This window comes from Methylotuvimicrobium alcaliphilum 20Z (genome assembly GCF_000968535.2).
GTDB lineage: Bacteria > Pseudomonadota > Gammaproteobacteria > Methylococcales > Methylomonadaceae > Methylotuvimicrobium > Methylotuvimicrobium alcaliphilum.
In genome coordinates this window covers 57,672-115,342 of record NC_016108.1, presented here as the reverse complement: position 1 = coordinate 115,342, position 57,671 = coordinate 57,672, and the positions used below count along the sequence as shown (strand labels likewise).

Here is a 57,671-nt window from a genome sequence, read left to right as displayed (position 1 = left end):
CGCCGCGTTCTCAAGATGCCCAAAAATCTGGGTGCGCACGATCTTGAGCCGCTGTCGGGTCATGATGGTTAGCGATTGCATGGCTAGGGCTTCGTCGAAGGTCAGCCGGGCTTGCAGCATTTCCGAGAAATCCCGTCCGTAGGTTTCTTCCTTGAGCGTCGGAATCTGGATAATGGCCGATACACGATTTTTGTTGTCTTTGTAGGCCTTCATTTGTTCAAAGCCCTTGCCTTCGTGCTCGATAGGTCCCCAATAAGGATTAAGCCAGACGACAAACACACATTCATCCGGAAACTGGCCGGCCAATTGAGCAAATCCGCTTACCGTGTCCTGAAGGGCCTGGCCGCCGGTGATGACGGTATGAACAACCATCTCATGACCCATGTCCTTGAGCAGTGCCGGCACTTGGTTGCTGATGAGGTAATGCGAGAGCGGGACGAACGAGCTGGCCCCATTGTCGATAATGACATCGCTTTGGGTCGGCGCTATCAGTTCAACCAGGGCATCGAAGTTGCGGGTGTTGATTTCATCGCCATCCATGATGTTCAGACGACGCGCTTTTAATGCCTTGTATCCTTCAAACGTCGCATTGACAGGATCGGTATCAATGCATAGAGGCGCTTGCCCCTTGCTTGCCTTGTATTGAGCAATTGCGGCCGCGATCATCGACTTGCCGACCCCCCCTTTGCCTTGCAAAACCATATGAATTTTAGTCATTAAAATAAATCCTCTTTGTTGAGTTTTGGATTGAATACGAAGCCAGCCTGAGAAGAAGGCGGTGTCGTTGTTTTTTGTGTCTTGCTTGTTTTTGATTTCGTAGCGTTATTGGCAGTGGCTGTTGTTTCGGTTTCGGTTTCGGTTGAACGGGCTGCCTGCGGTCGGCGTATCAAGCGGTTTACATGGTTTAAGAATGTGTCGTAACCAAATTCGATCCGTTGGGTATCGACCATGTTGGCCCATATCGTTTTAACTGCGTAACCCGCATCTAATGCTGCTTGCACATCGTTTTTAACCGCCAAGAATGCCACTAAGTTCTTGTCTCGTTTTGTTGATTGCCGTTTTTTGACCCATTCGCCAAGTTGTTCGGGATAGCTGTTAGCCATATCGATTTTTCATCCATCGTTTTCCTATTAATTGTCAACTTTGTGTCAGTTCAATCCGGTTGTGTTCGATTATACGTCAATTATACTCAATATTCTCTATATCGAAATTAAATTAGGATATTTTCCAGTCTTTATGTATGATAAATCGAAACTGCAGGGGGCTCCTATTCTTGGCGTAACCGTCCGTTAGGACAGGGCAGGATGTGTGAAGTAGGCCCACCCGCAAGCGGGATGTTCCTGCTTCACTGACCTTATTCGCGCTACGCACTCAACGGACATCCTGCTCTGCGAGGCTGGCCGGCTACCGCCGGCTTTAGATTGAGAGGAAACCATGGAACATAAAAAGAAAACACGGAAAAGCACGCCACCCATCAAGGTGTATTGCCTTCCGGAAGAGCGGGAGTTGATTGAAGGCAATGCTAGAGCGGCAGGGATGAGTCTGTCTTCTTTTTTGATGACGGTAGGACAGGGTTATAAAATCACAGGCATTGTCGATTACGAACAAGTGCGCGAATTGGCACGTATCAACGGTGATCTCGGCCGTTTGGGCGGCTTACTCAAACTCTGGTTGACCGATGACGTGCGTACCGCTCATTTTAGCGATGCCACTATTCGAGCCCTTCTGAACCGGATTGAGGCGACGCAAAATGAAATGGGGCGGGTCATGAAGTCCATCGTTCAACCCAGAGCTGAGTCATGATTTTTTTAGCGGCTAAAATTTTAAGGATCGTGTCTTGATTGCCAAGCATGTCCCCATGCGCTCGCTGGGTAAAAGTAACTTTGCAGGCTTAGCGGATTACATCACCGATGCGCAAGAAAAAACCGAGAGATTGGGTGCGGTTCAGGTCACCAATTGCGAGGCCGGTACGGTTCAAGCCGCAATTGCCGAGGCACTGGCAACCCAGCATCTCAACACGCGGGCCAAGGGCGATAAAACCTACCATCTACTGGTCAGCTTTAGAACCGGCGAGAAGCCCGGTGTCGATACCTTAAGGGCCATTGAAGAGCGCATTTGTATGGGGCTTGGTTATGGCGAACACCAGCGAATCAGCGCAGTGCATTACGACACGGATAATCTGCATATTCATATTGCCATCAATAAGATTCATCCGACACGCCACACCATGCACGAACCGTATTATCCGCATAAAACGTTGGCCGAATTATGCACAATTCTTGAGCGAGATTACCGGCTTGAGCCCGACAATCATATTCCGCGCAAGAGCGGTTCCGAAAATAGAGCCGCCGACATGGAACGCCATGCAGGCGTTGAAAGCCTGTTGGGTTGGATTAAGCGGGAATGTCTGGACGAGATCCGAAGCGCCGCGACGTGGACGGACTTGCATCGGGTAATGCACGAAAACGGTCTGGAATTGCGAGAGCGTGGCAATGGCTTTGTCATTGAGGCGGGCGACGGTACGAGGGTTAAGGCCAGCACCTTATCGCGCGAGTTGTCAAAATCGAAACTCGAGGATCGTTTGGGACCATTCGAGGCATCACCTCAGCGACAAACCCAGGCCAAGCGACACTATCAAAAAAGCCCGATTCGTCTACGGGTTGATACGGTTGAGTTGTACGCCAAGTATAAGGCTGAGCAGCAAACGTCGACGGCGGCGCGTGCCGCCGAGTTGGACAAGGCGCGAAAACGTAAGGAGAGGCGGATAGAAGCCGCCAAGCAGTCGAGTCGGCTGCGTCGAACAGCTATCAAAACATTGACCGAAGGGCGGTTGGTTAAGAAGTTGCTGTATGCGCAAGCCAGTCAAGCGCTTCGTAACGAAATACAGTCGATCAATAAGCAGTACCGGCGGGAGCGGCAAGGTTTCTATGATGCGTTCCGGAGACGGACATGGGCCGACTGGCTCAAGCAGGAGGCGATGCAGGGCAGTGCCGAGGCATTGACCGCCTTGCGTGCCCGTGAGGCCTCGCAGGGGCTCAAAGGTAATACTGTTAAAGGCGATGGACAGGCCAGACCGGGTTCCGGCCAAGCGCCTACCCTGGACAACATCACCAAAAAAGGCACGATCATTTTCCGAGCCGGCAGGTCGGCCGTCCGGGATGATGGCGATCGCCTGCAAATATCCCGAGAAGCTTCCCATGAAGGATTGCAACAAGCCTTGACGTTGGCAATGGAACGCTACGGGAGTCGTATCACCGTCAACGGCGCCGCCGAGTTCAAGGCGCAGATCATCCGAGCCGCCGTCGATTCGCGTTTACCCATCACCTTTGCCGATCCGATCTTGGAAAGCCGGCGGCAAGCGCTTTTAATCAAGGAGCACAGTCATGACAAACGAACAGCACAACATCGAGTCCGAGCTGGACGCGGCATTGGCCGCTCTGAATCAGGAGTCGCTGCCGACCGGCACGCTACCCGATCAGAACTTTATGGCCGAGCAGGCGGCGGTCGAGGAACAGGGGGAAATGTTAGCGCCGGCGTCAGCCGGAAGCCCGACATTGGGGGCATTGGACGAGTCCCGCCGCCCCAAAGCCGGCACCGTTTGCGAGGGTTGTCCCAACTCGGTGTGGTTCGCATCGCCGGCGGAAGTGAAGTGCTATTGCCGCGTGATGTTTCTGGTCACCTGGAGCAGCAAGGAGCCAAACCAGATAACGCATTGCGACGGGGAGTTTCTGGGGCAGGCGTGAGTCCTGAACAAATCACTGCCGCTAAAAAATATATTGACGAAAGAGAGCAAAAGAGGCTTAAAATAAACGATATACCGAAGCATAACTTATATAATGGACAAAAAGGAGCCTTTGCTTATGCAGGAGTCAGAACTGTCGAGGGTCAGGCTTTGGCATTATTGAAACAGGGCGATGACGTTATGGTTATGCCGATCGATCAAGCGACGACCAGGCGATTGAAGCGCGTCGGGATAGGCGATTTCATCACGATTACCCCGATAGGATCGATTAAAACAACATCAGGCAGGAGTCGATGACTACATGAGTACAAAACACCATAATGCAGTGGGTCCCCAGGTACGGCGAAAAAAGCAAGGCAATAAACTGTTGCCGGCTTTAGGGGTGCTTTCGCTGGGCGGCGGTCTACAGGCGGCCACGCAGTATTTCGCCGCCGCATTCAACTATCAAGAGAGTTTGGGCGTTCACATCAATCATGTATATTCGCCCTGGTCGATTTTGCAATGGGGGACGGCATGGTACAGCCAGTATCCGAATGAATTCATGCAAGCCGGTAGTGTGGGTATATTGGTTTCAACGACGGGTCTGCTGAGCGTAGCCGTTGCGAAAGTTATCGCTTCGAATTCATCGAAGGCAACTGAGCACCTGCACGGTTCGGCTCGATGGGCCGGGGAGCAGGATATTCAGGCGGCGGGTCTATTGCCACGGCCGCGCACTTTTCTTGAAGCGGTGACCGGTAAAGAATCGCCATCCTCTACCGGGGTGTATGTCGGCGGATGGGAAGATAATCAGGGTAAATTTTACTACTTGCGCCATAACGGGCCGGAACACGTTCTGACCTATGCGCCGACCCGTTCAGGCAAGGGTGTTGGACTTGTGGTGCCGACCCTGCTTTCCTGGCCGGCCAGCGCGGTTATCACCGACTTGAAAGGCGAGCTGTGGGCATTAACAGCGGGCTGGAGAAAGCGGCACGCCAAAAACAAGGTTCTAAACTTTGCGCCGGCATCGGTCAGCGGCGGCGTATGCTGGAATCCATTAGATGAAATCCGCACCGGAACGGAATACGAGGTGGGCGACGTACAGAACCTTGCCGCCCTCATTGTCGATCCGGACGGCAAGGGTCTCGAATCGCATTGGCAGAAGACCGCTTTTGCGCTGCTGGTTGGCGTCATCCTGCATGCACTCTACAAGGCAAAACAGGAAGGCACGCAGGCCACGTTGCCATCGGTCGACGCCATGCTAGCCGATCCTAATCGTGACATTGCCGAGCTCTGGATGGAAATGGTGACCTACGGCCATTACCAGAACGGCGAGAACCATCCGGCCATTGGATCGGCCGCCCGCGACATGATGGACCGCCCCGAAGAAGAAGCCGGGTCCGTCCTTTCCACGGCCAAATCCTACTTGGCCCTGTATCGAGATCCCGTCGTAGCCAAGAATGTCAGTCAGTCAGAGTTTCGCATCAAAGACTTAATGAATCACGATGACCCTGTGAGTTTGTACATCGTGACTCAGCCGAACGATAAGTCCCGTCTGAAGCCGCTGGTGCGCGTAATGGTCAACATGATCGTTCGTCTGCTGGCCGACAAGATGGAATTCGAGAACGGTCGCCCGGTGGCGCACTACAAGCATCGTTTGCTCTTGATGCTGGATGAGTTTCCAAGTCTTGGCAAGCTGGAAATCCTGCAAGAGTCTTTGGCTTTCGTAGCCGGTTACGGAATCAAGTGTTATCTGATCTGTCAGGACATTAACCAGCTCAAGAGCCGTGAAACAGGATACGGTCACGATGAACAGATTACCTCGAATTGCCACGTTCAGAACGCTTATCCACCCAATCGCATTGAGACGGCCGAGCATCTTTCGCGCTTAACCGGGCAAACCACGGTGATTAAAGAGCAGATCACCACCAGCGGACGCCGAACGGCCGCCATGATGGGGCAAGTCTCACGCACCATTCAGGAAGTGCAGAGGCCATTATTGACGGCCGATGAATGCCTACGTATGCCGGGGCCGCGTAAGAATGCGGCGGGTGAGATTGAAGAAGCGGGGGATATGGTCATTTATGTAGCCGGATATCCCGCCATCTATGGAAAACAACCGCTCTATTTTAAGGACTCGATTTTTCAAGCGCGGGCTTCGATCCCGGCTCCGCTGTTGAGCGACAAGCTTATTCAGGTACACGACGAAGTGGAGATTACGATATGAAGCGCTTGAAACGCTTTACGGATCGTGTTGCGAGAGCAGGTATTGCCGCTCTGGTCGTTAGTGGATGCGCCTATGCTGCCGGAGTACGCATTAACACGACGAAAAGCATTCCGGTTGGCTTGTATTTGACCAGCAATGCTCAAGTCGCGAAAGGCGCCTATGTGCTGTTTTGTCCGCCGGAAAATGAAGTGTTCACAATGGCGAAGGAAAGAGGGTATATCGGGGCCGGGTTTTGCCCGGGTGGATATGGTTACCTGATGAAACGCATTTTAGCGGCTAAAAACGACATCGTCGTGATTGATGAAGCGGGCGTACGGGTCAATGGCGAGCTTCTTCCTTTCAGTGTACCCCGCAAGGTTGATAGTGCCGGGCGGGCATTGCCGCATTTCCATGTAGAACACTATAGATTAGGCGACGACGAATTACTTCTCATGTCCGATGTTAGCGGCACGTCCTTTGATGGCCGCTACTTCGGGCCTGTCGATCGTTCACAAATTAAGACCGTGATACGGCCGGTAATGACATTGTAAGGAGCGGGTATGAATCTATTTATTGCAGAAAAGCCTTCTGTGGCAAAAGCCATTGCGGGGGAATTGGGGATGACAGGCAAAGGCGATGGCTTTATCCAGTGTGGGAGCGACAAAGTAACCTGGTGCTTTGGACACCTGCTCGAACAGGCCGAACCGGATGATTACACACCGAGTGATGTACCACGCGGCCACAATGGCAAGAAAGTCTGGCGAGTTGATGAACTGCCTATTATTCCGACGACCTGGATACTCATGCCCAAGGAGGATGCAAAGAAACAATTGACCGCGATCGGTAAGCTACTCAAAGAGGCCGACGTCATTGTAAACGCCGGCGATCCCGACCGTGAAGGACAATTGCTGGTAGATGAGGTCCTTGAACACTTCAACAATACCAAGCCTGTACGTCGTTTCTGGGTGTCTGCGCAAGACTCTGTTTCAGTCCAACGTGGCTTGGCCGCCTTGAAGGATAACACCCATTTTGCCGGCTGGGCCGATGCCGCCAAGGCACGGCAGCGTGCCGACTGGCTCATAGGTATGAACCTTAGCCGCGCATACACGTTACGGGCGCAACGTGGCGGTTCTCGAGCGCTGCTGACCGTTGGCCGAGTACAGACGCCCACCTTGGCCCTAGTTGTTGCGCGGGATAGAGAAATCGAAGGATTCAAGCCGGTCCCGTACCATACTATCCGAGCCGAGATTCAGCATGCGGGAGGTTCCTTTTTCGCCGCGTGGAAGGCTAAAGAAGATCAAGCCGGCCTTGATTCCGAAGGCCGACTTGTCGATACCGCTATTGCCAACGCGCTTGTCGAGAAGATAGCCGGCAAGCCCGTCATCATTGCCGAGTATAAGGAGGAAGCCAAGACACAAAGCCAGCCGCTGGCTTTTGCGCTGTCCGACATAACGCTATTAGCCTCCCATAAATTCGGCTATAGCGCTGAAGAGGTTCTGAAAGCCTGCCAGGCGCTTTATGAAACTCACAAATTGACTTCCTACCCGCGTACCGATTGCGCCTATCTGCCGGAATCTCAACACGCCGATGCAGCCGGTATTTTGGCGGCGATCAAATACGTCAATCCCGAGCTGGGCGGGATCGTGGACGGTGCCGATCCACGCATCAAGTCAAAAACCTGGAACGACTCGAAGATCACCGCGCACCACGGGATCATTCCGACGCTGCACAAGGGAGGAAAGTCCGGCCTTAGTGACCAAGAGCGCACTATCTATGAGCTGATTGTTAGGGCTTACCTCGCTCAGTTCTATCCGTTGCACGAGTACAGGCAAACAACCGTGAGTGCGGAAGTCGAGAGCGAAACCTTCACCGCGAACGGGAAGGTCATCACGCGCAACGGCTGGCGAGAGGTGTTTCAAGAAGCTGACGAGGACGACAAACACGATTCGGAAGAAGGCAACAGGCAACGCTTGCCGGCCATGAAACAAGGCGACGATGTGACCTGCGGACAGGCCGCCAGACGGGATGCCAAGACGAAGCCGCCGGCCAGGTTTACCGAAGGCACGCTAACCCGTGCCATGGAGAACATACATAAATTTGTATCGGACCCGGATCATAAGAAGGTGTTACGTGATGGCGATGGCATCGGTACATCGGCCACCCGAGCATCCATACTTTCGGAGTTAAAACGCCGAGAGTTCCTAGAACTCAAGGGCAAACATATTATTAGCACGACATTGGGTCGCAGCGTCATCGATGCTTTGCCGGAAGTCGTGAAAAGTCCGGTTTTGACTGCCTTGTATGAACGAATGTTGAAAGGTATCGAGCAAGGCAATACCGAGATGGGCGCATTTATAGCCAGGCAAGAGGATTTTATCCGCGAACAAGTGGCGAAGGCGAACGCGGGAGCCGTGCGCATTGCCGGCGGTAAAGAGGGGACTCCGGTATCTTCGCTGCACAAGTGCATGGCGTGCGGTAGCGGCCTTTCGCGTCGGCCCAGCAAAAAGCCAGGGCATTTTTGGTGGGGATGCAGCAACTTCCCTACCTGCAAGCAAACCTATCCCGAGCTAAAAGGACGACCCGACTATAGCAAGGGCCGCGACAACAATCAGACAGTCATTAAGGGGTAATACCATCATGAATAATGAAACTAATAGCCGTTCAAACACCGAAATCGAGATAGCGGTCAAGCCGACTGACGCACTGATTGAAAAGCTGAGCGACGCAGAATCGGCGCCAGGCTTTGCCGTGGAGTTTGATCCGGATGAGGCCGAGAAAGCCGGCGCATTTGAAGAGGATGCTATCGGTGAATCAGACGCGTTAGACAGTAGCGCGGACTTATTCTCGGGTAGTTAAATATGGCGAAGAAATCGAATCCGGATCAATGGGATTTATTTAACGACTGGCTGGTCGTGGCTGATGCGCCGATATCGCCGATTGTTCATTCAAAAGAAGAGGCGGACCCATCACCGATATCGATAGATCGGTCTCGCTATGTTCTCGCGTTACGACTCGCTGAAAAGCTCGATAAGGACGGTGAAATCACGACAAAATTCTTAACTGATGAGGCCAATCGCGCTTTCGGCGGAACGATGGCCGAAGGGGTATATTCAACGAAAGACGCCTATGATGCGATGGAAACGGCATTCAACATCCATCTAGGCAACACCGAGAAAGCCGATTGGACTGAACAGGATGCCACATGGGCAACCCGCAAAACTAAAGAACTCACCAGCCGAATCCAGAAGCTGCCCACGTAGACGCGGCGGGATGAGGAAATGGAAGAGTTTCAGCAATTCAGCACACCGCCTGCTTTGTCGTTTGTTGCCAATTGGGTGGCGAACGTCAAGCCCTATGATGTGATGGGCGAACCCTCCGCAGGGACTGGAGATTTAGCGATCTGGTCAAAGATTGCCGGGGCCGAAATAGTTTTAAATGAGTTATCGCCACGCCGGCAGGCGTTACTTTCCTCACTGTTTCCAAAGGCGAGACTGTTCAAGGAAAACGCGGAGCAGCTGGACAACGTATTACCACCCGACATCAAACCTACCGTCATTGTTATGAATCCGCCGTTTTCTTCGACCGCTGGCCGAGTGCGGGGGCAACGCGACACATCGAACGGCGCTAGACACATCGAACAGGCCTTAAAACGGTTACAAGACGGCGGCCGGCTGGTGGCTGTGGTCGGCAATGGAATGGCCGCTGATCGACCGGCATTCGCCAACTGGTGGAAGGAGATAGAGAAAAAGTACACCGTGCGTGCGAATGTCGGCATAGCCGGCAAGGAGTATGCGAAGTACGGTACGACGTTCGATAACCAACTCTTGGTTATCGATAAAACCGAACCGACGACTCAGCCCGTCTTAACGGGTAGCGTCGATTCGGTCGCCGATTTACCCACATTATTAGAAGGCATTAGAAATGATCGTCAGCACCTACAACGAGGCTTCAATCAACCAGCAATCGATGAAGATACTCCAACAGTACCGGATAGCTTACAACCCAGCGACGGAGCTCGCGGCATTAGTTCTGATACGGGAAGCTCTCGAGCGGAATCTATTGGACACGGGGGAGGTTCAGGAGCCTCTGCTACTGATAGCCAAGCTGGAGGCGAATCCGCAGTTAGCGATGTCGTTAATGACGGAATCGGAGCCGGGAGTGGCATTTCAAATGGAACTGGCGGAAACGCTGGAGGAAGCGGCGGCGCAGATATTGGAGGAAATAGTGGCATCAGCGAAAGCAACCCTGTCGGCGCCGTTGCAATAGAGGTTAAGAGCGGAGAAGTCAGCGAGTTCACCGATTCCGTATTCGCATCTTACAGCCCGCAGCGCCTTACTATTCCAGGGGCAAAACCACACCCCGGAAAGCTGGTGCAGTCAGCGGCAATGTCGGCCGTTCAGCCGCTCACGCCGACTTATGCACCGGTTCTGCCCGTGAATGTAATACAAGATGGCCTGCTGTCTATTGCGCAACTTGAGTCTATTGTTTACGCAGGACAAGCACATTCCGAATTGTTGCCGAACGGATCACGGAAGGGTTTTTTCATTGGCGACGGCACCGGCGTCGGCAAAGGCCGGGAAATATCCGGCATTATTCTCGATAACCTGATGCAGGGTCGAAGCAAGGCCGTCTGGGTTTCGTTCAACGAGGGATTGATTGAGGATGCGAGACGGGATTTCGCAGGCGTAGGCGGCGATCCCAGCAAGATTTTCTTTCAGGGCAAAACCAAGGCCGGTAATGAAATCACTCAAAAATACGGCATTCTGTTTACCACGTATTCAACACTTCGCGGGGGCGAGAAAAAACTAGCCAATGACTTAGGGCAGAAGGGCGGCAAGACCCGAGCTCAACAGATCATTGACTGGCTGGGCAAAGATTTTGATGGCGTGATTGCATTTGATGAAGCGCATAGCATGGGTAACGCTATTGCCGTCAAGGGCAAACGCGGCGTTAAAAAGCCTTCGCAACAAGCGATTGCCGGTATCAATCTGCAAAAAGCGCTGCCCAATGCGCGGGTTACCTATGTGTCGGCTACCGGCGCTACGGAAATTAGCAACCTGAGCTATGCGGATCGGCTGGGTCTGTGGGGCGAAGGCACGCCATTCGCCGACACGACTGCGTTTATCGATAATGTGTCTAAAGGCGGTATTGCTTCAATGGAACTGATTAGCCGTGATATGAAGGCGATGGGCATGTATCTCGCCCGTTCGCTGTCGTATGACGGCGTGAGCTATGAACGGCTGGAGCATACGCTTTCAGATTTGCAGGAAGACATCTACAACGAACTCGCCGGCGCTTGGCAAGTGGTTTTAGACAATGTGGATCAGGCATTGGAAATCACCCAAGCCGGTAAGAGCGGCGCAGGGAAGAGTGCGGCAATGTCGCAATTCTGGGGCGCTCATCAGCGTTTTTTCAATCAAATCATCACCGCGATGCAAACGCCTCGTGTGATTGACGATATTCGCGAACAGCTGGATGCCGGCCATGTTGCCGTCATTCAGTTGGTCAACACAAACGAGGCGTCCCAAGAACGGATCATTGCCGATGCGGCGGCCAATGACGCAGCCCTTGAAGACTTGGATTTTACGCCAAGACAGATGTTGATGGACTACGTGCGCAACGGTTTTCCGGTCGCGGCCTACGAAGAGTCTCAAGATAGTAACGGTAATACTGTTTATATCCCTGTCCGTGATGCAGAAGGTAATCAGGTCTTTGATCGCGAAGCGATTGCCTTGCGTGACGCTTTACTGGAAACGCTGCATCAAATCCGGGTGCCTGAGAATCCGCTCGATTCCATCATCAACGCTTTTGGTTCTGACACGGTAGCCGAAGTCACCGGCCGTAGCCGTAGGTTTGTCCAGGTTCGTGATGAAGAAGGCAATCTAAGAGTTGTTGAAGAGAAGCGTGGTAAGAACGCGTCCAGGGCCGATGCCGAAGCCTTCCAAAACAACAAAAAAGATATTTTGGTGTTTTCCGGAGCGGGTGGCACAGGGTATTCATTCCATGCCGACAATACCGCGGAAAATCAGCGTAAACGGATTCACTACATTTTGCAGCCGGGTTGGCGGGCCGATTCAGCGGTACAAGGCTTCGGTCGAACCCATAGGACTAACCAGGCGCAAGAACCGCATTATGTGTTGCCCACGACCAACCTGAAGGCGCAAAAGCGTTTCGTATCATCCATTGCCCGCAGACTAGATCAGTTAGGCGCACTAACTCGCGGCCAACGTGAAGCGACCGGTCAAGGCATGTTTACGGCATCCGATAATCTTGAAAGCGAATATGCCTCGACTGCGCTGAAGAATTTCTTTAGTGATCTTTATCGCGGTCAAACCGGCCTGTCATTTCATGAGGTCACCAAGCAGATGGGGTTAAATCTGCTCGATGAGAATCTATCGTTGAGTGAAAGCAAGATCCCGGCAATACCGCAGTTTTTGAATCGGTTGTTGTCGCTGAAAACGGACATGCAGAACGCTGTTTTTGGCGAGTTTGAGGATAGGCTCATAGAGGCCGTGGAATACGCCAAGCAGCGGGGTTTGTATGATGTTGGATTGCAGACCATGACCGCTCTGAGCATAGTCAAGACGCGCGATGATGTTGCTTATGAAGATAAAAATACCGGAGCACAGACCCGCTATGTCGAGTTGGCTGTTACCAACGAGATTCAATATAACGCATGGGAAGATGCCAAAAAGTTAGTGCGCGAAAATCCAAGGGATAACGACATCAGCGGATGGTTTGTCGCTGAGTTCGGAAAAAACAAAGGAGATGTCTTTTTTCTTTCCGATATAGGCGAAAGACTCAATTCAGAAGGCAAGACGGTACACCGCGGCGTCGTGCATACGATCAGAAAAAACGATCATCGATACATCGATAATGCCGATGCGATTAGTCGCGGCTATGACTATAGGTCCGTTGTCACTAATGGCGTGGGTAGTTATCAGAAAGTGACGCTGACCAGGGCGATCGATGAGAAGGAAGCCGAAAGGCTTTGGAATGAACAACTGGCCAATGCGCCGAAAACTGAAACCAAAACAGAGCGGATGATAGTCGGCGTGATCCTGCCTATTTGGGATCGTGTCGAGGGATCGGAAACCATCAAGCGGTTGCAAACCGATGACGGCGAGCAGCTGCTAGGCCGCATGTTGGGGCCAAAGGCTGCCAAGCAAACGCTCAAGAATTTGGGGCTGGATTCCGGCTTATCCACTATGTCGGCCAGCGATTTGTTTAATTCAATCAAGAACGGCAACAAGGCCATTCTTTCAAACGGCTGGGAAATCGCAACCGCCAAGGTCAATCGCGAGGATCGGATCGAGATCAAAGGGCGAGGCTATCTAACCGATGCCGAAAAACGTCTTCTGAAAGAGCAGGGCGCATTTGTCGAGCGTATCAGTTGGGTGGATCGGGTATTTATTCCAACGGGTAGCGACGGAGTTGGAGTGTTTGAACGGATCACCGCATCGAAACCTGTTGTTGATTTGATCAAGAAAAGCCGGAACAAGGAAAACGATGAAGTTGAGCAAGAACATGGCATTCCCAAAGTAATCAACGAATCGGCCATTCACCCGGTGAATAGTGAGCCGGCCGTCATAGCGAAAGATGTCAGTAATACCGCAGATGTACATAGCCAAAGTGGGGGCATTTCCATGAATCAGAAGAAACCGTTTCACGAAACCGTTGCCGAGAATTTAATCAAGCAACTCGAAGCCGGGACAGCGCCATGGCAACGACCGTGGGAGGCCGGAGCGTCAGGATCTTTCTTGCCGTATAACCCGACTACCGGGAATCGCTACAAGGGGATCAATGCGCTGCACCTGATGGCTCAGGATCGCGTCGATCAGCGTTGGCTGACCTATAACCAAGCGGCGGCCGAAGGAGCGCAAGTTCGGAAAGGCGAGAAGGGCACGGGTATTCAGTATTGGAAGTTCACCGAAGAACAGACCAAGAAAGATGAGTATGGCAAACCCGTTTTAGACGCCGAAGGAAAGCCCGTTAAAGTGATTGTTAAGCTTGAACGTCCTCGGGTGTTTTTTGCGACCGTATTCAACGGTGAGCAAATCGATGGATTACCGGAGCTTGAGAAAAAAGAACAAACATGGGATCCGATTGAGCGGGCGGAGAATATATTGAACACATCCGGTGCCAATATTCAGCATAACGGTGGTGAAAGAGCATTTTACCGATCATTGACCGATAGCATTCACTTACCGGATAAGGGGCTGTTTTCAAGCGCAGATCGCTATTACTCGACGGCATTACACGAGTTGGGCCACTGGACTGGTCACTCATCACGCCTGGACCGAGACCTGGCACATCCTTTCGGCAGCGAGGGGTACGCCAAGGAAGAACTTCGGGCGGAAATTTCCAGCATGATTTTGGGTGATGAGCTTGGGATTGGACATGATCCAGGTCAACATGCGGCTTATGTTGGATCGTGGATCAAGGCGCTTAAGGAAGATCCATTAGAGATATTCCGAGCGGCCGCTGATGCCGAAAAGATACAAGGCTATATTCTTGGTCTTGAACAACAGCACATCCAGGAGCAGGAGAAAGCGCAGACACACACTGCAACACTTGCCGATCTTACCACGAAGGAATACCAGCGCATGCAAGCTGCGGAGGAAAACTATCATCAGGAGTTAGTCCGTGTGTACGGTGAACCCAGCGCAAATGAGGCCCGTTACCAATTAAGCCATGAGGATCCCATTGTTCAAGCCTCCAAAGAAGCGTTTCTTGCCGCATCTGAAGCATGGCACAACGCAATTAATGACGCACGGAAATCAATAGATGGAGGCAATATATCCCAAGCCAACGAGGATAAAGCGATGACAGAATACCAAGACGAGCTTGCACGATTGTTAAAACTTTCGACATTGACACCAAGGCTGTCGGCAGAGGCCCGCTCCGAATCATTCAGCAAACGGGAATGGTTGGATGAGATTGTGTCAATGGAACCCCCGGAAACGAATAGCAAAGAATTTATTCTCGCCAGCGATCAATTTACGTTTTGGAACGGTGATGGATGGCGTGGACTCGATGAAGCTAAACGTTACAACGATCCTACTACAGCATTCAAAGACGCCCTTTCTTTAGATGAAAGTGAGCGCGATTATCTGGAAGAGAGTGCGGTTATGCTTTATGAGCACGATCACAATGTAAAAACGTTCAATCTAACCGTAACAACCGCATTGATGAGCAACAAACCGGCTTTAAGAGATCGATGGATTAAGCACTTCGGTGAAGCCTGTCCGGAAGATGTTTTAGCGGCTAAAACCGAACGCAGCAATACCGAAAACATTACGCAGGGAGATACTGATTCAACGTCTGATTCCAGGACCTATATCAATGTTCCCTATCAGGAAAAGGATGACGCGAAAAAGCTTGGCGCTCGGTGGGACCGTCAAGAGCGATCTTGGTTTATTCCCCCTGGCGTTGATCCCGAACCATTTGCTAACTGGACAACACATAAAAGCAACGATTCGGTTGATCGACCCATTGATTACGAACCCGTAAGCCCGGTCAAAAATGATAAACGCGAGTATTTAGCAGTGCCGTATGGTGAACGTAACGCCGCCAAAGCCGCCGGTGCGTTATGGGATAAAGTTGCTAAATCGTGGTACGTTGGCCCTAATGCACAGAGGGATGAGTTGGAGCGCTGGAAGCCTGATAATGTCCCTAATCAACAAAGTCCGGCAATATCCCCCATGGAGGAATTCGCAGACGCCATGCGATCGATCGACTTTATTGTGGCCGACGGACACCCAATTATGGACGGCAAAAAACACCGAATCGAAGTGGGGGGCGATAAGACCGGAGAGAAATCCGGTTTCTATGTCGGTCACTTGGATGGTCATCCTGCCGGCTACATTAAGAACAACCGCACCGGCATTGATATGAAATGGAAATCAAAGGGATATTTGCTCGATCCACAGGAAAAAGCAAAATTGCAGGCCGAGGCTGCCGAAAAATTGGCAGCCAGGGCGGCTGAACAGGAACGCGTCCATGAGGCTACTGCGCAACGGGTAAGCCGTCAAACGGCTAATTTAGTGCCGGTATTCGAGCCAACCCCCTATCTACGTGATAAAGGCATTCAGGCACATGCCGGCACACTCACCGACGCCGGGGGCCAGAAAACGTACATTCCGGCCACTGACGTCGATGGCAAGCAATGGACGATGCAGTATATTCAAGAAGATGGAACTAAGCGGTTCGCCAAAGATAGCCGTAAAGAAGGTTGTTTCCATGTGATTGGCGGAATTGAATCCCTGGATCAAGCACCGGCCTTGGTCATTTCCGAGGGTTACGCGACGGCCGCCACTAATGCCGAGGCATTGGGTTTCGCCACTGTAGCCGCATTTGATTCCGGAAATCTTCCGGTTGTGGCCAAGGCGTTGCACGAAAAGTTTCCGGATAAACCTGTCATCATCGCCGGCGACGACGATAGGAACCGGCTTCTCACGGATAGTATTAATCCAGGTCGCAGTAAAGCCGAAGAGGCGGCCAAGGCTGTTAATGGCACCGCGATATTTCCAATTTTTGCGCCGGGTGAAAATGTTTATCCACCTAATCTCGAATCGTTTACTCCCCAGCAGTATAGAGAGCATGATCGTGCAATGCGCCGTCTCGAAGCCGCGCAGAAGGAGCCGGAAACGGTAAAACTTTCGAATCAGGAAGTGATTAAACTGCAAAATGCTTTGCTCAGTTCTGAACAAATTGATGCCCTTGATAAAATGAAGGCACATACAGATTTTAATGATCTTGCCACACGGAGCCAATTAGGGCGAAACGGATTGGAACGCCAGGTGAGGGCGGCACTTAGCCAGGCCCTTCAGGACAATGTACAACGCGAAAAGCAGGAGCAAACGAAGGAACAAAAACGTGCACAGGAACAGCGACCTAAGCGGACGGCCTGTATTGGTTAGTTGTAGTCGCCGATCAAAATCCGCCCAAAGATACCGGAGTTAAATGCCGAAGAAAGGCCGAGTAATTTACTCAACAAAAAAGGAGGGCGTAAGGAACGGAAAATAAATCAAAATAAACGAACGACGAACTTTTATCGATTGATCAATCGCCGCAAGGACGCGACAAATTAGTTTGTTTTATGCTTAAATGGCTTGTTTGACAAGCCTTTTAGGCCTTTTATGCTACGCCCCCTTGAGCACTTGAACGCCATTGCTAAACATTATCCCGATGCCTGGAAGCAGGTCGAGATTTTCCGGCAAGACCGGGGCAAGGATTTACCCGATTGGCCGAACTGGTGCTTTATGCCGATGGCCGCTTGGTACTCAATTATCAGCGCGCAACATCAAACCGGCCGCTTGCGCTTGCCGTTGAATCTCGTTGCCGACGTGGCGAACCTTGCCGCGCTGGGTTCCTGGCGATATAGCCAAGGCGTTTACCGATTCGATCCAGACACGTTTGCCGCATTGGCCGACACGACGGTTAAAGGCGAGATCCCAAGCGATGTCTTGCTGCGCCTGCCTGAATGGTGCGTCTATATTGAAATGCCGGAAGATTATCGGTGGTTTGAAACACGCCTCTACGGTTTCTGGGTGCATCTGGAACAGGACACGAACACGCACCGAAACGAGCTGCGTTTTCTGCTCGATACCGAATCCGAACTACAACCGCATATTCTGCATATCGGGCCATGGACGATTACCGAAGCGGTTGACCGGTGGTTGAGTGAAGCGAAACGGCAGGGCGAACAAGCAAACATTGTGATTCCTGAATTCTCTGAAATTGGCGTTTCGATTGAAAATATCGTCAAATCGATCAATCCGTTAGTGAGCCTGGTTCTGTACCTGTGCAGCGAAGAGCCGGAAATTGTCGACCCGAAGGTACCCGATGAGAAACCGCATTATCCGCGGCCGAAAAAGGTCAAAGGCGGTTGGCGGTTATTCCCGCCCGACAAGCCGAAAATCTGGTCGATCGGAGAAAAGACCGGCACCCAGTTGCGGCATGTGAACGAAACGGAACCGTCCGGCCGCGTTGTCAAACCGCATTTGCGCCGGGCGCATTGGCACGGCTTTTGGCGGGGTCCAAAGACAGGAGAACGCCAGTTTCGTTATAAATGGCTTTCGCCTATCATAGTCGGCCATAACGACAACAACGACGATCAAAATCGAATCCAACCATGAAAAATCTTCTCCAATTTGGAGCTGTATGCCGGAACCTCAGAAAATTTTGTCACACTGAATAAACCTATTTTGCATATTCCAGCAACTGGTTTCGATACCACCCAGGCCATCGATTCCGATACGAATCCACCAGTAGTGAATGTCGGCTGTTGAGAGTGGTGAATTGTGGCAATCGGCCATAAACGGCCGTTGAGGATGTCGGCGAAATTTTCGATACCTAAGTTGAGCAAATGACAGCTTTTCGGCAAGCAACCTTGAGTAGTCTTTGACTCGACCCGGCCATTCTGCGACATTCAAAGATTTTAGCGTATGGCTGCAGTAAAACCGAAAGCAGTCGTATAACGCTTCACATCAGCCGGCCAATAAGTGCGTATTGCTTTTAATCCATACGCTTAATTTATTTCTGCTGTTTTTGAGGTTCTGGCTGTTTTGGTGGTTTTACTTTTGGCATCGGCGTAGCAGTGTTTGTTACCGGTAAAGACCGACCAGAATCTTTCGCTATTATTCGTGACTCTGATTGTTGTCTTTTCTCATTGCCAGACATTTTGTTATCCAAAGTGATAATTATTTCGTAGAAAGAGGTCAGCCTTTGTCTCGGCAGATTTTAAAATCTTATTTTTTCTAGGCAAAATTACTCCTTTCAATATTCGCTTCTCTGCATTGAACGCTTTGTTACGTAGTTCAATTTGTAAGTCATGAATCTCTCTTTCTGTCAGTTCCCCTTCAGCAACATCAAACCATTTTTTTTCGCACTCAAGAGCGATTTCTTGGATTTTGTCGTTCAACTCGCTGATAACACCCAAGCGCTGTTTATAAGGTAGAAAAGGTTTTATTGCGCTGATAATCTGGGCCAATGCGATGATACATGCCCATACAATTTGCTGATCTTTCCAAATCGCCCAAGCAGCGATGCTGCTGCTAGATGCTAACGCCAGAAAAATATTAGTAGCTTTGTCCCACCATTCGGAATGTGTGGCGTAATCATGCAAATACATCACATGGGTGCGTAATTCTTTTAGGGTGTTCCAGTATCTATATTGATAGGAGTTGTCGTTCATTTCACTTGTTGAGCGGGGCTTAACAAAGGTCATTCTACTAATTATAACATGATGATGCGAAAATGTTCCTTTCTGACGTAGCCGTTGCATTTGAGCATGAATCCTTCCGGGATCATCTTTTTTGGGGAATCTTCCTCCAGAAAGCGTTGCCTAGATTTGAAATATTACTAAAGCAGATAGTCCGTCTCACTTCATTGACAAATATCTTGCTATATACAATAATCGTCTCATGAAAACAGATATACGTTTTATGAATGAGGTTTTCCGCATTGTAAATGGCGCCTTGCGTCTCGACGTGAATAAAGTGCGCAATTACTCAGCCTTCCTAGCTGACAAGCTTGATGATGTCGGCGAGACGAGTGCGGCTGCCCGACTACGCAAGATGTTGGAGGAAACGGATCACCAGCTAAGGCCGGCGGATGTTCGACTATTGCGAGCTTTGCCTGTTGACGCGGAAAGCCGATTTCCCTTGGTTGAGCATGTTCAATTCAAGGGTATTACCGAGCCTCCAATGCATCTATCACAGGCTCAGTGGGACGTTGTTCATGAATTCATCAGCATTTCCAAGAGCTACGGTTCGATTGACAACAATGAGCTTTCAGGCGCCATGAGCTTCTTGATATTCGGGCCACCTGGCACTGGCAAAAGCCGACTTGCTCGGCATATCGCAAAAGAACTGGGACTGGAACTTTACGTGGCTCGACTTGACGGCCTTATTTCTTCTTTCCTCGGGAGCACCTCAAAAAACATTCGCGCATTATTTGATTTCGCGGCCAAGACCCCTTGTGTTCTCTTCCTGGACGAATTTGATGCAATCGCGAAGATTCGTAGTGATAACCAGGAAATGGGAGAGCTTAAACGTGTAGTGAACAGTTTTCTACAAAATTTGGATACACTGGGCCGTCAGTCTATTGTTATTGCCGCAACCAACCACGAAGCTTTACTTGATGCAGCCGTCTGGCGACGGTTTACCTACAGATTGGCATTGCAATTGCCATCCCTTGACCAACGAAATCAGATGTGGACAGATTTTTCAGCCCCACTCACTTTTTCTGAAAAGGAGCTGAATGTTCTGGCTGACCTATCAGAGGGTTTCTCTGGTTCGGATATCCGCGAAACCTGCATTCGTTTGAAACGACGCAGCCTCGTCAACAGTCGGCCTGTGCAAATGAATGACGCTTTTTTGGTTATTCAAAACCTTTCTTTGGCTGGCGACGAAAATAGATGTTTTGCCGTTCAATTAAACAACAAAGATATTCCTGAAATCGTAAAGATTCTCAGGGAGCGCGATCTACGGCTATATAGCTTCGCAATACTCGCAGAATTACTTGCTGTATCCAAGGCGACAGTTCATCGATTAGCTCATCAAGAAGGGGAGTGTCATGGCGAATAGAAGCCAAGGGGATACACGGCATGATAGGCTTCCAATAAAGCTCATTATGCCAAAACAGGGAGCAGAGCGGAGAGTTACTGGTGGCGGTGGGCCTCCTCAGCCTTTTAGAGTAGTAGACGACCAGTACCGCCATCGTCTGGTTAATCAGATTACCGCGATCCAGGAATCAGTTCTGCTTAATTTAAAGGGTGTAAAGGCAGCTCCGGTGAGAGTGAAGGTCATTGCCAAGGCCGCCGCCAAAAGCCATCGACCAGATACTTTGTTCTCCCATCATACATGCCCGATTATTGGGAGTGGCGGCCTTGGTGAGCTTTACATCAAGGCAACACCTTCCGGTCTCGCCAAGTTGAAGGCATCTATTGAAGAAAATACTTCTGACCGGATTGTGAAAGAGCTATCCTGCATCGAATCCATCGAAGCGGTGACCCCTTTGTTGAGGAGAAAAGGGGTTAGTGCAGAAGATGTGCTTCGCTACAGTCCGCGTGGCAAGAACGGCTTCATCACCAGAGTCAAACTGTTCAGCTTTGGTGCGAATGAAGATCAAACGGCGATTGCAATTGAATTCGTTGAAGCCTGCAAAGCGAAAGGGATACAACTAGACCAAAGGGGATATGCAGCTCAGAGTTGGATATATGCCGCCGAATGCCGATCAGTCGCCGATGTAGAAGCCCTATCCAAAATTATTTCTGTTCGATCAATCAGTCATATGCCACTTGTGCGCACAGTACGGCCCAAGTCAATAAATCTGGAGTCATCCCTTCCTCAGCTCCCAATCCGAGGCTCAGATGATTTAGACATACCTGTTGTCGTAGTTGTTGATAGCGGAATCTCTGATCAGATTTTGCCGTTGAACAGTTGGATTGTAGGTCGCGATCAGCAAGTTGCTGAGCCATATCGTAACACTGATCACGGAACATTCGTAGCTGGCTTGATCTGCTGGGGTTCTGAACTAAATCCAACGCTATCAGGGCTGGAATCAAGTCCTTGCGGCATATTTGACCTCCAGGTTATCCCCAATGACGATCCTTCCCGTGGCGATACTCTGGCGCTTATGGAATCGGAATTGCTGATGTCGCTTGAGGCTGCCTTGGATGAACATGCGAACAAGTATAAGGTCTGGAATCTTTCCTTGGGGACGGATGCTCTATGCTCACTAGATGAATTCTCTGAACTCGCTGTTGAACTGGATAACCTTCAAGAAAAGTACCAAGTGTCCTTCGTAATCAGCGCAGGAAATTATGTCACTCCGCCCCTACTAGACTTCCCACGAACACCAAACCAACTGGAATCAGGCAGAATTACATCTCCTGCAGATAGTATTCTTAGCATAACCGTCGGTGCGGTATCCCACGTCGATTTCAAGAACAAAGGCCCTAAACAGCATCACCCTTCCGCTTTTTCACGCCACGGTGCAGGCCCTAATTACATCATCAAGCCCGACGTGGTGCATTATGGTGGATCTTGCTCGACGGATGGCCTTCACATTCACGGCATTCGTTCCATTACGGAATCGGGCATTGCGGAAGATATTGGTACCAGTTTCTCAACACCTTTGGTCTCTCGAACTTTGGCGCAGATTTACCATCAAATTACTCCGTTACCATCACCTGTTCTCGCTAGAGCACTGCTGACACACCATGCCAGAGATCCTCGCTCAGGAAAGCGTGTACCTGATGGAGAAGAAAATTACTTGGGATTTGGCTTGCCATCCTCTGCGCCATATAGCCTAGAATGCACACCGCACACTGCAACTCTGATTTTTGAAGACACCCTTAGACCGGGATATTTTCTGGAATGGGATGATTTTCCTTACCCGCCATCATTAATGCGGGATGGGCGCTATTTCGGGGAGGTGTGGATGACTCTGGCTTTTGCTCCCTCAAGGGGAGCTCGATGGGGTACGGAATATTGCGAAACACATATTGATGCCCACCTTGGAGTATATCGAGAGCGCACGAAGCGCGATACCGGAGAAATCAAGGTTGAATTCAAAGGGTTGGTTCCCCCTGAACACCGCAATCCAGAATTGCTTTACGAAGCTTACCAAGTGGAGAAACTTCGTAAATGGGCGCCAGTCAGAACTTACTTCGGAGATATGGGCGAAACGGGAGAGCGCGGGTTGCGTTGGCGTTTAAAATTGCAACTATTGACTCGGCACGGGGTTGAAGTAGATGAAGCAGCTTTCAAACCACAGCACTTCTCTTTGATTATCACCATTGCTGATCCTGCGGGTACCGCACCTGTTTACGATGAGATGGCTCAGATTGTTCGGAACAGATTCCAGGCGCAAAACCTAGCAATCAGAACACGTACCCGCATACGAGGGACAACTTAATTTATGCGCAAACCCTTAAAAGTAGGTATATAGAGTTTGCTCAGCAAATCATCCTACTGTCAGCTTTAAATCGGTTTGTGGTCATTGACTAACTTAGAGCGATAGTCGCTTATGGGTCGGTTGCAGTACGTCACGACTGACCGGTTTAGGTAAGCGCAAAATCATAGCCGACAGGAGTGCTCTGGGTCGAAACCGTAAGCTTCTGTTCACATGCTCTCGTTAGTCCTAATTAGTAACCCGCTTCTTTCTGGTGTCGAAAGGCAAGTACATAAAGAGCATTATCATTCGGTTCATAGCGATAGAGTGCCACAAAACCGGAATCGCCGAATGGAATGAGTAATTCACGCAACTGTGGAAATTCTTCCCACGGCCTGCCGATTTCGGGTTCTGTTTCTAGGAGCTCAAATTGCTGTGCAATTGCCCGCGCGGCTCTTGCCGCAGCCAAAGGACTTTTTTCGGCTAAAAATAGGCGACAGCGCTCCAAACCTTGAGTCGCTCCTTCGGTAATTATTATTCGTGGCACTCTGGGCTCTCTTGCTCATGCTCTGTACCCCAGGTGCTGAGCCAATGACGCACTTCTTGGCCCGTTAGGTGTTTACCCGTTTCTTGATAAGCCTGCCAAGCTGACAAGGCTTCTTGTTTGAAACTTTCTCGAGCTTCTTCGCGTTCAACGTAATCGCGAATGGCTTCGCGCATAATCCAATGCGATGACCGGTGCCGCAGATCAGCCAGATGCTGAATTCGACTTTTCAAATCCGCATCGAGTTTAACAGATGTTGCCATAGTGAGCGCCTCGTTATTAAAAGGTAGTACTTTTAAATACTCTAGCATAGACGGCGGCATTTTCCCAAGGAAACGTCAGCGAAGCTTTAGCTTTGGCTCCGCCCACTTTAGGTCCTATAATATATTTTATAGGACCTAAAAACACGCCCCCAAAATCCTACCTCATTTGCACCTATACATAAGGTATAACCGCATGACCGACTTGTTGCTCAAAAATCCGGAACGCGCACTGACCGCGAAACAGTTTCAGCAATTATCCGACGTGCCGCCGGAACTCGAATGGTTTGCCAACATCAGTTCCGAGAAAACCCGAAAAGCTTACCAGAATGACATTCGCGATTTCGCGCAATTTGTCGGCATCAGCCAACCGGCTGAGTTTCGTATCGTCACCCGGTCCCATGTCATTGCCTGGCGAAAAACCATTGAAGAGAAAAAATTCTCCGACGCCACCATCCGCCGCAAGCTCTCTGCTCTGTCTTCCTTATTTGAGTATTTATGTGAGAAAAACGCCGTGACCCATAATCCGGTCAAAGGCGTGAAGCGACCCATGGCCAATAACAATGAAGGCAAAACCCCGGCCTTGAGCAACGACCAGGCCCGACAGTTATTGGAAGCGCCGCCGGAAGACACAATAAAAGGGCAACGCGACCGGGCGATTTTAGCCGCTCTGCTCTATCATGGTCTGCGCCGGCAGGAACTGTGCAATCTGCGTGTCAAAGATTATCAACGAAGATCCGGCGTGATGATGTTCCATGTCCACGGCAAACGGAAAAAAGAGCGCTTCGTGCCGGTGGAGCCGAAAACTCAACGCTTAATCGCCGAATATCTGGAAACGGCTGGCCATAGTGCGGATCTGGAAGGCGCTTTGTTTCGGCCGGTGAAAAACAACTCGACTGGTGATCTCACTAAACCGCTCAATCCGCGTTCGGTGTATCGGGATGTGGTCATGCGTTACGCCAAACAAGTCGGCATTACGCTCGATACCCACGGCTTTTGCGTGCACTCGCTGCGAGCAACTGCTGCGACCAATGCGCTCGATCATAAAGCCGATATCGCCAAAGTTCAGGAATGGCTGGGCCATGCTAATGTTTCGACCACTCGGCTGTACGATAAACGGCATAGTCGACCGGAAGATAGCCCGAGTTTTAAGGTGGAGTATTAGAAGCGCACGGTGCGCGAAATGTGCCACGAGCCGGCATGCATTACATCGACTTCACGCCAATGGTGATGATCCTGGGGGCGGTGATTGATCTGCGACGGTCGTTTTACTTGAATTTGACTGTAATGAAATAAGTGGCGTTTGCAAAGTCGGTAATGATCGCTAGGATACCTTCGTTCTTCTGATCGTAATGGGTGATCATTTCTTTTAATTGAGCGTAAGAGTCCGGGGAGGTAAATACCTCAAGTATCTCTTCTTCCGTTCTGTAGTCATCCTGGTTGGGAAGCACATTTGAAATAACATTTCTTGCATAAACTAACAAAGCCCCTCTGCCCCTCGAAAGGTAGCATTCTTTGTATAACTTGATAAGTTGCCTTAAGTTTTTGTTCAGTAGCGATATTGCCTGGTCTCTTTGTGTAATGGCCGACATGGTGTTTTTTAGTTCCGAAATTAAAATCTAAGTAGATATTTTACGCTATGCTTGCCGCCACCCACGCCGCGTTCTCGACCGCGCTCTATCTCGGCGGGGCGGCGGTGTTCGAATACCCGACCGAACCGGTCGCCTGGGGCCTTGCGATTCTGTTCTCGTTCATGCCCGATATCGACATCCCGACCTCGCGCGTCGGCCGGCCGCTGTTTTTCATATCGGTGCCGATCGAGAAGCGCTTCGGCCACCGGACCACTACCCATTCCCTAATCGGCGTCGGCATCCTCGCGGCGCTGGCCTCGCCGTTGTATCTCGTCTGGCCAATGGGCTTTTGGGCGATCCTGGGCGGCTATTGGTCCCACATCCAGATCGACATGGCCAACATCCGGGGCGTCGACTTGTTTTGGCCGTCGCCGCTGCGCGTGATCTCACAGCGCGCCGACATGAAAGGCCGGTCGCTCCGCTGGCTGGTCGAGAACCTGCAGGCGAACCACGATTATTACTTGCTCGGGGAATTGCACATCGATGCCGATAAAGTCGTCGATGTCACGCAATTGGAGGTTTACCATCCGGCCCGCTGGAGCGGGGCTAAGGTCAAGCTGCATTATGCGAAGGCCGGGGATCTGGCGGATTATTTGAATCTGACCGCGATCCGGGGTGAGGTGGTCGTGCAGTTTTGGTTGCGGCCGGGGGATGCGATGGTGGAAATGCGGTTTGATGGTGGGGCGGGGAGGGTTGTGACACCGGGGGTTTTGGAGGGGATGTTTTGAGGCCTAAATTGATTTTAATTTAGAAATAATACGAAGCGCCAAGTCTTCAAATGCTTTTTGACGAGCAACAGGTTCGTATTGGTTAGCATGGGAGAACATGGTATGGGACACTTCTGTTTCTGTTTTTATGGCGAAATGAAGTAGTTCTTGGTTTTGTTTGATCACAGTTACATCTGCATCCAGTACAAAATCCTTATTAAAACGAATGATTCCAACCGGTATGAAAAAGAGCATGCCAATAAAAATGCTCTTTACTATTCCAAATCCAATTTCTTCGTCAATATTTCCACTTGCAGTGATGCGAAGGCGGTAATCAGGCGGATTTCTAGGTTCCAAAGGGTAATAAACTTCGTTGAAGGCTCCTCGTTCTATTAACGTTTTCCGCACAATTTCGCCAAGTTCGCCATTGCCCCAAATGATCCCCCCATCGTTTACTGTGAGTACAGCTGCTTCAGAGATCGGGCTTTGATTTAAAACTTGTTGATCTAAAATCGGCGGAGTGACTTTCCAGCCACAGCCGACCAAAGAAAAAATAAGGGCAATACAAATTAAACGGCGTGTTTTTGTTCTGGTAGTCATCTTTGCTGCCGTTATTTTGGGGATGATTTTATAATCCAATCGGAATCGTTCTGCTTGGATATTGATTCAGGTTCTATTACAACGTGTCTGGAGCAACCTTGAGCGAATAAAAAAACTAAGCAAAGTGAATATATGGCTTTCATTGAAAAAAACACTCCTTAGTTGTAAGCATAGTATTTAAAATTAACCGGACTCATTTGTCCTAGTTCCGGGTAACGATTCATTAGCGTAATGATGGCTGTTACTATTTGTTTCACAATTTGCGAGGTTGCGTTATTCACTGAACCTTGGAAATTGGATTCGGTGGCCGCCATGGCGCTCTGCATACCTTTTACAAAAAAAGTACGTTCGGCATTTAAGCCATTATTGGACGTAGCAATTAAATGCACACTTATATCCGTTTCCATGCTAACAGTGGTAAAGCCAATCACAGGCTCGACAAAAAATTTACGTAGCGTTCCTTGTATTTTTACGCCGGTTGCTTTACTCGTTTCTCCCTGCGTTTTAACACTAAAACCTGCTTTCCTTAATTCCTCGGCAACAGATTCTGCTAGTTGTTGCGCTGGTGATGGAGAACAAAAAACGTCGGCGGTATCCATGTTATAACCATTTTTTTTCATACCGCAACGATTTTGGTTATCCCGCTCATCGGCATAAGGAACGAGTAAAATGATTTCCCTGTTATCGCCCCCAGAAAGATTCAAGTTTTCACGGTTGCCTTTCGTATCAACCGTAATATCAGTAAATGCACAAGCCGTTAATAAAAGAAAAGGGAAAATTAGAAAGTACCTCATACACCATCCTGACATTTACGGATAAAAAGATCTGGCATTGCATAGTGATAACGACAGCTACTTACACCAAAAAAAAGCGGTAAAGACTAGCATAGAGCGTATCTGGGGTCTATCAATAATGCTCAGTTGCTTGGCACGATAGGCCGCAACAGCATATGTTCTTAATGAATAAAGGTTTACGATTCAGTTAGCTGACTATTTTTTGCATTACGCGAAGGCGGGGGATCTGGCGGATTATTTGAATCTGACCGCGATCCGGGGGGAGGTGGTCGTGCAGTTTTGGTTGAGGCCGGGGGATGCGATGGTGGATCTGAAATTCAGCGGTAGCGATGCTGGGAACCGGATTCCAGGCATTCTGCAAAACTTTTAATCCCTGTGAATATGGATTCTTATTATTTATTTGTTAACTAACATATATATATTTTAGTTACATTTGTAAATTAAGGATCAACATTTTTACGTCGCCTCCAATTCGCTCAGTTGCCGCTCGATGTCACGCCGGTACGATGCAATCGAATTTACAAGATCGACGGTGGCCAGCGTGTCGGTCGTGGCCGAATGCGCGGAACCTGTCCATGATATGCCGGCTATCGATGTCGCTGTTTCCAGTGATATTGAGCCGTAGCGGTTCGTGGGTCCGAAGGCTTTGGCCGCCAAGTACATCGCGCATCGGGTTTCGACCGTTTTCCACCAGTCCGTGGATTCGCCGAACGCGCTACACGTCTGATACACCATGCGGGAATCGAACTCGGCATTGAAAATCACCACAGTCCGCCCGGCGACCAGCTCTTTGACCCGATGGACGACTTCCGGCCAGGCCGGCGCCGATGTCAAGGCGGCCTCATCGATGCCGTGAATGGCAGACGCATCCGGCTCGATAGGGATGGTCGGTTTCATCTTGGTTTCGAAATGCACATGACCGGCCGCATCCGCTAGAGCCAGCTCGATAATCTGCGCGTTATAATCGAGGCCGGTGGTTTCCGTGTCGAGGAAAAGCGGGGCTTCGGCAAGCCAAGCGCAGGCGATTTCGCCGGCAAGCGCTTCATTGCTGCGGAGCTTCGCTTTCAAGGCCATGATCGCTCTGGCACGTTTTTGCTTCTCTGTCGGCTCACGCTGTTGGATTGTCCGGATCGGCACGCAGTCGGCTATTCGATAAACCCCGAATTCTCGACCATAGCCGTTTTTGTAATGCTTTATGGGGATGGCGTCCGGCTTTGGTTTCATCCTGAATTCGTCCCGCAACCGACCCTTGGAAAAGCATCTGTCAGCGGCGATGGCTTCATCTCTGGCTTTTTGTAGTGCGTTGTCGTCCATAGCGGCGGTAAATTGATCAATACCAATTATATTTATAGATAACCGATTTTCCATTAGCCTAAAACTTCCGTCAATACTAAAATATATATATGTTAGTTAAATTTGGTAATAACAATGGCTAAATCTGGGCGATCAATCTATTTTTACACATTGGATCACTACAAGGCCGATATCGAAATTGCTATGGATTTGGAGAATATAGACCAGCGAAGGGCGATGGCGGCGGCGGCGTCGAAACGATATAAGCAAACCGTGCTTTTCTATTGGCTGGAAAGGGTGGAAGTAGATGATGGCGTGGATCTGACGCCAACCTTGGCGCTGAACCTGGTGAAGGGCTGGATGGGGCGAGGCATTGACCGTTTGACATTAAACAAATGGTTCGCGGTTACCGGGCGCACGGCCGCGAACAAAAGCAGGGATCATCACAGGAAGGATGAGTTGATAGAGAAATACAAGGAGCAAGTGGATAGAGACATCAAAAAAGCGATCAGCGACATGGGGAAGGTTAGGAAAGCTGTATTTTATAGAATCATCTAAAGTATATATATGTTAGATAGTTTAGATGGGTTTTTCCGGCAGTGGAAAAAGTGTGTTTGTTCCTAGTCTATTAAATGGCCTGTAAGCCTCTAGGTGATAAAAATGAAACAACGCGAAGCTTCATAACATGAAATAGCTGCCCAATGGAACGCTAACGTATCAATAGGCGATACCGTTGAATATCGTAGCTATCCTGGAGCTGAGCCAGAGTTATTTTCAACTCGTACAGCGGCCAGCATACTCAGCGGGCATACGGCTGTTGTGTGGCTAAATGGTAAAAGCGGTTGTGTTGCGGTTGATGCTTGTCGTTAAGTTGATGAGAGATAGTGTGGAGTTGAGTTTTTTCGGTGTGGCGGGTTGAGACGCCGGGGGTTTTGGAGGGGATGTTTTGAAGTGTTAAATTATTTATCGAGGTGACTATGTTACAAAATCATGGCAATACCTATTTTACTCAAACAGAAATCGATCAATATAATCGAAATCGTATTAAACAACGCCAGCAAGACGAATATGAAGCAAAACTTCATGCAGCGGTTTGTGAATTGGAAGATTCCGTAGGCAGCGGCGTTTTCTTAAATAGCGATAACAAAGTCGTCAAAAGAATTGCCCACCAACACGACCTTAATCCCAAGAAATTAGTGAAAGCCTATATGCGGTTATGTAGCTCAGATGTTTTACTTCGGAATGCCGAAGAGGATATGGGCTTACCTTATGGGACGTTGGATGTTTGCATGGGAAGCGATTGATGTTTTGAGGTTTGCTATACTCTAACTGCTATGGGCGGTTGTTTCCAATGGGAACGGTTGCAGGCGCTACGGTGATTGCATTATCCGGTTCGAATCCGGCGCCGCTCATAGCCACATATTTTAGTATTCTCTCCGATGCGCAAAACCGGGCTGCGGTTTTTGCGGCAATTATGACGTTTGCTATACTTTCGGGCTGCAGCCGATAAAGGTCAATGCGAACAAAGGAACTGTCCTTGAAAAAACCATCAACTTCTCCGTTAAGTTACCGTACCGGCTGGTTAGCCGCTCTGTTTGCCGCGCATTCCGATTATGATTCCTTTTCAACGATCAAAGATGGCGTTCTGCTAAACAGCGGTGACGGGCAACGTAGAATTTCACATCTGGGCATTGGCAAAGGCGTCGCTTTAGAGTCTGGTTTTTTCTGGGACGTTTTGGCAATTTATCTCGAAGATGGTGAAATAATCCGCGTCGGCGGAATCAACAAAAAAAAATCCCTCCTACTGCAAGCCGGATTGAACCGGGCATACCGGCAATATCTTTCCGAATTTTACCAACGCATGGCTCCGGAAATTGATGACTCATCCCGGCAAGCGCGCACTTTATTTGACGGGAAACGCTATATCCGCAAAGCTGCGGCCAGACAATGGCTAAAGTCTTACAGGAGTTTGGCCGAAGCGTTAAAACGCAAGGACATACAACGTTTTTTGCCTGATGGATCGGCTCAGAATTTGCGGTTGATACAACCGATTCTAATCCACGGCTACGATGCGTTCGAGCGCCTGAACGCATCCTATGTCGATCGACAAATTGAGGCATTCAAGACTTTTTTCGATAGCGTCGAAAGCAACCCACTGACGGCTAACCAGCGCCGGGCTTGCGTGATCGACGAACAGCACAATCTAGTGTTAGCCGGCGCAGGAACCGGCAAAACCAGCACGATGATCGGGCGGGCCGGGTATTTGATCAAGGCGGGACACGCTAAACCCGAACAAATCCTGATGCTGGCATTCGCGCGCAAGGCCGCCGAAGAAATGGACGAGCGCATCCGGTCTAAACTCGGTATCGAGTCGCTGACCGTGAAAACCTTTCACAGTCTCGGCAAGCACATCATCGCCCAAGTCGAAGGCATCGCGCCGGCGATAGACAAAATGGCGGAAGACGAGCATTTGCGGGCCCGGTACGTCGATGAAGAAGTCCAGCGCTTATTGCAGGACGAACTGTATAAGTCACGGCTGGTCGGTTACTTTCTGTATTACAGCAATCCGTATCGAAGCGTTTTCAAGTTCAAAAGCCAGGGCGAGTACTACCAATACATTCAGGAAAACGACATCCGCACGCTGCAGGGTGGGCTAGTGCAAAGCTACGAGGAGTGCGAAATCGCCAATTTTTTGTACCGGCAGGGCGTCGCCTATGAATACGAGCCGAATTACCAGGTAAACACCGCCGGGCCGGATTACCGAGTTTATCAGCCGGATTTCTACTTGCCCGATTACGGCATTTACATCGAGCATTTTGCCGTCAACGAACACAACCAAACGCCGCCGTTCATTGACCAGAAAAGCTATCTTGAAGGAATGGTCTGGAAGCGGGCAACGCATCAAAAATATCAAACCCGACTGATCGAAACCTACTGTTATCAAAAGCAGCAAGGCATATTGACGCAATCGCTCGAACAGCAATTAAAGCAAGCAGGCGTAGCCTTTCGGCCGTTGCCGAACAATGAACTGCTTCGGCAGCTGAACCAGTTCGGACAAGTATCGAAATTCAGCCAATTGCTGGCGCAAATGCTCTGTTTGTTCAAGGCTTCAGGTCTGACTATTAAGGGCTTGGTCTCTTTAGGAAAGCAGCATGAAGACCATGAGCGGATGAAGGCGGCGGCTTTTTTGTTTGAGCCTATATACGAGGCTTATCAGAAGCGATTGCGCGACAGCGAGACGATCGACTTCGACGACATGATCGTGAGGGCGATCGAATACGTGGAGGCCGGACGCTATCGGTCGCCGTACAGCTATATTCTGGTGGACGAGTTTCAGGATATATCGGCGAACCGCGCGAGGTTGGTCAAAGGCTTGTTGGCGCAAAATCCAGACAGCGGATTATTTTGCGTGGGCGACGACTGGCAGTCGATTTACCGTTTCACCGGGAGCGATGTCACCATTACCAAGGAATTCGAGCGGCATTTCGGCGACACCGCCATCAGCGTTCTTGATCTGACATTTCGCTTTAACAATAAAATCGGGGACGTGGCGTCCCGTTTTGTCATGCAGAATTCCACGCAGATCGCTAAACGGATTCAAAGCCATGCGGTCATCGAGCAAGCGGCGGTCTCGTTGGTCAAAACCAACAGCGATCCGGTCGGTTTGGATGCGGCGTTGTCGGTGATCGACGCCAACGCCGATGACGAAGCGAGCGTGTTGGTCCTGGCCAGGTTTAACTTCAGGAAGCCGGATTTAGCTCAATTCAAGCGGCGTTATTCCAAGTTGAAACTGCAATTCATGTCGGTTCATGCCTCGAAGGGCAAGGAAGCCGATTATGTGGTCGTGTTAGGATTGGAGAAAGGCAAGCACGGCTTCCCGCCTGAGAAAGCTACTCATCCGGTTTTAGAGCTACTGTTGCCGCCGGCGGAGGTCTTCGCTCATGCCGAAGAGAGGCGCTTGTTCTATGTGGCGATGACCCGCGCCCGGCATCATGTTTACCTGATTTGCGACGCCAACAAAGCTTCCGATTTTGTCCGGGAACTGGTCGATCGGCGCTATGAGATCCGCGTTGACGAATTTACCGGCGAGGGTTTTCAAGACAAGATCGCTGACATTCCGTGCAACGAATGCGGCGCCGGCTACATGGTGCCCAGGGACAGCCAGCACGGCAGCTTTTTCGGTTGCAGCCAATATCCGCTGTGTACGAACACCGTAACGGCTTGCCAATGGTGCGGGGGCGGATTGCGCGAAAAAGGCCGGTTCCGGGTTTGCGAGAACAAGCGATGTGATTACGTCGAACCGATTTGCCCTCTATGCGGCGGCAAGCTGAGTCTGAGGAAAGGCCCTTACGGGCAGTTCTGGGGCTGTTCGCACTTCCGGAAGGACGCAGAATTCTCATGCAACCATACCGAGAAATTTATTGATCTGAAAGCTGCTAAATACAGCAGCCTAACGGATGAAGATTACATCACCTGATTTTCAATTTCACACATTAGTATTATTTACCAACGGATAAAAAGGAGCGGCGAGGATGACCGAAGTCAATAAGATCTCTACGACCAAACTAGCCAAAAAACGCGGAATGACCTCGAACGAATTGTTCGCCCAATTGAGCGAGAGGGGGTTACTCAAAAGGGATAAGGAGCAATGGGTATTGACCGAAGCCGGCGAACGTTTGGGCGGCGTGCATTTGAACGGTAAATACGGCCAGTATGCGGCATGGCCGGAAGATGTCGATTTTGGTCAAACTACCGGAGCGGAGCCGTTAGCGGGAAATTTGAACGACAAGCTCATTACCGCGACAGCGATCGGCAAGCATTTCGAGCTGTCGGCCAATAAGATGAATTACATACTTTCGGAGCTGGGCTGGATCAAGAAAGGCCTGAAAGGCTGGCTGATCACCGACCAAGGCGCCAAGCTTGGCGCACTGCAAGGCGAGGATTCACGCTCCGGTATTCCTTATGTACGGTGGCCGGAAAAAATACTGAACGTCAAAGCGTTGAAAGACAGCATCGACAACATTAAAGGCGTCGATAAGCCGAAGACCGAGAGCGACAAGATGGATAGCTTCCGACACAAATTCGAGGCGACGCACCGTGCGACCGACGGCCACTTTGTCCGGTCGAAAGCGGAAATGCTGATCGATAATTGGCTGTACATGGCCGAGATCGTTCATGCCTATGAGCGCAAGCTGCCGATCGAAGAGGAAATGTATTGCGATTTCTATATTCCGACCGGCAAGGTTTACATCGAGTTCTGGGGCTATGACAACGATTCTAAATACCTGGCTCGTAAAGAAGAAAAACAGGCCATTTACAAGAAATACAACTTCAACCTGATCGAGCTGACCGACGACGAAGTGCTTAATCTGGATGATATCTTGCCGCGATTGTTGTTGAAGTTTGGCGTGCAGGCTTATTAACGGCTAAAGTTTATGGCAAAGGAGGTGGTTTTTTTGACCAAAATTTTGATATAGCCCAAGGCATGTGACCACTGTCGCGGCTACTTGGTTTTGGGCGGAACCAATGCTTGGGATATTTTGTACAAAGAGAAAGTGACAGGTTTCCGAGGAAGAAGGAAAAGCATTTGATGTTATTAAATTATCTTCATCTCAAGACCTACATTGGTTCACACCATACTAAAATGCGAGGTTATTTTGAAAAGAGACTGGGAATTAGTCAGGAAAATCCTACTTAAAATAGAAGCGCTAGAAACGATCAAGCGTAGCGTTGTTTGTGCTCAAGATATTGAAGATTATGATGAAGAAAATGTTTCTTATCATATTTACCTTCTGGAACAAGCAGGGCTTATTGAAGCTGCCGTGCAGAAACACCATAACACAGGCATACGGGCTTTAGCTTATAATCTTACTTGGTCAGGGCATGAATTTCTTGATGTTATTCGCGATCCTGATATTTGGCAGCAAACCAAAGAAGGTGCGAAAAAAGCAACCGGGTTCAGTCTTGAATTGCTCCGGGATTTAGCTAAAGGCCTCATCAAGAAAAAAATCGAGGAGCATACAGGAATACAATTGTGATTTATCACACCGGATGAATCACACTCGTCACCACGCCCCAAATCACCGTATCCATTTCCTCGCGCAACACGATATCCCGATAATCCGGATTTTCCGAGCCTAAAACCCACTGACCGCCCCGGCGCTTCAAGCGCTTGACGACCAACTCCCCATTCAGCGCGCAAATCACGATCCTGCCCGGTACCGGTTCCAGCGAACGGTCGACGACCAGAATATCGTTCGGGTGAATGCCGGCGCCGAGCATCGATTCGCCTTGCGCGCGCACGAAGAACGTCGCGGCAGGTTTCTGCACCAGCAGCTCGTTCAGGTCCAGGGTCTTCTCGATGTAATCGTCGGCCGGCGAGGGGAAGCCGGCCGAGACTTTGCCGGAAAATAGCGGCAGGTTCACAGTTTTAGGGTTTGAAGCAGCGGAATAAAAATTCGTTGGCATAGTATGCATAGCGGGTTGAGAGCGAGGAGAAGCCGAAAGGCGTTTATTATGTTCTCTTTTTGTTCTCTTTTAAACCCGTTTTTGCTATGCTGTCAAAAAATTCCAAACCAGCGATGAGGAGAACCGTCATGCAACGTAAAATTCACATGCAAGATCAGGTCAGAAACCGGGTGGCCGCGATTATGGACGATCGCCGATCGAATGACGCGACCGCTTTGGGGATGAAGGTGTTGGTGATCGCCGGGATTTTGTTGGTCGGGGTGGTTTGGTGAGGCAGTCTTTAGATGGTTGCGCCCAAGGTTGCACGGGCAACATCAAAATTACGCAACATATTGCTCAGAAAAATCGCTTAATCCCAGAAATATCAAGGCTTACAAGCTTGGATTTGAAAAAGTTGCGCTAATTTTCCGAGTCCATCTATGGACTGAAAAAAATACCCGCGTTTACTTGGAAATTTACGTCGTGGGGACGATGCAACAATGATTTTGACGGTAAACTAAGCGTTGTGTTCATGCCCGAAATGAAGGCGTCGATTAAGGAAAAATAACAATGCCCACCCAGAACTATGACTCAATGGCGCCGCTTACCCGTTCGCTGCTTTCCGAATTACTCGAAGATTCCAAGCTTTATAAAAGCGGCCAAGACTATCAGGAAATGCTCGATTTTGTCGTGCGGCTACGCAACTTCGTTCCCTTCAATGCCTTCATCCTGCACATCCAATTGTTTTACGACGGATCGCAATCGGCCATTACCGGCCGTTGAAGATGCCGGCGAAATTTTCGATACCTAAGTTGAGCGAATGACAGCTTTTCGGCAAGTAACCTTGAGTCGTTTTTGGCTCGACCCGGCCAAGAGCTGACGACCACGACTGACCGCTTTAAGGCAATGAATATGGTGGAATGAGCTTGGAAATGTGTCGAAATATTACGTAGCTTATGTGCCGCCGTATAGGTGGTTTATAAAACGCTGGAAACCATCTTCAGCGATTGTTTTGGTCGATGCCCTACGGTAGCGATAGTTAAAATCATCTCCCTTAGGGGGAGTGAGTTTTCAATAAGGCATCTTTAAATGACATATCAGAAGAATAGTCTTAGTGATCGGCCATTCTACCGATTTATTCATTAAATCATTTGATTGAAAATCTAAACAATTCAACTCCTGATTCATTTCGATAAACGTATGTCATCGAAACGCCAGCCTCAATTATTTTGTTTGCGTCTTGATTTTTTCTCGAATTGTTTTCCACGTCTTTATGGATGGCGTCTTTTTTAGAAATGATAGTTGCATCGTCCAAACCTAATACGGTGTAGAAATATGTCAATTCTTTATGGCCTGCGAGGGCGTTATCTAGGCGCGTGAATTTATCAGCCATCATCGGGCCATTTTTGTTAATTGCGCTGACCGCTTTCTTTAATTCCGCGTCCAGAGAGAGGTCTGCAATCGGGGGAAGCAAATAAAAAATAGTGGTAAGAGAAAAATACGCGATGGCAGCGCCCAGTGTAATGAGTGCGGAAAAGCCATACTTTGACGGTGAACTGCGATCACTCCTGAATAGCCTGCCACTTGCGTTGGCGGCAACGCCGCCGCAAAGTCCACCGATGGCGCCACCCGTCACTATCAGAATAAAGGGAATGCCTATCCAAGTGTATTCGTACCACTTCAGCGGGCTGGCGATATTCACTACTTCTTCGCCAATCTTGACTTTTGGGATAGGATCCAAATAGTTGTACTTAAGTTGGACAGTGATCTCGGTGCCTGCATCTGTTGTCACTGTGTATCGCCTTTTTTGCTTCTTTACCATCGTGCCATTAAGGAATAGTCGAGGGCCATGAAAGGCTCCCGCCACTTCAACGGAGAGTCGCTGCGCCTTGAATGCGGAATGTTGAATTTCGATTTGCATAGCGACTTACTGAGGTTAGATAAGGTAGATTTTACCCTTTCAGAGTTGCGAGCGGTCACTACCGGCCAAAACCGGACTATTGTCTATAATTTTGAGAGACAGTAATTGAATGAGCTACCACCTTTCAAATTAGCCCTACATGCTTGATTGAAAGACCTGTCCCCGATTTCCCTCTTTCTGTCGTCTAGCCAATCCAATTATTCCAATCAGGCCAGAACCAAAGAACCACACTGCACTCGGCACGGGCACTGATGGGACAACAGGAGTAAGAGAAACAGAACCACCACCACCACATAATAAAAGATTTGTACATACTGTAGCCATCTGTTCTGTTGTAGGCTGAAAGGATACCTGAGAAGAATCAATCGTTCCGTTAAGGAGGAATCTTTCGCTATCAGAAAATGGAGAAAGAACCGTGCCATTATCGTCAGTTACCTGGATGTCGCCAAAAAGTGCAAACTTACCACTATCAAACATTGTCTCCAACAAACTACCATCACCAGGGAAGTCTCCGTCTAGACCAGCAGCCATATAATCTTCCAAACGAAAGCTAAACCAGTCCTGAAAAAATGAGTTCCACCCCGGCGTATTCGCTCTTTCTCTTGAAGTTAATTCGATATTTTGATTAGTGACGGTTGCTTTGTAGTCAGTATCGAATATATATAGCTCATCAACAATACTGCTGCCATTATCGTGATCATTTTTGAACGGGGAAACCGCATATGAAGAAATTCCGAATGTGTTGTTACCTAGAATTGAGCCGCGAATAGATAAGTTACCGAGATTCATTGAGTACCAATAATCATGCCCTCTCGCCAGAATACTACTACCTAAAAACTCTTCAGATCTCTTCACGGTTAAAGACAGGCTAACTGGTACAGGTGAATCAGGAGTCAGATTCAGGGCGCCATAGAATTCTTCAAGGCTAAATGGCAACGTCTGTGATGATGCGACTGTGAGGTCGCTTAGATAGCCATTATAAGAATAATTCCGAGTTTCAGTATTAACACCACATGGAACTGCACAGAGTGTTATTGCACCTGCATTGCCTGCAGCCATGATAAGCCATGCAGTTATAACTGCGACTTTAAAATGCTTCATGCTTATGAATAAATTTATTTCAATGCACTCTGTTTTCCATAATTTCATTATATTTTACCTTTGCCAAGTAGATTCATTTATCCATACCAGTACAAAATCTACCAGATAACTATGACAAGCCTGTTAAACAGACAAATGGAGAATAACGCCGGAAGTCGTTAACTTTATCCCAGGTATCATATCAAAGGGGGTATCAAGGTTATTGGTCGAACGTCTGCTTCGGGTCGCTATGTTAAGCTCAACATAGCGACCCCTATGTGTAGTTCGAAACTATGTGGAGTTGCAAATTTACATTGAGGATTAGACCTTGGTGTCCGTCGCATAAGGTCGAACGCAACTTCACATAATTTCAATGCTTGAAGAAGTAGCATCAACTTGCGATCGGTTGGGTAATATCAGCCCATTGTTAATTCCGACTTTTTCATGCATCGCGATAGTCAGGAAATCTCGAGGTAGGGTGCTAATTGGCTCTCAAATAGCCAACTTATTGAGTAGTGTCGGATACGATTGACTAGAATTCCTGATGTCACTGAAATTTTTACTTCAAGACACCGATAAAACTATGTGAACCTAAGGTTTTCTCATATTGGCCATAACCCAGGTGAATTCTATCTTTCTTCCAGGTCGTATTAACAATTTACACATAGTTTCGAACTACACATAGGGGTCGGTTGCGAACCCTCGTCCCGTAACTTAAGCAACCCGGTATAGAAGTTTCGTCACATCAGTCTACCTGCTAATGCCCATTTCCGCACGAATCCTTACGGTCGGCCTATTTAACCCTTTCTATTATCCGCTAAAATTCGATAAACGCTGGCCTCTCCAATATTAAGCTGCCGGGCAATCTGCGTTTTGGTTACGCCATTGGCCGCGAGTTCAACGACTTCCTGGCGCAGTCCGGTGGCCAAGGGCTTTCGGCCTTTATACTTGCCAGCGGCTTTTGCCTTGGCGACGCCTTCCCGCTGCCTCTCCAACATAATTTCCCGCTCGAATTGAGCGACACCGCCCAAGACCGTCAGCATCAGCTTGCCGGTGGGCGTTTGCGTATCCATGCCCAGGTTAAGAATGCGCAGGCCGGCCTGCTTTTGTTCCAGCGTCTGAATAATGGCCATGAGATCCGCAACCGATCGAGCTAACCGGTCCAACTTTGTCACGACCAAGACATCGCCTTCCCGGGTAAATTCCAAGGCCGCTTCTAACTGAGCCCGGACGGAAACCGAGGAAACCTGTTCCTGGAAGATTTTTTTACACTGAGCCGCTTCGAGTTCTCGAAGTTGTGCTTCAAGCCCGGCAATTTGTTCAGTCGTCGATGTTCTGGCGTAACCGATAATCATATTTCTCTCAATAGAACTTTAGATGCTGTGATAGATCATCTATCATAATACAAATGAAGGTCTATTGATAGGCTTTTAAGCGGGGTTGTGACTCTATCATTAGATCAAGGTCTATTGAGAGTTTTGTTTTATGGAGGGGAGGCAGAATTTGGAAAAAATAGCTAAATATTGTATCGGCATTTGTCGGGTGTATAAAAAATCCTATGGGACTTTGGTGTCGTTTGTTTAAATGCACCCGTGTATGGGTGGGTTCATTATATGTGAATGACAACTCTCCTGGCACAGAGAGGATTCAGGAATTGATAGACCAAGCGAATATATCGACCACTCGGCTGTACGATAAAAGGCATAGTCGACCGGAAGATAGTCCGAGTTTTAAGGTCGAATATAATCGAGGGGGAACAGCCAGTTACCCCACTGACTTCTCACAGATTCCAGTGTGCAAAATTACCGCACAGAGTTTTTCAAAACTGCTCGCATTGTCCCCGGCACATAGACAATTATAATGATTCTTAGAGAGCATGGAGTATGCTCATTACCAGCAGATTCCAGGTCACAAGAACACAACATTCACCTGACCGCCAAAAACATCTTGAACCGTTGGGATCAAGTGGTCGTGGTGGCTAAGGAAGATGACTTGGGTCTGTTCGGACAATGCTTTAAGCGCTTCAAACCCGGCTTTTGATCGGACATCATCGTAGTTAATAAATAAATCGTCAGCGATAAAGGGTAGCGGCATGGCTTGTTCCAAGTGCATTTCCAGGGCTGCCAATCTAAGTGCCAAGTAAAGCTGATCTCGTGTACCGTCACTCATACCAGAGATACCAACCATCATGCCATCGGTGCGTAGCCCCTCTAGGACCATTGGTTCTCGTTCAAAATCCACAATCAGCTTGCTAAAAGATCCGGAAGTTAATGTCGAAAAGATGGCCCCGGCACGTTGTAACAGAGGCCCTTGCTTCTCTTCTCGGTAACGGTCAATAGACCAACGGAGCAAGCGCCCAGCGGTAAAAACTTTTACATACCGTTCTGCAACATCTGACATTTGTGCAAGCGCCTCTTGGCGTTTTGCTTCTGCTTGGGTTGCAGCGTCAGACCCACCGATTTCGGATAAAGCCCGTAAGGCATTTGCAAGGTCAGCCGAAAGATTTGATTGCTTCTGAACAGCTTCAGAAATTTCATCATTAACGTACGCTAAATCGCTGGTAAGTTGAATTAGATCAGCCGCATCAACCTCCGCTTCAATTTGCTCCCTAGTCAGACCATCACCACCGTTAAGCAGATTAGCGTTAGATTCTGCCATTTCTGACTTTAGGCGACGTTGCTCGTCAGACCGCCAAATTGCTTCACCCAGCAACGCATTGTTATCGACTCCCGCTTTATCCATTAACGGTTTCAAACTCGCCATTGCTGTTTGAATTGATTCTTGGGCTTCCAATACCTGATTACTTGCAACACGTAGTGATTCCTTTAGCCGACTGCTTTCTGTAAAAGCCTCGCGGGCGAGAGTTAAGCGATTAGCTAATGTTAATGCTATTTGCTCGGCTGATTGGCCATTGATTTCTGGTGCAATAATTTGTGCGAGTCGATCAGCTTCAACAGAAAATGCCTTCAGGTCAGCATTCATGGTGTCGATACGCTCGACTTGAATCTGCCGCATTTTCTCCAGTTTTTCGGCTACTTGTTCAATAAGCTCAACAGCGCCTTCAACCGTGCCGATATCACTGTCAGGCGCTAATCCCAACTTAGCAACTGTTGTTGACCAGATTTCAGTCCAACGGCTTTCCTCAGACTTTGCATCCTCCTTAGCTTGTTTTAGTGTGGCGGCAAGTGTCTTTGCTTCACGCAACTGGGCGGATAAAGTGTCATAACGAACTTTAGCGCTATCAATGGCTTGAATATAGTTTTCTGCTTGAATGCAAAGAACGGACAAGTCATCCGTCTCTTTGACTTCCAGCCTCGTGTCCTTTAATACATTAACGAGGTTGAGATGGGAATCTGCAACTAAACGGGTAAATGAATCAAATTCATCCTGAGCATCTTGATACGCAATACCCGCAGACAACACTTTCTCCCGCCTGAGCATCCAGACACCAATATCTTCTAAGGCCATTCCAGCCAAACCCATGCCTGCTGTATCATGAGCCCAACGGTCGTCGAATAGCTGAAGATCATCATTGAATTGTGAAAGTTGAACTTCAATCAGCGTTACGTTCTGTTTTTCCCGTTCAAGCTGATGCATTAAGCTTTGAAGTTCGGTTGCCTCCTCAACATCGTCGAGCCTGCTATCGGCAACTTGATCGGCGTAGGCCATTTTCCTTTCAAACGAAGGCCCTTCAAGTTGCAGATCAATATCACCCGTTTTTATGCCACCCCACAATTCATCACGTTCAGTGCGAGCTTCGATCACCGCCTCAAGAGTCGTAATTTGATGCAGCTCTTTAAACTGAGCGATTAGCAATTCAATCCGGGCAACCTCGGCTGTTTGATTTTTCAGCCGCAGTGATTCAGCTTTCCGATCGGAAATAAGGGTTTGACGCTCTTGAATTAATTGGTTAACTTTTTCTTGACTAGGCAGTTGTTGAGACATTAAGTCTGGCAAGGTTTTGCGCCATTGGCCCAACTCCGTTAAATAACCTTCCAGTGCTGATTTTGCTTTAGTCAGCGTAGTCTGTAGCTTTTGGTTCGCCCGTTCAGTATCACCAAATGATTTGGCGTTTGCTAATGCTGCACGTAGAGCAGGTTTAACGTCTCCCATCTGCAAATCAGCCAGTTGCTTCGACAGTGCTTCGATTTCAGAATCTTTGTTCTTTTCGGCCTGTTCTGCAGCCCGTAATGTCTGAATAATCCCGCCACGGTCGCGGACCAATTGCCTGAGTTCGCGCCGCACTAGCAGTGTCGGCAGTCGCTGGACAATTGCGCTTTCAGAGTCTGGAGCCCAACCCAGCTGGGTGCAGGCATTACCAACCGCTCGCCAAAGTGCCGCTATTTCATTTTTTCGATTGGCGATATCGCCTTCATAAGCGCTGTATTGAAGGCGAAGGTTATCTAGTTTGGTTATGTCGGCAGCGCGATCAAGTAGGGTCTGGTCAACATCGATTTTTGATAGCGCTTCAGTGATTTTTTTAACCTCACTATTGCGCATTTCCAGGCGTTCAGCGGCGATAGCGAGCTCTCGTTCTGCGGCAGCGAGAATGGTTGCGGCATCTGCCGGCAACTCTATCACTTCAACCAATTTCTGTTCGTTATCTCTCAGGGTCATCAAAAACGGAGCAAGCCTACGAATGCGCTCAAGACGGTTACGCTGGCTTTGGAGTTTCTGGTGTCGTTCACGCTCATTGCTTAACGATTCTTGCAGAGATTCGACTTTACTATTGGCCTCCACCCAGACCTTGGTCCGAACAGTGGCTTCTTTCAAAGCAGTCGTTGCCTTATCGAGTTGGTCTAAGGCGATGTAATAAGCCCGGTCATTGGATTTTCTAGGTGCCCACAGCTTGTCAGCTTCGGCGACGAGCGCATCACGAATCTTACCAAGACTGGCGACACCAGCCGCAGATTGAAACAGTATCTGTCCCACATCATTCTCTGCATTGAGAATGCTATTGCCGCCGGAAACTAATCGCGTATGGTCAAGGCCAAACATCTGATCAAAGAAGCTTCTATCTGCAGCCCCCAGGAATGGTGTCAGTTCAGTATCAGACAAGATGGCATCCACCGGCGAGCGCAGGGTTTGTTTTTGCGCTTTAGCACGCTGAAATTCAAGCGAGCCTGCTGCATTGCTAATGTAAGCCCCTAAGCGCAATTCGTTAAGCGGGTGCAGGAAACTATGGACGGAACGCAAAGGGAAACCAAACAACAAATCAACGATAGCGGATCGCAATGTGGATTTGCCTGCCTCATTGGGCCCGACAATCATATGAAAGTCCTGTTTGGCAACTGGAAATTCAACTGAGCGGTCAGAGAATTTGCCGTACTTGATCAAGTCTAAGCGGTGAAAGCGCATCGTCAGTTTACTCCGCTTTGGCTAAATGAGACACCAGTCCGGGACGAACTTCGCGAACCAAGTCCACCAGATCGCCAGATCGAATGGCCTTAAAGTATGGGACAGTGGTTTGCAATTCCAAGGGAGCCTTGTTGACCAAGCCCAGCAGTTCATCTTGCAAGCTTTTCAGGAAGTCAGCGTCTGATTCAGCCGCCTGAAGCAGATCCTGCAAATCGGATAATGCATCGGCTCGGGCTCGAACCTCCTCGCCATTATCTGCCGCCGAAGTGGCCACCTTAACCTTTTCAACCCAAAGTCGCTCAGATCCCATGGCGACCGCCAAGGCTAAGACTTCGGCACGCAGTTGCGACTCCAGTCCGAAAAGTTCGCCGTGAGCGGCCGTTTTGCCGGTGACGGTGACTCTAACCGCTGTGGGAATGATAGATGGGCTGTTTTCTACAATTGCGTCGAGTTCTTTGCCGATGATGGCCACTACTTCGGATAACGTTTTGCACTCGGTGGCATCGACGTCAAGACTGGTCCAGCGCAGGACATCGACGAACAGGCGCTCGATGTCCTGAATGCCATGCTCATCTGCAGTCACAACAACCGCTCCACGCGGCCCGGTCTCCCGGATATGACGACCCTGAAGGTTGCCAGGGAAAACAACCGTCGAAGCACCTTCCCAAATTTGATGTTCATGCACATGACCTAATGCCCAGTAGTGGTAGCCTTTAGCATGAAGTTCATCCAAACTACACGGCGCATAAGTAGCGTGAGCTGCGTTGCCCTGAAGAGCTGTATGCAACACACCGATATTGAACATGCCTGGCACTGGAGCCGGATATCCTGTCGCTAGGTTCTCTAGGGTCTCTTTTTCCTTAAAGCTACGACCATGCAGAGCAACTTTTAGGTCATTCAGGCAGAAAGTGCTGGGTTTGCGGGTGTCGAAGGCAAAGACATTATCAGGTAATTGCAACTTCTTGGTCATTTCACTTTCGGCATCATGGTTGCCGAACAGAAGATAAACCGGAATACCGGCTTTCTTCAGGCGCCCCATTTCTTTACAGAAATAAATACCCGTGTTGTGATCCTTCCAAGTGCCATCATAGAGATCTCCGGCAATCACCAGGAAGTCAACCGGTTGCTCAATTGCTTCGGTAACCAGGTTGGTAAAGGCGTCGCGAGTCGCCGTGCGCAGCATTTCCACAGGAGCATCAGCATAAGCGCTTAATCCCGTTAAAGGACTATCCAAGTGGATGTCGGCAGCATGTATGAATTTCACTTCTCATTTCCTTTCATTACATTTTCCATACTACTTCCGCCAACGATCGATAACCTCAGAAAAAGTAACTTCACGCCAAGCTTCCTGCCATTCTTTATGTACTTTTACACTTTGTGAATGTGGTTCTGGATTAGGGAGAGGCATCTTAATTACTGCTGGCAGTAACACAGCATCTCCAACCACCACGCATTCTCCTGGAGCCAAATTCGGCAAAATTTCAGTTATTGCATTTGAATTGTCAGGGAATAATCTGCGCACGTAATTTTGATCTGCATCATTGGTGAGTCTCAGCGAAAGAAAATTATTGCACTGTGCAAAGATAGTCTCGGACACTTCTGAAGGCCGTTGACTCACAACCATGAGGCTTAATCCGTACTTTCTTCCCTCTTTTGCGATTCGTTCTAACGACTTTCTTGAGGCCCGATAGGCCGAGTCGTTATGACGTGGCACATAGTTATGGGCTTCTTCGCAAACAAGCATGACAGGGATGTCGTTTAGTTCGCTTTTGGCGTGGCGTAGTTTGGAGTAGTGAAAACAGAAGTCGAAAATCAGCCTTGAGACCAAACTGACGGTGATGCTCAGCACTTCGAACGGGATGCCACTCAAGTCAACGATGGTGACATTCGACGTGTCGAGGTACCCCAAGAATTGCTTCAGCAGCGATTCGAAGTCCTCCGTTTTATAAGGGCTTTTATCTGCTTTTGTTGCTTTTAACAGAAAGTTTAGCCGTTTATCATTTAGTTTGGCTTCGAGTCGAGATGTGAACCGATTGAACTCGCCGTTGAATGGCCCATTAGTTGCCCTCGTTGCATTTGCAGTAGAAGAAGCTACAAATGAACAAATTTTTTCAAAGTAGAAATCCTTTCGATCCGTCACAAGTGTCCCATCAGACAGTTTCGGTTTGTCTTCACCGTCAAGACGACCGATAACTTCTCGATTCATGTTCTCAATATAGTTATAGACCTCTTGTATCGAAAAATAGACTGGTGTGTCGTAGGTTACGGTAACTGACGGGTTATGCTTTTCCTTGTTGAGAACAACTGCGTGTTTGAATTGGCTGACCTGATTGTGGGAATTGGCCTCGTTGCTTTCTATGAACATACTCTCCAGTTCTTCTGAATTCATAAGCCAATACGGCAGACGGAGCGTGTCGATATCAAGTCTGTTTAGTGTGAAAGATTGATTCTTGTCGAGAGTAAATGAGGCTGTGTACTCATCGTGAACATCAAAGATTACAATGTGCGAGTTATTTTGTTTTCCCAAATTAGTATTTTGTTTGGCATCAATTCCAACGACATCATGCAAAATACGTGAAACCGTGCATGATTTGCCAGAACCTGTCGAACCAACGATAGCAATGTGTTTACTGAAAAAACGATTCCCATCAATCTTTAGACTGATGTCTTTATTCATTGATAACTGCCCCAACGGGAAATCGTGCTGCCCATCAGTAGCGAAGAGCTTGTCCAGTGTATCCTCGTCAGCAACAAAGGCGTGTTCAGTTGGGACAGGTAGAAGCAAACTTCCCCTATCGAATTTTTTGTCGTCGATAAGTGTACCTATCGCCTGGCACTCCACTTGAAATTGCCAATTTGGCGAACCATCCGTGCCAACAGACACTCCCTTTATGTTACGTATTGTGGCAATAGTGAAATCATGATTGCCTTGCGCGATTTTAAGAAAACGCCCAACTTGCAAACTGCTTTTGTGCTCTTCGAACAAGGCGAGGTCATCAATTGCAACGATGATTGCCTCTGGAGCACAAGATATTACTTTCCCAACCTTATTCGCACACATCAATTAGTCCTAGCATGTATTTAATTTCGTTAAAAGAATCCGTAGCAAGTTCTTCGAGATTGACATCTTCAATATCCAAACCAGCGTACCCACCTGCACCAAGCACAAAGAGATCATCACTCTTCCTTTTATTTAGTACGGTCCCGGGAGTAGACCACCGCAATAGGCGCAAACTGAACTCTCTCTCCACTGCCCCGTTATCACCTTTTTTAGTCATTGGATCGCGAAGGAACCGGCTTTCATCAAATACGTTAGCAACGTATCCGTCGTTAGTTATGATCCCTTTCTGGTAAAGGCGTAGCTCAATCATTCTAAATTGCTCCTCTGATGTATCGAGGCAAAACACAGGAGTTTTCAAGTGAGCGGGCTTGAAGTGGTATTTTTCGAGGTAGTCGCTGATAAACATCACAACCTGTGTCTCGAACTCCTTCAATGAGTCAATGTGAAGCACAAAATATCTTAGGCGAGCGTTTTTGGCGAGATTGGGTTTTAGTTGTTTGCGGCGAGCGGTAAGCAAGGACTGCCGCGTCTTTAAGGAAAGAGTCCATTGTGAAATGGCCGTTGTCTTGATTTGGTGCAGCGTAGACAGGAAATCCCTCTTAGTGATCTTTCTTTTCTCAGCATCGTGCAGAATACTCAGGTTGGCTATTAGTTGAATAGCGTTAGGGTAAGCTAATGTTTTAACATCATCGGTGGAAATACCATTAACCTCCAGCAATCCATATGCCTCATTAACAAGTTCGTCGAAAGCTGGCCCGACACTAGTTGAAAACTTCTTTAGAAAAGCATCCAAATCAATTTTGCCGTTGAGCTCATCAACGTAGGATTTGTAAACCTTATTTGTGGATGAAAGTGCTTTCTGGAGTTCCGCCTTGTCGACAGCAAATTCTTTGTCCGACAGGCCAGGAAAGTGCGCAAATAGAACATAGTTGATCTTTCCCTCTGAGGAAAAGTGGAAGTGGTGCATCATTTGCAGCAGAGGCTTATATATTGCGCTGACCGTATATGTCTCATTCGACTCGTGGTACTTACATTGAATTGCGGTAATTAAATCTTTATCACCAATCTCAATATCTTCGATAATTCCCTCTATCGTTATTACTGCGTCGTCCTGGGCCTTGAGGATTTCTAGTAACGTTTTATTGAATTGGTATAGAAAACCTTGAATGGTGTAGTCAGCAGTGCGAGACATAGTTATTACGTTTTTTGGATTAGTATTATTAACACTTTTAGCAAATATCTAAGGCACATATCTTGGGGAATTAGTGAAAATCCACCGGATCTTTCTACTTGGTTCTTAGCTTCATTGAATCCCCCGAAGAATCCGATCACATTCGGACACGACATATTCAGGAATTGTGTCAAACTTTACAGGATCAAGCTGGCAGATAAACTCATTCTCAATATGGTATGTTTCATTGATAAACTTCTGAATAACAGAATTTTCAATATCTATATCCATCAAGCGAAAAATCTGAAGCTTTTCATACCCATTCGCCGAAGCGCTATATAGTGACTTCATGGCATTGACGTCAGTGACCCGATTCAAGAAATCAGAATATGAAAAGCCTTGTAGATAGTTCGATATTTCAGTGCAACCACTTTCGAACTTGGCAAGCTCCATTTCCGGGTAGTTGCCTTCTGAATCTTTCGGTTCACGCATATCAACCCCACGACCCATGCAGTTTCCTTTGTGAAAAAGGTTTGACAACACCTGATAGGCATCACCCTTGTTGTCAATAATTTCAAAATGGCGCCTCAGATAGATCAACTTGACGACATCGTCCTTGTCAGAGGCGAGCGCATTCTTACAGATTTGGGAAAAGGTCTGTATATCATCCTTGCCTATACCGCATTCATTTACTTGGCCTGATGACAATTTTAGAAATGATGCCGATGTTTGATTTCTGAACTTATCAGAAAGAGACTTGACCGTGTCGATAATGGGCTCTACATCATGAGTCAGCATTAGAACGGTTTTGTTTTTAAGACATGATTCCGCATCACGGCGGAAAAGCATTTCGAGGATGGCGTACTTTTTATTTTTATCGAAAGAAGAAATTGGGTCATCCAGGATGATCAAGTCCGGTTTTTTTGCCAGACACTCAAACATGAAAAGAACAATGGCAAACGCGTTTCTTTCGCCAAAACTGAGGTGTTGGCTTCCGCCACTGAGATGTTCTTCGTGATCGGCGTGCCGGAGTTTCAGTTGAGATTGTTCACCTTCCCCTGCAACCTCAACTAGATAGCGGTAACCAGCATATGCAAGAAAGCCGTTAATAGCGTTCTGATGCCGTTCTACGGTTTTTTTCATTTCGTTTCGCTGCTGATTGATCTTACCCTGAAGTTGACCGGCTTGTTCGATAACATCGTCGATAGAGGCGTTAATCGGAGTGATGGCCTCCAGCATTTTTTCTGAATTAAGTTCTGAGAAAAACTTCAAATCCAGTTTGTATGCAGGTAGTTTTTCGGCGACTTTTTCACCGTCCTTGAATTGAAACGCGGAAAGCGTTCTGAGCTTTTCCAGCTTTTCGGAGAAGTTATCGATTTGGCTTTTCACCGAAGTAAGAAATGCCTCGTGTTCTTTTTCAAGACCTTCCTTCAGGTTCGTAATTGCTCCTAGTTTTTCCTTGGCGTCAGCAGAAAAGAAGTCACCAAGCTTTTCAATTACACCGATTATGTTAATCAGATTCTTGATTGTATTTTTGTCATATTCCTTCCCGACTTTTTTAATCTGATCCTTTTTGTCGGCTGCATGCGATGTACAAAAGGGGCAATTGTCAGACAGTTCCGCGAAATCGTATCCCTTGGTTTGCCAGTCAATCCAGCTCACACTGTTTGGACTCTGAATGAACGGTGTATAAGACTCCAGGCCGAAAGGAATGTGTTGTATTTTGTTACCTTCAGACAATCCTTTCATGCCTGATGACGATTTTGATAGGCCGGATTTGGTCAGCTTGAAAGCATCTCCCATTTCCTTGAGAGTGGCGATCAAGGCTTCCAATTCTTGATTTCCAGAAAACAGTTGTTTGATATTGCGTATCAAATCCTCTATTTCCTGCTCTTTCATTTTGTAGGCCTCTGTTCTGATGAAAATATCGAAGCTGTTACTGACCAGTTCTTCCGGTTTGAAAACAAACTGACTGACATATTCTTCATTGAAGCACATGATGTTTTGGATATTCTCAGCCCCGTTGATCTCCGTCCGTTTATTATCTGGATTTTCCTTTCTAAGTTTGAACGGCATAAGTTCGCTCAGCAGGCTTTGATTACCCTCCACGCCAAGCAGCAGTGCTTTTGCAATTGAACTCTTCCCTGTGCCGTTGGGGGCAAATTTGATATTTAGTTTATTTTCGGACAGAGAAATTTTGGCGAAATCAATGTTGTTACAGTTTTTAATTTCAATATTCATTTCATCGCTCCTTTCATCCTAGCAAACTGTCGATGTATATATGTCATACTCATCTTCCTGAGGTGTTTCATGCCCCTGCCCTGCCGACAATCTCCATCAACTTCCCGTAACTGGTAACGACGTCATACTTAACATTCTCTGGCTCGATCTTGCGATTGATCTCTTCAAAAAATTTGCGGGCACATTCTATTTTCGTATGCTCAATAGCCCGCAACTCCATGGAGGACATTGAACCTTTGGTTTCCGCTACGAAGTAAATATGTTTAACCGAACCTTCCTTGAATGAAATAGCCCAGTCAGGGTTGTAATCACCAACGGGTGTTGGAATCAGGAAACCACGCGGGAGTTTTGCGTAAACCACGACTTCGGAACTTGTATCCAGTTCTGTGACGAATTCTCGCTCAACTTTGGAGTCAGTAATCGCGTAGTCATAGATATGGTTACGCAGCTTTTCACTGGCTTTGGAGAAGTCCTGCTTACTCTGTCCGGTGGTGAAAATACTGACATCGTGCTTCTCGGCAATTCCGTCATAGCTCAGGCGCTCGATAATAATCGTTGCCTTTTGTTCGTTAATTAGACGAGAAATTTCAGCAATAAAGTGTTCTGGGTTTTGCTTGAACTGCTTGAATACGACCGATTGAATGCCACCTAGTATTTCAGCAATGGTTTTGCGGGTTAGCTGGGTATTCTCGGCAATCTTTCCAACCAGGTCATATGTGACCATAGAGTGAATAGAAGCATTATGTTCTTCCGTAACCGTTTCTCTGATCTCAAAGCCCTGTCCAGCCTTTAATTGATCAGCCGTGGCGTGCTCTACCTGCTCGCCGGACTGGATGGTGTACTGTAAAGGGGTCACTCTTAACTCTTTGTCCAGCACACGAATGCTGTTACGAATAAGCTCACTTGAATCAAACTCAACGCGATATATTGCTTTCTGGTTTATACGACTCCAGAGCTCCTGAAACTCCTTTTTCTCAAAGTTGGCGTTCAAAGGATTTGTTTTCGGCTTGCGGTCATCACCAACATCCGGAAGTTGGGACTCGCTGAATACGCTATCAACCAACCCAAATATCTGATCCGCATAGGGCGCAAGCTCAGCAGGCAACGCCGCTAAAGTGCCATTGGCTTTGGCCTCATGATAGGCATCGACAACTTGGTCGGTAGCGTCATCCGTATAATCGTTCTTCACCAGGTACTTATAAATCTGCTTGGCCATAACCGGGGATATTTCCAGAGTGCCGGTTTCGGTGGTAATGACCTTGCCGGAGAAGTAGGCTTCGTCCGCTTTGCGTGGTCGAGCGGAAAGAGAGTCGCTGATTTCCCGTTGTAGGTTGGTAACGAAGTCCTTATAACTTTCGCTGGCCACGACGGTCAGGATATTAACATCGTGAACCGTGGCGGGATGGTCCATGCGGTCGCCATGTTGGTTAACAGACAGCCTGAGGCCTCGGCCTACCTCTTGGCGACGAGAAATTGTGTTATCGCTATGCTTAAGCATGCACATCACAAAAACGTTGGGGTTATCCCAACCTTCGCGCAGAGCAGAATGGGAGAAGATAAACCGAACCGGCTCTTCAAAGGACAATAGCCGTTCTTTATCCTTGAGAATCAGGTCATAGGCATCGACATCATCCGATAGCCCGGCATCTTCACCACGTGTTTTGAAACCGGGATCGGTGAGTTTCTTTGTCTTTTTATCAATGGAAAAGTAACCATTGTGTGTGCGACGAACCTGAATATCGGTCAGGTATTTTCTGTAGCCCTCGTTATCAAGGGCAAGCTCGCCTAAATATTCTGCCTTAAGTTGCTCGTACTCTTCTTCAAAAATTCGGGCATATTCCCCCTGCTCATCGGCCTGGCTGTAATCCCGGTACTTAACCACTTCATCAATGAAAAATAGAGACAAGACCTTAATTCCCTGTGCAAAGAGGCGCTGTTCCTTCTCGAAGTGGGCTTTGATTGCCTCACGAATCTGAATTCGACGGATTGCCATCTCGGTTACGTCACCGGTTGCGTCACCAGCACTCAGTACATGACCATTGGTGAATTCAACAGTGTCTTTGTTGGCGTCGATCTGAGCAATAACAAAGCCGCGATATTGATCGAGTTCGTTTGACTCAACGAACAAATCCTTTCCCTTTTCCAGGCGCTTCACAATCCGTTTGATGCCGCCGCCCTGGCGAACCTCCATCTCAAGGCGAACTACCGGAGCCTTTTTGGAAATCTCGATGGACTCCAAATAGAGATAGGCATTAGTACCGGCCAGTCCCTTCATGGCAATGCCGCGAACGGCAATCTTCTTCACCAGCTTCTGATTGTAGGCGTCCAGGGCATCGAGTCGATGAATCTTGTTATGTGTAGTACTGTGTGTCGCCGAATAGCGCAAAATCATCAGCGGCTTAAAATCTTTTAGTGATTCACGCGTCTTATCACCCATCTTCTGCGGTTCGTCCAGAATGAGAATTGGACGGTTAGCGCTAATGACGTCTATAGGCTTTCGAGATTGAAAATCATCGAGCCCCACAAGCTCTTCTTTTCCATTTGGCATTTTTTTAGGCGTGCCATAGATACGTCTAGCATCGGCTCCTTTGGCGTTGAATGCTTGGATATTGATAACCATGACATTGATGCCGGCATCGGACGAGAAGCTCTCCAATTGATGGAGCTGTTTAGAGTTGTATATGAAAAATCGAATTTTCTTCCCATAACTTTCGGTGAAGTGCTCGGCAGTAATTTTAAGAGATTTAAACACGCCCTCTCGGATGGCAATGCTAGGCACCACAACAATGAACTTGGTCCAACCGTACTGCTTATTCATCTCAAAGATGGTCTTGATATAGCAGTAGGTCTTGCCTGTTCCGGTTTCCATTTCAATGTCGAGATTGACCTTACATCCAGGTTTATATGATGCAGGCATGGGCGTGCCTTTCATATCAAAAAATTCATCGAGAGATTGAGAGATGTTCAGATTTTGCCGTTGCTGCGCGGCTTGTATGTTTTCAATCAACTGCGCGTCTGTCAGTTGTATGTCAGCGTTTTTGAAGCCAGATACTATTTCAGGCTCCATGCCCGGTAAATAGGCTCCTTTTTTTAAGGCTTTTTTATCAATACCAGGATCGATCCGGTAAACAATGCCAGAGGTATTTGCTTGCCCTGCAAAGCAGTTAATCACTGATTCGACGGCACTAGTTTGGTAGGGCTGGACTTTGAACTTCAGTTTCATGCCAAGCCCTCCTTAAATTGATTTCACTTCGGTGCCCGGAGACAACTGTTTGAAAATCTGTTCGACGTTGATTTTTACGGAATCAGACACGAAACCATTGTCACGGAATACGACACGCAAAGCCTCGGACCGAGCCAGCTCCTTGACCAGCTCTTCGTTTACACCATCGTCAAAACAAGCAATCAGATCATAGGGGGGGTGATTGACATAGAAGACCGACTTCCCTTGAATGGTTTCCTTGCGAATAGGCAGCGACAAATCAACGCCCCAATCAAGCAACACCTGAAAGAGCAGATCTTCCGGCTTGCGATCTGGCTTGATGTTATCGACAAAGGCATCGACCTGACCTTGGTTTATGGCATCTGGGGTGTAGTAGACCTCGGCCATGTTGGATGAGTCGATCTTGAGAACGCGGAAGCCGATGTCCTTGTTCCAGCCTTCATGACATCCGCCTTCCAGAATTTTCTTGCCAACCCGGCGGATGCGTTCTTTGCTAATTTCAGCGATGGTTTTATAGCCTGATTTGAATGCTTCGGACTTTTGATCGCATAGTTCGGGAAGTTGAACCATAATGAATTTGCGATTGCCGCCATCTTCGGAATTTTGTGCAACAACAGAATGGGCAGTAGTTGCTGAACCAGCAAAAAAATCAACTACCAAGTCATTGCCATTGGTAAGGTATCTAATCATTCTTTGAATGTCAGAGTAGCTTTTGGGGTTCTCGAATATTCTTTGACCCATTATCTCGTTAAATTTCATCGTCGCAGTTTGCGCGTAACTGTAATGAACAGAACGCATAACTTGCCCCTCAGACTCAAATAAATACCTGCACTGACGGGGTAGAGTAGATTCATCAGGCCCAAATACAACTTTTCCAGAAGCTACTTCTTCCCAAAATCTTTTAGGCGTTCCGTATCGCCACCCTCCATCAGGAACCTTACACTTCTTGCCAGTTTCAGGATGAACAACGTCGTATTTTGGCCCCCCTCCCCCTGGCCAGGAGATATTACCGTCATCTCGGAAAGGGCCTTTGCTGTCAATTTTTGAAAATCGCCCGAGCAGCTTTTTTGGATCATCCGAAGACAATGAGTTGAAGTACTTTCGCCATTCAAGCTGGACAGCTTCATTATCATCGCCATACTTCATTTTTAATTCTGTGTAGAAAGCTCTAATCTCATCAATTCCTTCCTTTGGCTCACGAAAAATCACCCCATCTTCCAAGAGCCTCTGTGATGACTTTGAATAAATGAGCATATATTCATGGCCAACAGAAAAATACTTTGCATCATTCTTTCTATTTTTATCCCAGACTAAAGTGGCCAAATAGTTATCAAGTCCATATATCTCATCCATGCATTTTTTCAGATTCTCATACTCAGCATCATCGATGCTGAGTATGATGGAACCATTATCGCTCAATAAGTTTCTCGCCAGTTTCAGTCGTGCATAAATCATGGAAAGCCAGTCAGAGTGAAACCTCCCATTGGCCTCTGTATTCGCCACGAGACGATTGCCTTCTTCATCCTTCTGGTTTGACCTTTTCAGGAACTCTTCTGAGTTCTCAGCAAAGTCATCCTCGTAGATAAAATCATTCCCCGTGTTGTACGGCGGATCGATATAGATCATCTTGACCTTGCCGAGGTAGGTCTCCTGGAGCAGCTTCAAGGCCTCCAGGTTGTCGCCCTCTATAAACAGGTTCTTCGTGGTATCAAAATCCACACTCTCCCCCCGGCAGGGGCGCAGGGTCTTGGCGATGGGGGCGTTGGCGGTGAGCAGTGCTTCCCGTTTCCCTGGCCAATTGAGGTGATAGCGTTCTTGCGGACCCTCAACGATGGATTCCGACAATTCCTGCCGCAGTTGGTCAAAATCCACCGCTAGTTTTAGCGTGCCGTTTTCGTCATAGGCTTCAGTCACACAACCGGGAAACAGCTCCTTAATACGGGTGATGTTGTCCTGTGTCAGGTTCGGGGAGTGCATTTTCATTTTTTCCATCATAATCGTCCTTTAGAGGTGACTGCCGACCCACTTACAGGGAGGGGGCGGGTCATAGTTTCTAGTTCTTGTTTCAGGTTGCGGAGTTCCGCATTAATCGCGACTTTGCGATTGAATTGTTTTTCTTTGCGCAGACGGGCCTCGCATTTTTCCAGCTCCCGTTGTTTGAAGCGAATTTGATCCATCCTTTCAACACGCGCCCGTAATCCCTCTCCTATCAGGGCTGGGTAAGGCATCAAAGGCCCCAAAAAATGCGCGTATAATGCTTCAAGATCGAAAGCCATCGGCAACGGTCGACGTGGCTCATCGCTTAGAAACCAAGCGGTCTCAAAATAGTCGCTAATCACCCATTTCGATCCGTCCGCTTCGCTAGGCCGTTTGAAGGCCGCGATAGCTTTGATATTTCCGTCAAAACTCAGCTCAAAGAAAATCGGAAAAGGAATTGCCTGGTCAATGCAACGCAGTACATCATGTTTCAGCTCTCCATCCTTGAGAGTCACGCTAAAAATCTGGATTTCAGGGACAAACGACGTTTCTTTCAAGTTGATGGTATCGGGAGCCAATTTGTACTGCCAAACGATCCTTTCCACCTGGCGAACAAAAAGCTCTTTTACCGCAGCGCTCGGATTTGCATGCTCATAGATTTTGTTCTTGGGCAGCACACGACCGAAGGCGGCGCTTTTTGGATAGTCGAAGAGCATAGTTGTTATCCTTGCTCCTGCACCACGAGAAAAGCCACAAGTTCGAAATCATCGAGCCCGGCAATGGTGTTCACCAGCGCCGTGGTCCTGCCGCCGGAAAATAGGCTATCAATATCCTTTTCTTCCTTGACGTCGATCATTGAGCGAATGGCCGCACTAAGCAGGTCGGAACAGGCTTTCATGTTACGGCCTTCATCTGTCTGCTGATTAAATAAATGACAGATCGTCTGAATGGGTTCGGACTGACCTTTGCAGCTGGATCGCACCAGGTCGAGCAGCGATTTAACCTCGGTATGGTTGGCGATAATTTGCCCATCGACGGCAATATAGATCAGGTAATAGGGATGCAGCCTATTCTGCTGATTGATATTAACGGCATGGTTAAGGTTGCGCAGTGCGAAGATTACACCAGGGTGCAAACCCAGTTCCGGCTTAGCCGGAACAACCGCATGCATGCCATTGGGCACATTTGCGAGATCGCCATTGGTTTTTACATAGTTCAGTAAATCCATCCGGAAGTCGTTTAGGCCAAGATCAGTGATGGATACGCCGGTCTTTAGATCCTCAAGTTCAATCACTTCATCCTGCAAACGCCGAAGCTGCTCTTTCCGGTAAGAAACCTCGCTGCTTTTTGCCGTAAGTACGTTGTCATCACCAGTAGCCGTCACGTCGGCAATCATCATTCGATTTTCGACTCGTTCTTTGAGATTTATGTATTCGTCCAGTGAAATATCGGGCCAATAGTTCACCAACTGAATGGTCTGATTGATAGAGCCAATGCGGTCGATACGGCCAAAACGCTGGATAATGCGAACCGGGTTCCAGTGAATATCGTAGTTGATCAAATAATCGCAGTCCTGAAGGTTTTGGCCTTCTGAAATACAGTCGGTGCCAATCAATAGGTCTATCTCGGCCGGTTCCTCTGGCAGCACTTGTGCCTTTTCCTTGGCACGGGGCGAGAAAAGCGTCAGCAACGACTGAAAATCGTAGCTCTTCTTGAGCGTTGATTTAGGCGAATCCTTGCCAGTGACTTTTCCCGTATGCAGCCCCTTTGTGGCCAGAAGATGACTGGCCAAATTGTTGTATAGATAATTGGCCGTATCTGCAAAGGCAGTGAAGAGCAGGACTTTTCTATTACCGTCATTAATCGGGTTTTCAATCTTACCCAGGATAAGGTTCTTGAGGTGTTGCAACTTGGCATCGTCCTCTGGAGTGACTTTTGCCATTGAGTCCAACAAGGTATTAATGACCTCCAGATCGCCGTTTAAATCATGTTCCCATGAGGGCAGATCCATGTCGGCAAGATTAATTTTGACCTTGCCGCCAATCGAGTTGTCATCTAAACCGGGGATATCATCTTCTTCGGCATCCAGATTAGCCAGGCTATCGGTCCAGTCGGAAACACTACTTTCGCTACCAGAAACCTTGAATGAATCGATTTTAGTCAAGGTGCGAGTGTGGTTGTTATGTAAACTTTGCAGGGTAAGACGAAAGGCCTCGACGGAGCTTTCAAGACGCTTGAGCAGATTAGTCGTCATCAGTGCCTGAAGACTCCGTTCGCGATCCGCTTGCTTCAGTTTCCCTTTACCACCTTCAATTTGCGTGTCGTACAAATCTTCATACTTTTTAAGACGACTGGGCAATATGTAACTGATTGGAGCATAGACGGCGAGTTTGAGCAGCGATAGCTGTTCAAAAATCTCGTTGAAATTCATTACGTCCATGCGACCGGTAAGCGGAGAATGGAACGACAGGGGCTTTCGGCGCTCAGGGAACTGGCCTATGTCACTGGTATCGTAAAAGGTCTGAATGTGCTTACGC

At 48.4% G+C, this 57,671-nt stretch carries 43 protein-coding genes (2 of these 43 cut by a window edge); 21 read left to right on the top strand and 22 right to left on the bottom strand.

Going from position 1 to position 57,671, the window contains the following annotated elements:
- Both MEALZ_RS20430 and MEALZ_RS20425 read right to left on the bottom strand, forming a co-directional pair.
- On the bottom strand, positions 1-717 hold the 5' portion of the coding sequence (locus MEALZ_RS20430) for a nucleotide-binding protein (RefSeq protein ID WP_014133166.1). 9 nt of this gene lie to the left of the window's left edge; the window shows 717 of its 726 coding nt (coding positions 1-717); it begins with the start codon at positions 715-717; the stop codon falls past the left edge of the window.
- Positions 717-1,103: a TraK family protein gene (locus tag MEALZ_RS20425; protein ID WP_014133165.1), complete on the bottom strand. Its 387-nt coding sequence runs from the start codon at positions 1,101-1,103 to the stop codon at positions 717-719. The genes MEALZ_RS20430 and MEALZ_RS20425 overlap by 1 nt, the downstream gene beginning before the upstream one ends.
- 331 nt (positions 1,104-1,434) lie before the next feature.
- On the opposite strand from MEALZ_RS20425, the gene traJ reads away from it, so the two are divergent.
- The 9 genes from traJ to MEALZ_RS20385 all read left to right on the top strand — a co-directional run bounded on the left by traJ (position 1,435) and on the right by MEALZ_RS20385 (position 18,064).
- Complete coding sequence (gene traJ, locus MEALZ_RS20420; RefSeq protein WP_014133163.1) at positions 1,435-1,803, top strand: conjugal transfer transcriptional regulator TraJ; 369 nt, start codon at positions 1,435-1,437, stop codon at positions 1,801-1,803.
- 34 nt (positions 1,804-1,837) lie between these two features.
- The gene (gene traI, locus MEALZ_RS20415; RefSeq protein WP_014133162.1) at positions 1,838-4,039 is read left to right on the top strand and encodes a TraI/MobA(P) family conjugative relaxase; all 2,202 of its coding nucleotides are present in this window, start codon (positions 1,838-1,840) and stop codon (positions 4,037-4,039) included.
- Positions 4,040-4,043: 4 nt separating this feature from the next.
- Complete coding sequence (locus MEALZ_RS20410) at positions 4,044-5,945, top strand: type IV secretory system conjugative DNA transfer family protein (protein WP_014133161.1); 1,902 nt, start codon at positions 4,044-4,046, stop codon at positions 5,943-5,945.
- Positions 5,942-6,475 (top strand): conjugative transfer signal peptidase TraF, encoded by a 534-nt coding sequence (gene traF / locus MEALZ_RS20405; RefSeq protein WP_014133160.1) that lies wholly within the window; start codon positions 5,942-5,944, stop codon positions 6,473-6,475. The genes MEALZ_RS20410 and traF overlap by 4 nt, the downstream gene beginning before the upstream one ends.
- A gap of 9 nt (positions 6,476-6,484) precedes the next feature.
- Entirely contained in the window at positions 6,485-8,554 is a 2,070-nt protein-coding gene (locus MEALZ_RS20400; protein WP_014133159.1) for a DNA topoisomerase III, read from the top strand.
- Between the two features lie 7 nt (positions 8,555-8,561).
- Entirely contained in the window at positions 8,562-8,780 is a 219-nt protein-coding gene (locus MEALZ_RS20395; RefSeq protein WP_014133158.1) for a hypothetical protein, read from the top strand.
- Positions 8,781-8,782: 2 nt separating this feature from the next.
- Entirely contained in the window at positions 8,783-9,184 is a 402-nt protein-coding gene (locus tag MEALZ_RS23580) for a hypothetical protein (protein ID WP_014133157.1), read from the top strand.
- Positions 9,185-9,202: 18 nt separating this feature from the next.
- A complete protein-coding gene (locus MEALZ_RS20390; RefSeq protein WP_014133156.1) occupies positions 9,203-16,846 on the top strand; it encodes a strawberry notch-like NTP hydrolase domain-containing protein in 7,644 nt (2,547 codons plus the stop codon).
- Between the two features lie 219 nt (positions 16,847-17,065).
- Positions 17,066-18,064 (top strand): AcrVA2 family anti-CRISPR protein, encoded by a 999-nt coding sequence (locus MEALZ_RS20385; protein WP_014133155.1) that lies wholly within the window; start codon positions 17,066-17,068, stop codon positions 18,062-18,064.
- Positions 18,065-18,612: 548 nt separating this feature from the next.
- On the opposite strand, the gene MEALZ_RS20375 is transcribed toward MEALZ_RS20385, so the two are convergent.
- Positions 18,613-19,155: a hypothetical protein gene (locus MEALZ_RS20375; RefSeq protein WP_048481421.1), complete on the bottom strand. Its 543-nt coding sequence runs from the start codon at positions 19,153-19,155 to the stop codon at positions 18,613-18,615.
- 196 nt (positions 19,156-19,351) lie between these two features.
- On the opposite strand from MEALZ_RS20375, the gene MEALZ_RS20370 reads away from it, so the two are divergent.
- Together MEALZ_RS20370 and MEALZ_RS20365 are read left to right on the top strand one after the other, a co-directional pair.
- The gene (locus MEALZ_RS20370) at positions 19,352-20,515 is read left to right on the top strand and encodes an AAA family ATPase (RefSeq protein WP_014133153.1); all 1,164 of its coding nucleotides are present in this window, start codon (positions 19,352-19,354) and stop codon (positions 20,513-20,515) included.
- Between the two features lie 46 nt (positions 20,516-20,561).
- On the top strand, positions 20,562-22,850 hold the full coding sequence (locus MEALZ_RS20365) for a S8 family peptidase (protein WP_223842394.1): 2,289 nt from the start codon (positions 20,562-20,564) through the stop codon (positions 22,848-22,850).
- 229 nt (positions 22,851-23,079) lie between these two features.
- Here the strand turns inward: MEALZ_RS20365 and MEALZ_RS20360 are convergent, their stop codons facing one another.
- Both MEALZ_RS20360 and MEALZ_RS20355 read right to left on the bottom strand, forming a co-directional pair.
- On the bottom strand, positions 23,080-23,373 hold the full coding sequence (locus tag MEALZ_RS20360) for a type II toxin-antitoxin system RelE/ParE family toxin (RefSeq protein ID WP_014133151.1): 294 nt from the start codon (positions 23,371-23,373) through the stop codon (positions 23,080-23,082).
- Complete coding sequence (locus tag MEALZ_RS20355; protein ID WP_046061738.1) at positions 23,361-23,633, bottom strand: CopG family ribbon-helix-helix protein; 273 nt, start codon at positions 23,631-23,633, stop codon at positions 23,361-23,363. Before MEALZ_RS20355 ends, MEALZ_RS20360 begins: the two co-directional genes overlap by 13 nt.
- Positions 23,634-23,826: 193 nt before the next feature.
- On the opposite strand from MEALZ_RS20355, the gene MEALZ_RS20350 reads away from it, so the two are divergent.
- On the top strand, positions 23,827-24,795 hold the full coding sequence (locus tag MEALZ_RS20350) for a tyrosine-type recombinase/integrase (protein ID WP_014133149.1): 969 nt from the start codon (positions 23,827-23,829) through the stop codon (positions 24,793-24,795).
- A 103-nt stretch (positions 24,796-24,898) separates the two neighbouring features.
- On the opposite strand, the gene MEALZ_RS20345 is transcribed toward MEALZ_RS20350, so the two are convergent.
- Positions 24,899-25,222 (bottom strand): hypothetical protein, encoded by a 324-nt coding sequence (locus MEALZ_RS20345; protein WP_014133148.1) that lies wholly within the window; start codon positions 25,220-25,222, stop codon positions 24,899-24,901.
- 47 nt (positions 25,223-25,269) lie between these two features.
- On the opposite strand from MEALZ_RS20345, the gene MEALZ_RS20340 reads away from it, so the two are divergent.
- On the top strand, positions 25,270-25,989 hold the full coding sequence (locus MEALZ_RS20340) for a metal-dependent hydrolase (RefSeq protein WP_014133147.1): 720 nt from the start codon (positions 25,270-25,272) through the stop codon (positions 25,987-25,989).
- Positions 25,990-25,992: 3 nt separating this feature from the next.
- Here MEALZ_RS20340 and MEALZ_RS20335 read toward each other — a convergent pair whose 3' ends face one another.
- On the bottom strand, positions 25,993-26,607 hold the full coding sequence (locus tag MEALZ_RS20335) for a hypothetical protein (protein WP_014133146.1): 615 nt from the start codon (positions 26,605-26,607) through the stop codon (positions 25,993-25,995).
- A 119-nt stretch (positions 26,608-26,726) separates the two neighbouring features.
- Positions 26,727-27,362: a YajG family lipoprotein gene (locus MEALZ_RS20330; RefSeq protein ID WP_014133145.1), complete on the bottom strand. Its 636-nt coding sequence runs from the start codon at positions 27,360-27,362 to the stop codon at positions 26,727-26,729.
- A gap of 202 nt (positions 27,363-27,564) precedes the next feature.
- Between MEALZ_RS20330 and MEALZ_RS22900 the strand changes: the two genes are divergently transcribed.
- Positions 27,565-27,732: a hypothetical protein gene (locus MEALZ_RS22900; protein ID WP_014133144.1), complete on the top strand. Its 168-nt coding sequence runs from the start codon at positions 27,565-27,567 to the stop codon at positions 27,730-27,732.
- Positions 27,733-27,818: 86 nt separating this feature from the next.
- Here the strand turns inward: MEALZ_RS22900 and MEALZ_RS20325 are convergent, their stop codons facing one another.
- Positions 27,819-28,676, bottom strand: a complete 858-nt coding sequence (locus MEALZ_RS20325; RefSeq protein WP_046061759.1) for a 3'-5' exonuclease — start codon at positions 28,674-28,676, stop codon at positions 27,819-27,821.
- A 114-nt stretch (positions 28,677-28,790) separates the two neighbouring features.
- Between MEALZ_RS20325 and MEALZ_RS20320 the strand changes: the two genes are divergently transcribed.
- From MEALZ_RS20320 to MEALZ_RS20300, 5 genes are all read left to right on the top strand, one after another.
- The gene (locus MEALZ_RS20320) at positions 28,791-29,213 is read left to right on the top strand and encodes a hypothetical protein (protein WP_014133142.1); all 423 of its coding nucleotides are present in this window, start codon (positions 28,791-28,793) and stop codon (positions 29,211-29,213) included.
- Between the two features lie 419 nt (positions 29,214-29,632).
- Positions 29,633-29,959: a hypothetical protein gene (locus MEALZ_RS20315; protein ID WP_014133141.1), complete on the top strand. Its 327-nt coding sequence runs from the start codon at positions 29,633-29,635 to the stop codon at positions 29,957-29,959.
- Positions 29,960-30,192: 233 nt separating this feature from the next.
- A complete protein-coding gene (locus MEALZ_RS20310; RefSeq protein ID WP_223842393.1) occupies positions 30,193-33,132 on the top strand; it encodes a UvrD-helicase domain-containing protein in 2,940 nt (979 codons plus the stop codon).
- A 55-nt stretch (positions 33,133-33,187) separates the two neighbouring features.
- Positions 33,188-34,078 (top strand): hypothetical protein, encoded by an 891-nt coding sequence (locus MEALZ_RS20305; RefSeq protein WP_014133139.1) that lies wholly within the window; start codon positions 33,188-33,190, stop codon positions 34,076-34,078.
- A 234-nt stretch (positions 34,079-34,312) separates the two neighbouring features.
- The gene (locus MEALZ_RS20300; RefSeq protein ID WP_014133138.1) at positions 34,313-34,693 is read left to right on the top strand and encodes a DUF2513 domain-containing protein; all 381 of its coding nucleotides are present in this window, start codon (positions 34,313-34,315) and stop codon (positions 34,691-34,693) included.
- 4 nt (positions 34,694-34,697) lie between these two features.
- Here MEALZ_RS20300 and MEALZ_RS20295 read toward each other — a convergent pair whose 3' ends face one another.
- A complete protein-coding gene (locus MEALZ_RS20295) occupies positions 34,698-35,132 on the bottom strand; it encodes a LexA family protein (RefSeq protein WP_046061736.1) in 435 nt (144 codons plus the stop codon).
- Positions 35,133-35,251: 119 nt separating this feature from the next.
- Here MEALZ_RS20295 and MEALZ_RS23015 point away from each other — a divergent pair, with 119 nt between their 5' ends.
- Both MEALZ_RS23015 and MEALZ_RS20290 read left to right on the top strand, forming a co-directional pair.
- Entirely contained in the window at positions 35,252-35,395 is a 144-nt protein-coding gene (locus tag MEALZ_RS23015; RefSeq protein WP_014133136.1) for a hypothetical protein, read from the top strand.
- 277 nt (positions 35,396-35,672) lie between these two features.
- Positions 35,673-35,885: a hypothetical protein gene (locus tag MEALZ_RS20290; protein WP_014133135.1), complete on the top strand. Its 213-nt coding sequence runs from the start codon at positions 35,673-35,675 to the stop codon at positions 35,883-35,885.
- A gap of 364 nt (positions 35,886-36,249) precedes the next feature.
- Here MEALZ_RS20290 and MEALZ_RS20285 read toward each other — a convergent pair whose 3' ends face one another.
- The 12 genes from MEALZ_RS20285 to MEALZ_RS20230 all read right to left on the bottom strand — a co-directional run.
- On the bottom strand, positions 36,250-37,023 hold the full coding sequence (locus tag MEALZ_RS20285) for a hypothetical protein (protein ID WP_014133134.1): 774 nt from the start codon (positions 37,021-37,023) through the stop codon (positions 36,250-36,252).
- Between the two features lie 135 nt (positions 37,024-37,158).
- Positions 37,159-38,172, bottom strand: a complete 1,014-nt coding sequence (locus MEALZ_RS20280; RefSeq protein WP_014133133.1) for a hypothetical protein — start codon at positions 38,170-38,172, stop codon at positions 37,159-37,161.
- Positions 38,173-38,900: 728 nt separating this feature from the next.
- Positions 38,901-39,458: a recombinase family protein gene (locus tag MEALZ_RS20275; RefSeq protein WP_014133132.1), complete on the bottom strand. Its 558-nt coding sequence runs from the start codon at positions 39,456-39,458 to the stop codon at positions 38,901-38,903.
- Positions 39,459-40,011: 553 nt separating this feature from the next.
- Positions 40,012-43,461: a YhaN family protein gene (locus MEALZ_RS20270; protein WP_014133130.1), complete on the bottom strand. Its 3,450-nt coding sequence runs from the start codon at positions 43,459-43,461 to the stop codon at positions 40,012-40,014.
- A gap of 7 nt (positions 43,462-43,468) precedes the next feature.
- Positions 43,469-44,725 carry a metallophosphoesterase family protein gene (locus tag MEALZ_RS20265; protein ID WP_014133129.1) on the bottom strand — a complete coding sequence of 419 codons (1,257 nt, stop codon included), beginning with the start codon at positions 44,723-44,725 and terminating at the stop codon, positions 43,469-43,471.
- Positions 44,726-44,755: 30 nt separating this feature from the next.
- A complete protein-coding gene (locus MEALZ_RS20260) occupies positions 44,756-46,522 on the bottom strand; it encodes an ATP-binding protein (RefSeq protein WP_014133128.1) in 1,767 nt (588 codons plus the stop codon).
- Complete coding sequence (locus MEALZ_RS20255; RefSeq protein WP_014133127.1) at positions 46,509-47,714, bottom strand: hypothetical protein; 1,206 nt, start codon at positions 47,712-47,714, stop codon at positions 46,509-46,511. The genes MEALZ_RS20260 and MEALZ_RS20255 overlap by 14 nt, the downstream gene beginning before the upstream one ends.
- Positions 47,715-47,825: 111 nt before the next feature.
- Positions 47,826-49,934: an AAA family ATPase gene (locus MEALZ_RS20250; protein ID WP_014133126.1), complete on the bottom strand. Its 2,109-nt coding sequence runs from the start codon at positions 49,932-49,934 to the stop codon at positions 47,826-47,828.
- A 67-nt stretch (positions 49,935-50,001) separates the two neighbouring features.
- Positions 50,002-53,157: a type III restriction-modification system endonuclease gene (locus tag MEALZ_RS20245; protein ID WP_014133125.1), complete on the bottom strand. Its 3,156-nt coding sequence runs from the start codon at positions 53,155-53,157 to the stop codon at positions 50,002-50,004.
- A gap of 12 nt (positions 53,158-53,169) precedes the next feature.
- The gene (locus tag MEALZ_RS20240; RefSeq protein WP_046061757.1) at positions 53,170-55,149 is read right to left on the bottom strand and encodes a site-specific DNA-methyltransferase; all 1,980 of its coding nucleotides are present in this window, start codon (positions 55,147-55,149) and stop codon (positions 53,170-53,172) included.
- Positions 55,149-55,850, bottom strand: coding sequence for a DUF4391 domain-containing protein (locus MEALZ_RS20235; protein ID WP_014133123.1), 702 nt, complete (start codon positions 55,848-55,850; stop codon positions 55,149-55,151). The genes MEALZ_RS20240 and MEALZ_RS20235 overlap by 1 nt, the downstream gene beginning before the upstream one ends.
- Positions 55,851-55,855: 5 nt before the next feature.
- Positions 55,856-57,671, bottom strand: partial view of a helicase-related protein gene (locus MEALZ_RS20230; protein ID WP_014133122.1) — the 3' portion only. The gene runs 1,457 nt beyond the window's last position; 1,816 of the gene's 3,273 nt are visible here — the last part of the coding sequence; its start codon lies beyond the right edge, outside the window; it ends in the stop codon at positions 55,856-55,858.

Coding starts and splice junctions, on each gene's coding strand:
- MEALZ_RS20325 (WP_046061759.1), bottom strand. CDS start 28,676: ATGGACGACAACGCACTACAAAAAGCCAGAGATGAAGCCATCGCCGCT.
- MEALZ_RS20330 (WP_014133145.1), bottom strand. CDS start 27,362: ATGAGGTACTTTCTAATTTTCCCTTTTCTTTTATTAACGGCTTGTGCA.
- MEALZ_RS20425 (WP_014133165.1), bottom strand. CDS start 1,103: ATGGCTAACAGCTATCCCGAACAACTTGGCGAATGGGTCAAAAAACGG.
- MEALZ_RS20395 (WP_014133158.1), top strand. CDS start 8,562: ATGAATAATGAAACTAATAGCCGTTCAAACACCGAAATCGAGATAGCG.
- MEALZ_RS20410 (WP_014133161.1), top strand. CDS start 4,044: ATGAGTACAAAACACCATAATGCAGTGGGTCCCCAGGTACGGCGAAAA.
- traJ (WP_014133163.1), top strand. CDS start 1,435: ATGGAACATAAAAAGAAAACACGGAAAAGCACGCCACCCATCAAGGTG.
- MEALZ_RS23580 (WP_014133157.1), top strand. CDS start 8,783: ATGGCGAAGAAATCGAATCCGGATCAATGGGATTTATTTAACGACTGG.
- MEALZ_RS20385 (WP_014133155.1), top strand. CDS start 17,066: ATGCTACGCCCCCTTGAGCACTTGAACGCCATTGCTAAACATTATCCC.
- MEALZ_RS20235 (WP_014133123.1), bottom strand. CDS start 55,850: ATGCTCTTCGACTATCCAAAAAGCGCCGCCTTCGGTCGTGTGCTGCCC.
- traF (WP_014133160.1), top strand. CDS start 5,942: ATGAAGCGCTTGAAACGCTTTACGGATCGTGTTGCGAGAGCAGGTATT.
- MEALZ_RS20240 (WP_046061757.1), bottom strand. CDS start 55,149: ATGGAAAAAATGAAAATGCACTCCCCGAACCTGACACAGGACAACATC.
- MEALZ_RS20375 (WP_048481421.1), bottom strand. CDS start 19,155: ATGACCTTTGTTAAGCCCCGCTCAACAAGTGAAATGAACGACAACTCC.
- MEALZ_RS20365 (WP_223842394.1), top strand. CDS start 20,562: ATGCCAAAACAGGGAGCAGAGCGGAGAGTTACTGGTGGCGGTGGGCCT.
- MEALZ_RS20320 (WP_014133142.1), top strand. CDS start 28,791: ATGGCTAAATCTGGGCGATCAATCTATTTTTACACATTGGATCACTAC.
- MEALZ_RS20355 (WP_046061738.1), bottom strand. CDS start 23,633: ATGGCAACATCTGTTAAACTCGATGCGGATTTGAAAAGTCGAATTCAG.
- MEALZ_RS20350 (WP_014133149.1), top strand. CDS start 23,827: ATGACCGACTTGTTGCTCAAAAATCCGGAACGCGCACTGACCGCGAAA.
- MEALZ_RS20285 (WP_014133134.1), bottom strand. CDS start 37,023: ATGCAAATCGAAATTCAACATTCCGCATTCAAGGCGCAGCGACTCTCC.
- MEALZ_RS20345 (WP_014133148.1), bottom strand. CDS start 25,222: ATGTCGGCCATTACACAAAGAGACCAGGCAATATCGCTACTGAACAAA.
- MEALZ_RS20260 (WP_014133128.1), bottom strand. CDS start 46,522: ATGTGTGCGAATAAGGTTGGGAAAGTAATATCTTGTGCTCCAGAGGCA.
- MEALZ_RS20295 (WP_046061736.1), bottom strand. CDS start 35,132: ATGCATACTATGCCAACGAATTTTTATTCCGCTGCTTCAAACCCTAAA.
- MEALZ_RS20305 (WP_014133139.1), top strand. CDS start 33,188: ATGACCGAAGTCAATAAGATCTCTACGACCAAACTAGCCAAAAAACGC.
- MEALZ_RS20315 (WP_014133141.1), top strand. CDS start 29,633: ATGTTACAAAATCATGGCAATACCTATTTTACTCAAACAGAAATCGAT.
- MEALZ_RS20370 (WP_014133153.1), top strand. CDS start 19,352: ATGAAAACAGATATACGTTTTATGAATGAGGTTTTCCGCATTGTAAAT.
- MEALZ_RS20245 (WP_014133125.1), bottom strand. CDS start 53,157: ATGAAACTGAAGTTCAAAGTCCAGCCCTACCAAACTAGTGCCGTCGAA.
- MEALZ_RS20290 (WP_014133135.1), top strand. CDS start 35,673: ATGCCCACCCAGAACTATGACTCAATGGCGCCGCTTACCCGTTCGCTG.
- MEALZ_RS20400 (WP_014133159.1), top strand. CDS start 6,485: ATGAATCTATTTATTGCAGAAAAGCCTTCTGTGGCAAAAGCCATTGCG.
- MEALZ_RS20280 (WP_014133133.1), bottom strand. CDS start 38,172: ATGAAATTATGGAAAACAGAGTGCATTGAAATAAATTTATTCATAAGC.
- MEALZ_RS20390 (WP_014133156.1), top strand. CDS start 9,203: ATGGAAGAGTTTCAGCAATTCAGCACACCGCCTGCTTTGTCGTTTGTT.
- MEALZ_RS20340 (WP_014133147.1), top strand. CDS start 25,270: ATGCTTGCCGCCACCCACGCCGCGTTCTCGACCGCGCTCTATCTCGGC.
- MEALZ_RS20270 (WP_014133130.1), bottom strand. CDS start 43,461: ATGCGCTTTCACCGCTTAGACTTGATCAAGTACGGCAAATTCTCTGAC.
- MEALZ_RS20275 (WP_014133132.1), bottom strand. CDS start 39,458: ATGATTATCGGTTACGCCAGAACATCGACGACTGAACAAATTGCCGGG.
- MEALZ_RS23015 (WP_014133136.1), top strand. CDS start 35,252: ATGCAACGTAAAATTCACATGCAAGATCAGGTCAGAAACCGGGTGGCC.
- MEALZ_RS20255 (WP_014133127.1), bottom strand. CDS start 47,714: ATGTCTCGCACTGCTGACTACACCATTCAAGGTTTTCTATACCAATTC.
- MEALZ_RS20250 (WP_014133126.1), bottom strand. CDS start 49,934: ATGAATATTGAAATTAAAAACTGTAACAACATTGATTTCGCCAAAATT.